The 54,893-nt window shown below is 55.3% G+C and carries 59 protein-coding genes, 2 tRNA genes and 1 pseudogene (1 of these 62 running past the window's edge); 35 read left to right on the top strand and 27 right to left on the bottom strand.

What is annotated here, in order from left to right; translation table 11 throughout:
- Positions 1 to 52: 52 nt before the first annotated feature.
- The 3 genes from fabI to DOP62_RS09580 are packed head-to-tail and all read left to right on the top strand — an operon-like array spanning position 53 to position 2,127.
- Positions 53 to 829, top strand: a complete 777-nt coding sequence (fabI, locus tag DOP62_RS09590; RefSeq protein ID WP_208675278.1) for an enoyl-ACP reductase FabI — start codon at positions 53 to 55, stop codon at positions 827 to 829.
- 14 nt (positions 830 to 843) lie between these two features.
- Positions 844 to 1,473, top strand: coding sequence for an imidazoleglycerol-phosphate dehydratase HisB (hisB, locus tag DOP62_RS09585; protein ID WP_208675280.1), 630 nt, complete (start codon positions 844 to 846; stop codon positions 1,471 to 1,473).
- 54 nt (positions 1,474 to 1,527) lie between these two features.
- Positions 1,528 to 2,127 carry a methyltransferase domain-containing protein gene (locus tag DOP62_RS09580; protein ID WP_208675282.1) on the top strand — a complete coding sequence of 200 codons (600 nt, stop codon included), beginning with the start codon at positions 1,528 to 1,530 and terminating at the stop codon, positions 2,125 to 2,127.
- Positions 2,128 to 2,186: 59 nt separating this feature from the next.
- Here DOP62_RS09580 and DOP62_RS09575 read toward each other — a convergent pair.
- A tRNA-Cys gene (locus DOP62_RS09575) sits at positions 2,187 to 2,257 on the bottom strand.
- A gap of 42 nt (positions 2,258 to 2,299) precedes the next feature.
- On the opposite strand from DOP62_RS09575, the gene DOP62_RS09570 reads away from it, so the two are divergent.
- The 3 genes from DOP62_RS09570 (at position 2,300) to DOP62_RS09560 (ending at position 4,811) form a co-directional block, all read left to right on the top strand.
- Positions 2,300 to 3,526: a lipid-A-disaccharide synthase-related protein gene (locus DOP62_RS09570; protein WP_208675284.1), complete on the top strand. Its 1,227-nt coding sequence runs from the start codon at positions 2,300 to 2,302 to the stop codon at positions 3,524 to 3,526.
- Between the two features lie 23 nt (positions 3,527 to 3,549).
- Complete coding sequence (locus DOP62_RS09565) at positions 3,550 to 4,038, top strand: nucleoside deaminase (protein WP_222610266.1); 489 nt, start codon at positions 3,550 to 3,552, stop codon at positions 4,036 to 4,038.
- Positions 4,039 to 4,253: 215 nt separating this feature from the next.
- Positions 4,254 to 4,811: a hypothetical protein gene (locus DOP62_RS09560; protein ID WP_208675286.1), complete on the top strand. Its 558-nt coding sequence runs from the start codon at positions 4,254 to 4,256 to the stop codon at positions 4,809 to 4,811.
- Here the strand turns inward: DOP62_RS09560 and nrtS are convergent.
- The 4 genes from nrtS to DOP62_RS09540 all read right to left on the bottom strand — a co-directional run bounded on the left by nrtS (position 4,753) and on the right by DOP62_RS09540 (position 9,115).
- Positions 4,753 to 5,040 carry a nitrate/nitrite transporter NrtS gene (gene nrtS, locus DOP62_RS09555; protein ID WP_208675288.1) on the bottom strand — a complete coding sequence of 96 codons (288 nt, stop codon included), beginning with the start codon at positions 5,038 to 5,040 and terminating at the stop codon, positions 4,753 to 4,755. The genes DOP62_RS09560 and nrtS overlap by 59 nt on opposite strands.
- 78 nt (positions 5,041 to 5,118) lie before the next feature.
- Positions 5,119 to 6,603 (bottom strand): Asp-tRNA(Asn)/Glu-tRNA(Gln) amidotransferase subunit GatB, encoded by a 1,485-nt coding sequence (gene gatB / locus DOP62_RS09550; protein WP_208675290.1) that lies wholly within the window; start codon positions 6,601 to 6,603, stop codon positions 5,119 to 5,121.
- Positions 6,604 to 6,826: 223 nt separating this feature from the next.
- Entirely contained in the window at positions 6,827 to 8,098 is a 1,272-nt protein-coding gene (locus DOP62_RS09545; RefSeq protein WP_208675292.1) for a HEPN domain-containing protein, read from the bottom strand.
- Between the two features lie 15 nt (positions 8,099 to 8,113).
- Positions 8,114 to 9,115 carry a carbohydrate kinase family protein gene (locus DOP62_RS09540; protein ID WP_208675294.1) on the bottom strand — a complete coding sequence of 334 codons (1,002 nt, stop codon included), beginning with the start codon at positions 9,113 to 9,115 and terminating at the stop codon, positions 8,114 to 8,116.
- Between the two features lie 152 nt (positions 9,116 to 9,267).
- Between DOP62_RS09540 and DOP62_RS09535 the strand changes: the two genes are divergently transcribed.
- Positions 9,268 to 9,774, top strand: coding sequence for a cupin domain-containing protein (locus DOP62_RS09535; protein ID WP_208675297.1), 507 nt, complete (start codon positions 9,268 to 9,270; stop codon positions 9,772 to 9,774).
- On the opposite strand, the gene DOP62_RS09530 is transcribed toward DOP62_RS09535, so the two are convergent.
- The 7 genes from DOP62_RS09530 to DOP62_RS09500 all read right to left on the bottom strand — a co-directional run bounded on the left by DOP62_RS09530 (position 9,716) and on the right by DOP62_RS09500 (position 14,858).
- Positions 9,716 to 10,087, bottom strand: a complete 372-nt coding sequence (locus tag DOP62_RS09530) for a hypothetical protein (protein WP_208675300.1) — start codon at positions 10,085 to 10,087, stop codon at positions 9,716 to 9,718. The two genes, DOP62_RS09535 and DOP62_RS09530, sit on opposite strands and share 59 nt — an antisense overlap.
- 38 nt (positions 10,088 to 10,125) lie before the next feature.
- Positions 10,126 to 10,218 (bottom strand): cytochrome b6-f complex subunit PetL, encoded by a 93-nt coding sequence (gene petL / locus DOP62_RS09525; protein ID WP_208675302.1) that lies wholly within the window; start codon positions 10,216 to 10,218, stop codon positions 10,126 to 10,128.
- Positions 10,219 to 10,273: 55 nt separating this feature from the next.
- Complete coding sequence (locus DOP62_RS09520; protein ID WP_208675304.1) at positions 10,274 to 11,728, bottom strand: FAD-binding domain-containing protein; 1,455 nt, start codon at positions 11,726 to 11,728, stop codon at positions 10,274 to 10,276.
- A gap of 78 nt (positions 11,729 to 11,806) precedes the next feature.
- Positions 11,807 to 13,402 (bottom strand): Hsp70 family protein, encoded by a 1,596-nt coding sequence (locus tag DOP62_RS09515; protein ID WP_208675306.1) that lies wholly within the window; start codon positions 13,400 to 13,402, stop codon positions 11,807 to 11,809.
- 64 nt (positions 13,403 to 13,466) lie between these two features.
- Positions 13,467 to 14,024: a helix-turn-helix domain-containing protein gene (locus DOP62_RS09510; RefSeq protein WP_208675307.1), complete on the bottom strand. Its 558-nt coding sequence runs from the start codon at positions 14,022 to 14,024 to the stop codon at positions 13,467 to 13,469.
- A 6-nt stretch (positions 14,025 to 14,030) separates the two neighbouring features.
- Positions 14,031 to 14,537 carry a Dps family protein gene (locus DOP62_RS09505; RefSeq protein ID WP_208675309.1) on the bottom strand — a complete coding sequence of 169 codons (507 nt, stop codon included), beginning with the start codon at positions 14,535 to 14,537 and terminating at the stop codon, positions 14,031 to 14,033.
- A gap of 60 nt (positions 14,538 to 14,597) precedes the next feature.
- Positions 14,598 to 14,858, bottom strand: a complete 261-nt coding sequence (locus tag DOP62_RS09500) for a ParB N-terminal domain-containing protein (protein WP_208675311.1) — start codon at positions 14,856 to 14,858, stop codon at positions 14,598 to 14,600.
- Between the two features lie 351 nt (positions 14,859 to 15,209).
- On the opposite strand from DOP62_RS09500, the gene DOP62_RS09495 reads away from it, so the two are divergent.
- From DOP62_RS09495 to DOP62_RS09475, 5 genes and pseudogenes are all read left to right on the top strand, one after another.
- A complete protein-coding gene (locus DOP62_RS09495; RefSeq protein ID WP_261789966.1) occupies positions 15,210 to 16,625 on the top strand; it encodes a GTP-binding protein in 1,416 nt (471 codons plus the stop codon).
- Between the two features lie 12 nt (positions 16,626 to 16,637).
- Positions 16,638 to 17,216 carry a nicotinate-nucleotide adenylyltransferase gene (locus DOP62_RS09490; protein WP_208675315.1) on the top strand — a complete coding sequence of 193 codons (579 nt, stop codon included), beginning with the start codon at positions 16,638 to 16,640 and terminating at the stop codon, positions 17,214 to 17,216.
- Entirely contained in the window at positions 17,213 to 18,937 is a 1,725-nt protein-coding gene (locus DOP62_RS09485; RefSeq protein ID WP_208675317.1) for an NAD+ synthase, read from the top strand. Before DOP62_RS09490 ends, DOP62_RS09485 begins: the two co-directional genes overlap by 4 nt.
- 49 nt (positions 18,938 to 18,986) lie before the next feature.
- Positions 18,987 to 19,688, top strand: coding sequence for a hypothetical protein (locus DOP62_RS09480; RefSeq protein WP_261789967.1), 702 nt, complete (start codon positions 18,987 to 18,989; stop codon positions 19,686 to 19,688).
- Between the two features lie 12 nt (positions 19,689 to 19,700).
- Positions 19,701 to 19,973: pseudogene (locus DOP62_RS09475) on the top strand (ankyrin repeat domain-containing protein); the annotation flags it as partial.
- A gap of 109 nt (positions 19,974 to 20,082) precedes the next feature.
- Here the strand turns inward: DOP62_RS09475 and DOP62_RS09470 are convergent.
- Positions 20,083 to 20,775: an alpha/beta fold hydrolase gene (locus DOP62_RS09470; protein ID WP_208675319.1), complete on the bottom strand. Its 693-nt coding sequence runs from the start codon at positions 20,773 to 20,775 to the stop codon at positions 20,083 to 20,085.
- A gap of 256 nt (positions 20,776 to 21,031) precedes the next feature.
- Here DOP62_RS09470 and DOP62_RS09465 point away from each other — a divergent pair, with 256 nt between their 5' ends.
- The 3 genes from DOP62_RS09465 to DOP62_RS09455 are packed head-to-tail and all read left to right on the top strand — an operon-like array spanning position 21,032 to position 22,598.
- Positions 21,032 to 21,250, top strand: a complete 219-nt coding sequence (locus DOP62_RS09465; RefSeq protein ID WP_208675321.1) for a rubredoxin — start codon at positions 21,032 to 21,034, stop codon at positions 21,248 to 21,250.
- A gap of 24 nt (positions 21,251 to 21,274) precedes the next feature.
- Positions 21,275 to 22,024 (top strand): pirin family protein, encoded by a 750-nt coding sequence (locus tag DOP62_RS09460; protein ID WP_208675323.1) that lies wholly within the window; start codon positions 21,275 to 21,277, stop codon positions 22,022 to 22,024.
- 13 nt (positions 22,025 to 22,037) lie between these two features.
- Complete coding sequence (locus tag DOP62_RS09455; protein WP_208675325.1) at positions 22,038 to 22,598, top strand: tautomerase family protein; 561 nt, start codon at positions 22,038 to 22,040, stop codon at positions 22,596 to 22,598.
- 121 nt (positions 22,599 to 22,719) lie between these two features.
- Here DOP62_RS09455 and DOP62_RS09450 read toward each other — a convergent pair whose 3' ends face one another.
- Entirely contained in the window at positions 22,720 to 23,286 is a 567-nt protein-coding gene (locus tag DOP62_RS09450) for a Uma2 family endonuclease (protein ID WP_261789969.1), read from the bottom strand.
- A 77-nt stretch (positions 23,287 to 23,363) separates the two neighbouring features.
- Complete coding sequence (locus tag DOP62_RS09445; RefSeq protein ID WP_208676840.1) at positions 23,364 to 24,701, bottom strand: NAD(P)/FAD-dependent oxidoreductase; 1,338 nt, start codon at positions 24,699 to 24,701, stop codon at positions 23,364 to 23,366.
- A gap of 176 nt (positions 24,702 to 24,877) precedes the next feature.
- On the opposite strand from DOP62_RS09445, the gene DOP62_RS09440 reads away from it, so the two are divergent.
- Entirely contained in the window at positions 24,878 to 25,432 is a 555-nt protein-coding gene (locus tag DOP62_RS09440) for a hypothetical protein (protein WP_208675327.1), read from the top strand.
- Here DOP62_RS09440 and DOP62_RS09435 read toward each other — a convergent pair.
- Complete coding sequence (locus tag DOP62_RS09435; RefSeq protein ID WP_208675329.1) at positions 25,429 to 25,758, bottom strand: nucleoside triphosphate pyrophosphohydrolase family protein; 330 nt, start codon at positions 25,756 to 25,758, stop codon at positions 25,429 to 25,431. The two genes, DOP62_RS09440 and DOP62_RS09435, sit on opposite strands and share 4 nt — an antisense overlap.
- A 115-nt stretch (positions 25,759 to 25,873) precedes the next feature.
- On the opposite strand from DOP62_RS09435, the gene pyk reads away from it, so the two are divergent.
- From pyk to DOP62_RS09415, 4 genes are all read left to right on the top strand, one after another.
- On the top strand, positions 25,874 to 27,658 hold the full coding sequence (gene pyk / locus DOP62_RS09430) for a pyruvate kinase (RefSeq protein WP_208675331.1): 1,785 nt from the start codon (positions 25,874 to 25,876) through the stop codon (positions 27,656 to 27,658).
- A gap of 123 nt (positions 27,659 to 27,781) precedes the next feature.
- A complete protein-coding gene (gene cobN / locus DOP62_RS09425; RefSeq protein ID WP_208675332.1) occupies positions 27,782 to 31,573 on the top strand; it encodes a cobaltochelatase subunit CobN in 3,792 nt (1,263 codons plus the stop codon).
- A gap of 88 nt (positions 31,574 to 31,661) precedes the next feature.
- The gene (locus tag DOP62_RS09420; RefSeq protein ID WP_208675334.1) at positions 31,662 to 32,183 is read left to right on the top strand and encodes a DUF1269 domain-containing protein; all 522 of its coding nucleotides are present in this window, start codon (positions 31,662 to 31,664) and stop codon (positions 32,181 to 32,183) included.
- 415 nt (positions 32,184 to 32,598) lie between these two features.
- Entirely contained in the window at positions 32,599 to 33,348 is a 750-nt protein-coding gene (locus DOP62_RS09415) for a response regulator transcription factor (RefSeq protein WP_208675336.1), read from the top strand.
- On the opposite strand, the gene DOP62_RS09410 is transcribed toward DOP62_RS09415, so the two are convergent.
- Both DOP62_RS09410 and tmk read right to left on the bottom strand, forming a co-directional pair.
- Positions 33,327 to 34,262, bottom strand: coding sequence for a DNA polymerase III subunit delta' (locus tag DOP62_RS09410; protein WP_208675338.1), 936 nt, complete (start codon positions 34,260 to 34,262; stop codon positions 33,327 to 33,329). The genes DOP62_RS09415 and DOP62_RS09410 overlap by 22 nt on opposite strands.
- On the bottom strand, positions 34,262 to 34,909 hold the full coding sequence (gene tmk, locus DOP62_RS09405) for a dTMP kinase (RefSeq protein WP_208675340.1): 648 nt from the start codon (positions 34,907 to 34,909) through the stop codon (positions 34,262 to 34,264). The genes DOP62_RS09410 and tmk overlap by 1 nt, the downstream gene beginning before the upstream one ends.
- Before the next feature lie 98 nt (positions 34,910 to 35,007).
- Here tmk and DOP62_RS09400 point away from each other — a divergent pair, with 98 nt between their 5' ends.
- Positions 35,008 to 35,355: a hypothetical protein gene (locus DOP62_RS09400; protein ID WP_208675342.1), complete on the top strand. Its 348-nt coding sequence runs from the start codon at positions 35,008 to 35,010 to the stop codon at positions 35,353 to 35,355.
- 162 nt (positions 35,356 to 35,517) lie between these two features.
- Positions 35,518 to 36,132 carry a chorismate lyase gene (locus tag DOP62_RS09395; RefSeq protein ID WP_208675344.1) on the top strand — a complete coding sequence of 205 codons (615 nt, stop codon included), beginning with the start codon at positions 35,518 to 35,520 and terminating at the stop codon, positions 36,130 to 36,132.
- A gap of 37 nt (positions 36,133 to 36,169) precedes the next feature.
- Here DOP62_RS09395 and DOP62_RS09390 read toward each other — a convergent pair whose 3' ends face one another.
- Positions 36,170 to 37,153 carry a GntR family transcriptional regulator gene (locus tag DOP62_RS09390; protein ID WP_208675345.1) on the bottom strand — a complete coding sequence of 328 codons (984 nt, stop codon included), beginning with the start codon at positions 37,151 to 37,153 and terminating at the stop codon, positions 36,170 to 36,172.
- Between the two features lie 119 nt (positions 37,154 to 37,272).
- On the opposite strand from DOP62_RS09390, the gene DOP62_RS09385 reads away from it, so the two are divergent.
- Both DOP62_RS09385 and DOP62_RS09380 read left to right on the top strand, forming a co-directional pair.
- On the top strand, positions 37,273 to 38,007 hold the full coding sequence (locus DOP62_RS09385) for a dienelactone hydrolase family protein (RefSeq protein ID WP_208675346.1): 735 nt from the start codon (positions 37,273 to 37,275) through the stop codon (positions 38,005 to 38,007).
- Positions 38,008 to 38,092: 85 nt separating this feature from the next.
- A tRNA-Asn gene (locus tag DOP62_RS09380) sits at positions 38,093 to 38,164 on the top strand.
- A gap of 33 nt (positions 38,165 to 38,197) precedes the next feature.
- Here DOP62_RS09380 and DOP62_RS09375 read toward each other — a convergent pair.
- Both DOP62_RS09375 and DOP62_RS09370 read right to left on the bottom strand, forming a co-directional pair.
- The gene (locus DOP62_RS09375; RefSeq protein WP_208675347.1) at positions 38,198 to 38,392 is read right to left on the bottom strand and encodes a hypothetical protein; all 195 of its coding nucleotides are present in this window, start codon (positions 38,390 to 38,392) and stop codon (positions 38,198 to 38,200) included.
- Positions 38,393 to 38,612: 220 nt separating this feature from the next.
- Positions 38,613 to 39,296, bottom strand: a complete 684-nt coding sequence (locus tag DOP62_RS09370) for an MBL fold metallo-hydrolase (protein WP_261789971.1) — start codon at positions 39,294 to 39,296, stop codon at positions 38,613 to 38,615.
- A gap of 105 nt (positions 39,297 to 39,401) precedes the next feature.
- Here DOP62_RS09370 and DOP62_RS09365 point away from each other — a divergent pair, with 105 nt between their 5' ends.
- From DOP62_RS09365 to DOP62_RS09355, 3 genes are read left to right on the top strand one after another with little or no spacing between them, the layout of a single operon-like run.
- Positions 39,402 to 40,913 carry a site-2 protease family protein gene (locus DOP62_RS09365; protein WP_208675348.1) on the top strand — a complete coding sequence of 504 codons (1,512 nt, stop codon included), beginning with the start codon at positions 39,402 to 39,404 and terminating at the stop codon, positions 40,911 to 40,913.
- Positions 40,914 to 40,921: 8 nt separating this feature from the next.
- A complete protein-coding gene (gene glgX / locus DOP62_RS09360; protein ID WP_208675349.1) occupies positions 40,922 to 43,006 on the top strand; it encodes a glycogen debranching protein GlgX in 2,085 nt (694 codons plus the stop codon).
- Positions 43,007 to 43,011: 5 nt separating this feature from the next.
- The gene (locus DOP62_RS09355; RefSeq protein ID WP_208675350.1) at positions 43,012 to 43,179 is read left to right on the top strand and encodes a hypothetical protein; all 168 of its coding nucleotides are present in this window, start codon (positions 43,012 to 43,014) and stop codon (positions 43,177 to 43,179) included.
- Between the two features lie 81 nt (positions 43,180 to 43,260).
- On the opposite strand, the gene DOP62_RS09350 is transcribed toward DOP62_RS09355, so the two are convergent.
- The 3 genes from DOP62_RS09350 to DOP62_RS09340 are packed head-to-tail and all read right to left on the bottom strand — an operon-like array spanning position 43,261 to position 45,911.
- Positions 43,261 to 43,962, bottom strand: coding sequence for an ATP-dependent Zn protease (locus DOP62_RS09350; RefSeq protein WP_208675351.1), 702 nt, complete (start codon positions 43,960 to 43,962; stop codon positions 43,261 to 43,263).
- A 3-nt stretch (positions 43,963 to 43,965) separates the two neighbouring features.
- On the bottom strand, positions 43,966 to 44,172 hold the full coding sequence (locus DOP62_RS09345) for a hypothetical protein (RefSeq protein WP_208675352.1): 207 nt from the start codon (positions 44,170 to 44,172) through the stop codon (positions 43,966 to 43,968).
- 8 nt (positions 44,173 to 44,180) lie between these two features.
- Positions 44,181 to 45,911 (bottom strand): ABC transporter ATP-binding protein, encoded by a 1,731-nt coding sequence (locus DOP62_RS09340; RefSeq protein WP_208675353.1) that lies wholly within the window; start codon positions 45,909 to 45,911, stop codon positions 44,181 to 44,183.
- A 219-nt stretch (positions 45,912 to 46,130) separates the two neighbouring features.
- On the opposite strand from DOP62_RS09340, the gene DOP62_RS09335 reads away from it, so the two are divergent.
- The 4 genes from DOP62_RS09335 (at position 46,131) to DOP62_RS09320 (ending at position 48,723) form a co-directional block, all read left to right on the top strand.
- Positions 46,131 to 46,343: an RNA-binding S4 domain-containing protein gene (locus DOP62_RS09335; RefSeq protein ID WP_208675354.1), complete on the top strand. Its 213-nt coding sequence runs from the start codon at positions 46,131 to 46,133 to the stop codon at positions 46,341 to 46,343.
- Between the two features lie 132 nt (positions 46,344 to 46,475).
- Positions 46,476 to 47,699, top strand: a complete 1,224-nt coding sequence (locus DOP62_RS09330) for an ABC transporter permease (RefSeq protein ID WP_208675355.1) — start codon at positions 46,476 to 46,478, stop codon at positions 47,697 to 47,699.
- A gap of 62 nt (positions 47,700 to 47,761) precedes the next feature.
- Positions 47,762 to 48,208 carry a single-stranded DNA-binding protein gene (locus tag DOP62_RS09325; protein ID WP_208675357.1) on the top strand — a complete coding sequence of 149 codons (447 nt, stop codon included), beginning with the start codon at positions 47,762 to 47,764 and terminating at the stop codon, positions 48,206 to 48,208.
- 65 nt (positions 48,209 to 48,273) lie between these two features.
- Positions 48,274 to 48,723 (top strand): secondary thiamine-phosphate synthase enzyme YjbQ, encoded by a 450-nt coding sequence (locus tag DOP62_RS09320; RefSeq protein WP_370538905.1) that lies wholly within the window; start codon positions 48,274 to 48,276, stop codon positions 48,721 to 48,723.
- On the opposite strand, the gene DOP62_RS09315 is transcribed toward DOP62_RS09320, so the two are convergent.
- The 3 genes from DOP62_RS09315 to DOP62_RS09305 form a co-directional block, all read right to left on the bottom strand.
- Positions 48,720 to 49,412 carry a helix-turn-helix domain-containing protein gene (locus tag DOP62_RS09315; RefSeq protein ID WP_208675359.1) on the bottom strand — a complete coding sequence of 231 codons (693 nt, stop codon included), beginning with the start codon at positions 49,410 to 49,412 and terminating at the stop codon, positions 48,720 to 48,722. The genes DOP62_RS09320 and DOP62_RS09315 overlap by 4 nt on opposite strands.
- A 76-nt stretch (positions 49,413 to 49,488) precedes the next feature.
- Positions 49,489 to 50,244 carry a transporter substrate-binding domain-containing protein gene (locus DOP62_RS09310; RefSeq protein WP_370538778.1) on the bottom strand — a complete coding sequence of 252 codons (756 nt, stop codon included), beginning with the start codon at positions 50,242 to 50,244 and terminating at the stop codon, positions 49,489 to 49,491.
- On the bottom strand, positions 50,241 to 51,560 hold the full coding sequence (locus DOP62_RS09305) for an aminopeptidase P N-terminal domain-containing protein (RefSeq protein ID WP_208675361.1): 1,320 nt from the start codon (positions 51,558 to 51,560) through the stop codon (positions 50,241 to 50,243). The genes DOP62_RS09310 and DOP62_RS09305 overlap by 4 nt, the downstream gene beginning before the upstream one ends.
- Before the next feature lie 209 nt (positions 51,561 to 51,769).
- On the opposite strand from DOP62_RS09305, the gene DOP62_RS09300 reads away from it, so the two are divergent.
- The 4 genes from DOP62_RS09300 to DOP62_RS09285 all read left to right on the top strand — a co-directional run.
- Positions 51,770 to 52,420 carry a hypothetical protein gene (locus DOP62_RS09300; RefSeq protein WP_208675363.1) on the top strand — a complete coding sequence of 217 codons (651 nt, stop codon included), beginning with the start codon at positions 51,770 to 51,772 and terminating at the stop codon, positions 52,418 to 52,420.
- A 118-nt stretch (positions 52,421 to 52,538) separates the two neighbouring features.
- On the top strand, positions 52,539 to 53,735 hold the full coding sequence (locus DOP62_RS09295; protein WP_208675365.1) for a 4-hydroxy-3-methylbut-2-enyl diphosphate reductase: 1,197 nt from the start codon (positions 52,539 to 52,541) through the stop codon (positions 53,733 to 53,735).
- A gap of 81 nt (positions 53,736 to 53,816) precedes the next feature.
- Complete coding sequence (locus DOP62_RS09290) at positions 53,817 to 54,428, top strand: DUF1997 domain-containing protein (protein WP_429614930.1); 612 nt, start codon at positions 53,817 to 53,819, stop codon at positions 54,426 to 54,428.
- Between the two features lie 179 nt (positions 54,429 to 54,607).
- Positions 54,608 to 54,893 carry the start of a DegT/DnrJ/EryC1/StrS family aminotransferase gene (locus tag DOP62_RS09285; protein ID WP_208675369.1) on the top strand. It continues 911 nt past the right edge of the window, so 286 of the gene's 1,197 nt are visible here — the first part of the coding sequence; it begins with the start codon at positions 54,608 to 54,610; its stop codon lies off the right edge, out of view.

The raw sequence follows: 54,893 nt of genomic DNA, 5'->3' as shown, positions 1-54,893 counted from the left end.
GGCAACCAACAGCGGATAATAAAGGGCTGGTTCTGTTGTTGCCCCTGCCATCATGCTCGACCTCTCTGGAAAGAAAGCCCTCGTTACCGGCATCGCCAATAATCGCTCGATCGCCTGGGGGATTGCGCAGCAACTCCATGCCGCGGGTGCCGAACTCGGGATTACCTATTTGCCCGACGATCGCGGCCGGACAGAGTCGAAGGTGCAAGAGCTGACCGCTTCTCTCAACCCCAGTTTGTTTCTGCCACTCAACGTCCAAGATCCCGAACAAATTGATCAGACCTTCGGAACGATCGCCCAAAAGTGGGGCAATTTCGACATCCTGATCCATTGCCTCGCCTTTGCCGGAAAAGAAGAACTGTCGGGCGACTTCAGCGCCACCAGTCGCGAAGGCTACAACCGTGCCTTGGAGATTAGCTCCTACTCGCTGATTGACTTGGCGCGGGCCAGCAAGCCCCTGCTCAACCAAGGCGGCAGCATTCTGACGCTGACCTACTTGGGTGGCGTGCGCGTTGTGCCTAACTACAACGTCATGGGCACCGCCAAAGCCGCACTGGAAATGAATGTGCGCTATCTGGCAGCTGAATTCGGTCCCCAAGCTGTGCGCGTCAACGCCATTTCCGCTGGCCCGATTCGGACGCTGGCATCCTCGGCCGTCGGCGGCATCCTCGACATGATTCACCACGTCGAAGAAACTGCGCCCCTACGCCGCACCGTCACCCAAATGGAAGTCGGCAACACGGCAGCTTTCCTCTCCAGCGATTTGGCGAGCGGCATCACCGGCCAAGTCGTCTATGTCGATTCCGGCTACAGCATTATGGGAATGTAGGCCGCGCAACGACTATGCAACTCAGCGATCGCCCTTTGACTGCCTCGGGAACAGCACCCCGCCAAGCCGCGGTGAGCCGTCGAACCGGAGAAACCGATGTGCAGGTTTCACTCAATCTCGATGGCACTGGCCGTTGTCAGGCCGATACGGGGATTCCCTTCCTTGACCACATGTTCGATCAGATTGCTTCCCACGGCCTGATCGACCTGGAAATCACAGCCAAGGGCGATCTGCACATTGATGATCACCACACCAACGAGGATGTGGGCATCACCTTTGGATTAGCGCTGGCGGAAGCTTTGGGCGATCGCAAAGGAATTGTTCGCTTCGGTCACTTTGTCGCGCCGCTGGATGAAGCCTTGGTGCAAGTTGCCTTGGACTTTTCGGGACGTCCTCATCTGACCTATGGATTGGACTTACCGACGGAGCGGGTCGGCACCTACGAAACGCAACTGGTGCGCGAGTTTTTTGTTGCGATCGCCAACAATGCCAAGCTGACGCTGCATTTGCGGCAATTAGACGGCATCAACTCGCATCACATTATTGAAGCCACCTTCAAAGCCTTTGCGCGATCGCTGCGCATGGCCACGGAAGTTGATCCGCGCCGTGCCGGACAAATTCCTTCCTCAAAAGGGGTTCTCTAGCAGCGGTAGGGCGTTCATAGCTCGGAAGTCCATCGCTCTGAGGTGTACCTAGGCATGACCAACGCGGTCAACCAAGCGCAATTTTGGGAACAGCGCTACCAAGAGGGCAGCGATCGCTGGGATTTGGGGCAGGCCGCTCCCGTTTGGCGATCGCTGCTGGCTGGCACTGATGCGCCGCCCCCCGGACGAATTGCTGTGCTGGGCTGTGGTCGCGGGCACGATGCTCGCCTGTTTGCGGAACAGGGCTTTGCCGTGGTGGGCTTTGATTTTGCCCCCAGCGCGATCGCCGATGCTCAGGCACTAGCTCAGGGAACCAGCGCTGAGTTTCTGGAGCGAGATATTTTTGCGCTGCCGCAGGAATTTGCCAGCCAGTTTGACCATGTGCTGGAACACACCTGTTTTTGTGCGATCGATCCCGATCGCCGCAGCGAATATGTAGAGGTGACGCGGCAGCTTCTCAAACCCGACGGAGCCTTGCTGGGACTGTTCTGGTGCCACGATCGCCCCTCGGGGCCGCCCTATGGCTGCAGCCTGACTGAGCTACGCGATCGCTTTGCTCAGGGCTGGCAAGAAGAGCAATTAAAGTTAGTTACCGAGTCCGTTGAAGGACGGCGTGGCGAAGAGTACCTCGGTTGCTGGCGTCGGTTGGCATAAAGACGACCAATCACATCGCCAATAATTGGCGCGATCGCAGACTGAGGCTAGGGTTTTGAAGGCGGCACCCGGATTCGAACCGGGGGTGAAGGTTTTGCAGACCTCTGCCTTACCACTTGGCTATGCCGCCAGGCACAGTTCACTACTCTACCAGAGACTTTCGAACAACGGTATGCGCTTGCTCTGTCTCAGCAATGGCCACGGCGAAGATCAAATTGCCGTTCGCATTTTGACGGAACTGCGTCGACTCGAACCGGATTGGGCGATCGCGGCGCTGCCCTTAGTAGGCGAGGGTCATGCCTTTGCGGCTGCGCAGATTGAACGGATTGGTCCTCGGCAGGTGTTGCCCTCCGGTGGCTTTCTGAATCAAGACTGGCGACAGTTTCTCCGAGATCTGGCCGGTGGCTTAACGGGGCTAACCTTTGGACAGTGGCAGGCGGTGCGGCAATGGTCGCAGGCGGGCGGCGCGGTGCTGGCGGTCGGGGATATTGTGCCGCTGCTGTTTGCCTGGGCGAGCGATCGCCCCTTTGCTTTTGTGGCTACAGCGAAGTCGGACTATTACTGGCGGGATGAACAGGGACTGCTACCGATCACCGCTGCAACGATGCTCTGGTCGCGCTGGCAGCGCAGCTACTTTGACCCTTGGGATCGCTGGTTGATGAAACATCGCCACTGTCGAGCCGTCTTCCCGCGCGATCGTCTGACGACTGAGGGGTTACAGCAGCTGGGGGTACCGGCGATCGCAGCCGGTAATCCGATGATGGATGGGCTTGAGGCACCGGACGCTGAAGATTGGTCGTCACTTTTACCCGATGGATCACGCTGGTTGCTGTTGCCAGGTTCTCGACCACCGGAAGCCCAGCGAAATTGGGTACAGCTAATCGAGGCGCTGCCGGTTAATCCTGATCGCGCTTTTGTGGCGTTGGCGGCGATCGCCCCTTCGTTACCGCTGGCGGAGTTCACGCAAGCTCTGAGCGATCGCGGTTGGCAGCCCGCAACCAGTCCGATTCCCGAGGCGATCGCATTTCAGAGAGGTGCGGGTTGGTGCTTGCTAGGTCAACGACACTTCGCACCGTTTCTACAGCTGGCGGAGGGCGCGATCGCGATGGCGGGCACCGCGACAGAGCAATGCGTGGGGCTGGGTAAACCGGCTTTCACGATCGCAGGCCAAGGCCCCCAGTTCACTCGCGGTTTTGCAGAAGCACAGACCCGTTTACTGGGGCGATCGGTGCAGTTACTCTCCAAGCCTTCAGACTTCCTAGCAGCGTGGGAAGCCTACCAATCCGATCCAACGGAGCAAGAGGCGATCGCTACCAATAGCCGCCTACGCCTCGGCGAAGCAGGAGCAGCGGCACGGATTGCAGAGATCGTGCGATCGCAGTTGCTAGAGTCGGCGTAATCACGGCGAGGCCAAGGCTGATTATGACAACCACTGCTGAAGATCAGCGCTTTATGCGCCGTGCCATTGAATTGAGTCGGCAAGCGGCCCTGATTGACTGCACCGGCGGGCCATTTGGCTGTGTGATTACCCGCGATGGCGAAATCATCGGTGAAGGCTTTAACCAAGTCATCACCGAGAACGATCCCACTTGGCATGGCGAAATCGCTGCCATTCGGCAGGCCGGCCAGCGTCTGCAAACCTTTGATTTATCAGGTTGTACGCTCTACACCAGCGCTGAACCCTGCCCAATGTGCGAGGCCGCTATCTACTGGGCGCGCATTGATCGCGTTGTCTTTGCTGCCCGCTGCACCGATGCGGCTGCCCATGGCGATTTTGACGACAGCGCCATTTACGCCGATCTCTGCAAACCGCTTGGCGAGCGCAAAATTCCCCATCAAGAGTTACTGCGATCGGAAGCCTTGGTGGTCTGGCAGGAGTATGAGCAAAAAAGCGATCGCCTGCCCTACTGAATTCTGAGCGATCGCTCCTGATTTTTAAAGATCCATAAACTGACTCTGGCCAGTCTCTCGACTGACCCTCAACGCTGGCAAAGATTGCCCTGTCTAGCTTCTCGGGATCAGCTTTGAGCTAACTGGAAAGAGGCGGTAATTTTTTGCGTCCAAGGAAAAGAAAATAGTGTTAACGTCTTGCATTAATTCGTCGCAATTAATCAAGAACCATTACGATGCTGCAGAAAGTGACTGGTTTCCTGGGAATCCTTGCGCCACTTTTGTTGACATCGTCCTTGTCAGCCGCGCCACCCCCTGAAGCTTTTGCGATTCGCTCCACAACGGACTTGCAACGACTGCTTGCAGGCCTAAGTCGCGATCGCGATGCGGGAGCCCGCCAAGAGATTGAAGCCTTGATGGCGGTGCTTCTCGAAAAAGGTGTTCCCGTTCGCTATCAGCCCAACGGTGAACTCGGACCGGGCCAGCACTTTGTCCGTTTCGGTGTCTTTTCCACTAGTGGCCAACTGACACTTACTGATCAGCCCCTGCGAGATACCCGCACGCTGCTGACAACCCTGCGTCATGAGGCGTGGCATGCGGTGCAAGCCTGTGCCACAAATGGTCGCCCGCGGGGTCGCCTCCGTCCTGTGGGCATTCGCACCACAGCGGCAGCACAACAAGCGGTGATCGAAAAAGGCTATCGTCCGCAAGACCACGCGATTGAAGCCGAAGCCTTTACGGCTCAGTCGGTTCCCTATCAGTCCCTAGAGGCGCTGAAGGAATATTGTCCGTAGCTGGCAGCCGCGATCGCGCCATCGATTGACCATGCAGACTGACCAAAAAAGGAACGCAATAGGTCAGTAAGGCCGAGATCCAGCGCGATCGCGTCATCTGGCCATTGGCTGTTGCCCAGCCGTGATTGATCGTGAATAGCAGCGTGCCGACGAACAGTGCAACCCGTAGCGCAGCCATGAGAGCTCGGCGATCGCGACAGGTTTGACTGAAAGCCGCGATCGCAGACATGGGAGATGCACTGGAGCTTCAATCGACAGTCTGCGTCGCTAGTGCCCTGCTGACTGTCTGATTTGCCACCGATCGCCCTTAGCCCTTCAGCTTCTGATTAAGGATCTGGTTAGAGAGTTTCGGATCGACACGGCCGCCGGTTTTCTTCATCAGTTGCCCGACAAAGAAGCCTTGCAGCTTAGTTTTACCAGCACGATATTGCTCCAGCTCTGTCGGATGCGCGGCCAACAGTTCGTCAACCAGCGCTTCAATTTGTGCCGGATCCGAGATTTGGGTCAGACCCTTGGCTTCCACGATCGCTTTGGGAGAACCACCTTTTTCCAGGAGTTCCGGCAGGATTTCTTTGGCAATCTTGCCGCTGATCGTGCCTGCTTCAATTAGGCCAACCAGTTCCGCCAACTCCGCCGGTTGGAGGGGTAACTCAGCCACCGTCAACTTATTGGAATTGACGTAGGCAGCAATGTCGCCCATCAGCCAGTTCGCGGCTTGTTTCGCATCGGCACCGGCGGCCACAGTGGCTTCGTAGTAGTCTGCTGTGCTCTTCTCATCCGTTAGCACCCGCGCATCGTAGGCCGACAGCCCATATTGCTCGGCGTAGCGATGACGTTTTTGCGCAGGCAGCTCTGGCAATTCACTCCGCCAGGTTTCCCGTTGGCCTTCGCTGACTTCAATCGGCCCTAAGTCGGGCTCGGGGAAGTAGCGATAGTCACTCGATCCTTCTTTGGAGCGCATGGACTTGGTGACTTGGCTGCCTTCATCCCAAAGGCGTGTCTCTTGGACAATTGGCTCGCCGGTTTCGAGGCAGCGAATCTGACGCTCAATCTCGAACTCGATCGCCCGTTGAATGGCGTTGAACGAGTTCATGTTTTTGATTTCGACTTTGGTGCCGAATTTCTCGGTGCCCTTGGGTCGAATCGAGATGTTGACGTCGCAGCGCAGCGATCCTTCCGCCATGTTGCCGTCGCTGACACCGAGGTAGCGCATGATCCGGCGCAGTTCTTGGGCGTATTCCGCGGCTTCCTTGCCTGTGCGCAGATCGGGTTCCGAGACGATTTCGGCTAAGGCGACACCGGCGCGGTTGTAGTCCACCAAGGAGTGGGTCGAACCAGCGAGGCGATCGCTACCGGCGTGGACGAGCTTGCCTGCATCTTCTTCCATGTGCAGGCGGGTCACACCAATTTTCTTGGTGTAGGGCTCTTTGCCTTTCTCTGCGACTTCAATCTCGATCCAGCCGTGTTCTGCGATCGGCAGGTCGTACTGCGAGATTTGATAGTTCTTGGGCAGGTCAGGATAGAAGTACTGCTTGCGATCGAACTTGCTGTAGGGCGCAATCTGGCAATTCAGCGCCAAGCCTGCTTTGACGGCGTACTCCAGCACCTTTTGGTTGAGCACCGGCAAGGTACCCGGCAAGCCCAGCACCACGGGATCGATATGAGTGTTGGGGTCGGCACCAAACTCCGTCGAGGCGTTGGAGAAAATCTTGGTGGCGGTGCCGAGCTGGACGTGTGTTTCCAGACCGATAACTGCTTCGTACTCAGTCTTTACAGGAGCCGTCGCTGTCATAGCACCAAGGGGCAAAACACCTTGCCATTGTATCGCTGCCCTTTGCCGATCCTGTCCTTGTGGAGCCAGTTCTTGTCTTGCTGATGATGATTTGAGCTGCTATGTTCTCGTTCCAGTTGAGTGTCAGGGACTTGACATAAGCCAACTTTAATCAAATGTAGACAGCCAAGCCATAAATGGCAAAGCAAAACAAAGATTTGGACGCCATCAATAAACAGACATCTCAAGAAAATTTGATCAACTCAATTTCTTCCATAAGTTCTTTCTGGCTTTTAGTCTCTATTGATCGATGAATAGTCTCTAAAATAACTTCCATTGAGATTATCATTAACTGATACAGATCCTTTTCTGAAAATGATGATCTTCCTGAGTGTGCAACACTGCTGCGCATACCATAAAATTTTCTTACAAGTTTAGCTGTTTCTAGGCGTTCTTCTTTAGTTCTTGCAAGAAGAAATGCAATGCTTTCAGCAACGGTACTAGCAATAGATGATCCTTGATTTGGCTTGAAAAGAACTTCTAGACTAACGACAAGGAGTAGGAATGCATTACTCTTCTCATCTTGGCATACTGCAACCGAGAACCAGTGTATGCTCCTGATGATAGCTTCCTCAAGGTCTGTACATTTTTCCTTTCTAAGAGCTTCGGAGATTAAAAATAGTTCAAGTTTTTCAAGCTCATCAACAAATTGATTGTTAACTTGCAGAGGATGACCGACAAGGTCTATTTGATTATTCAAGTTTAACTCTGATATAGCAAGCGCCTCAACCCTCGCAGTGGGGTGATCGCCTGCAATACCTATTCGACTACGGTCATTAATCCCTTGTATCGCTTTTATCCCCAGACGAAGGAGATCCATAGATCTCCTTACCTCTTCTTTTGCAACTTCAATAGCACGAATTGGCTCAGCGCCTACTTTTACTACTGCAATGCAAGCCCCCTTCATTCTCTCTAGATATTGCTGCCTCAATTCATATTTACTATATGACTTTTCTTCTTCACTCATAAGTGTTAGGTCAATTACTTTATCAGTGATTTCAGTAATTTCTTCAAGAAGGCTATCATCACCGGGTGATAGCCGAACTCGACCTAGGTCAAAGCAAATTTTATGAAGAAGAATACCTTCAATTCTTATCAAAATAATCCTTTCTTCAGAGTAATTGTCGAGTTCTTTTATCAAGTCCTCTAGAGACTTTTCAATATCTAAAATTTCTTCAATCAAAAACTTAGAGAAGATATTACTGATCTGGTCACCAAGAAATTTAGAGGAAAATCTTTCTTTATAGCCCTCACGCTTGAAAAGCTCTTCCAGAATCTGATCAGGAGGCCATCTAATACCCTCTGGCAGATAAAAAGCGACACCATTAACAAGTTGGGGCGGGTAAGCTCTTAGCGAACTAGGTGGGCATTCAGTTTGTGCTGCTAAATCTCGCAGTATTTTTGCAATTCTGTATTCGATTCGTGCTTGTGGTTGATTTTTCTTAGACTTAGCCATAAGAAAAACTCTTAATTAAATATGGTGGCAACTGCAATTAATATTGGCAAGTTCAAGAAAAGTCTGAATTTCAGACAAGCTAGGTTGAGCCGCGATCGCGCCAGCCTGGAGGGTCGTCAAGGCACCAGCTGCACTGGCCCAGCGAATCGCTATTTGCACCTGCTCAGCACTCGTCCACTGGAAGTCCGTTTGCGTGTTTTGCGCCAACCATGCAGCCACAAACGCATCTCCCGCGCCGGTCGTATCGATCGCCTCTACGGGAAAAGATGGACAGTACCCCTGCCAACCAGCAACCCAGTAATCACAGCCGCGATCGCCATCGGTAATTAAGACGGCTTGCAGCTGTGGCTGTTGGTTTTGAATCTGGGCTGGATCCACTGTCTCAAACAGCCACTCTGCTTCCTCGCAAGCTAGTTTGAGCTGCTGAACTTGAGGCAAGATGGCGCGAATGCGATCGGGAGCCAAGCTGGGATCGGGCCAGAAGCTTGGTCGCCAGTTGACATCCAACAGAACCGTCATTCTCTGTTGATTGGCCCAATTCAGGGCTTGCTGAGCGGCGATCGCACTGCTGGGATAAGCCAGCGGAATCGTGCCCAAGCAGAGCACTTTAGCGGAGCTGAACCAAGCCTGAGGCAACTGATCAGCTTGTAGTTCCGTATCGGCAAACTGGTTGCAAGCGATCGCCCCAAAGCCCCCAAACTGGCGATCGCCCTGAGCCGATCGCAGCACTTGCACCTGTCGGGTCGGCAGGCTGGGATGACGCTGCACCGCTGCGATCGCCACGGCATTGTCTTGCAGAACTTGGAAGAGGCGATCGCCCTCCGGGTCGGAACCGAGGCAGGTGATTAAACCGGACTCCACGCCCAACTTGACCAGTGCCGTCGCAACATTCGCTGGGGCTCCCCCCGGCCAAGGCGTCCAACTTTGCACCAGCTCGGCGGGGCGATCGCGATCGTTGGCCAAACAATCCCAGAGCATTTCCCCAAGACAGATCACTGTTGGTGCCTGGGCTGCCATCCCCGCTTCCCCCGTTGAGCTTCCGTTTCACCCTAGCGAGTCTGAGAACGGAGTCGAAACACCCATAAAAAGTGGATCAAACGTATCGGTTGCCACAAATATTTACAAAACATTGGCTAGACTGTGGGCGCAGTCCGCGGAGGGCCTTGCCAATGGCCTTAGTTCGACAAGTCGAAGTGCTTCCCGTCGAAAGCTTTCGCAGCAGCACTGCCCAATTTTTTGCGCCCCAAACCTGTGATCAAACCATGGTGGTTGAACTGGGGGCAGAGCAGGTTGAAGACTTATTTGTGCATCATTTTCAAACTGACCAGTTGATGGTGCTGCAAGGTCAGTTCGTTTTAGTCGTGCTGGAAAACCGTCGCTATCGCTATCTGCCGCTCAGCGATCGCAAACGGGAAGTGGTGCGGATTCCGCCGGGGATTCCCCACGGGGCAATCAATCTCAGCGGCGAACCCTGTCTGCTGGTCAATGCGGTAATTCGGCATGGAGAGCCCTGCGATCGCGATTACCGACCGCTACAGCCTCCACTGCCCTACGACTGGGCCGCGATTCAACAGGCCTTTCAGAGCCTGCGATCGCCGCGCCAGCCACAACCATTAGCTAGACAAAGGAGTCGAGATCGAGGGATTTCAGACCCCCTTGCTCAATTTGGCGCATGACATTGGTGAGCTGCCACCAGACTAGCCCTGCCGTCAGCACTGTCAGCGGTAGGGCGATCGAAGCTGCAAACCAGCCGGGGAAGCCAAAAATTTGCATCCCTGCGGCCAAGAACAGACCGACCCCGATCACCATTGCCAAGTAGGGCAAGCGGAGTGCCACGCCACGCAGTTCCGAGATTGGCGTCTCTGGATCAACCAGCCATTGCCGCACTAACTGCTTGAGGATGGCAGCAAAGGCAGAACCACTCGTGACCGCAGCCAAGAACCCCGCAATTAGCAAAAAGTAGGGGGGCTGATCTGGGAAGTAGTACAAGCAAACCTCAGGGATGCAACGGCTTTGATCGTAACGACTTAAATGAGCTTGACGGCACGCAGACCGAACAGCAGTGCGATCGCGGTGACAATGCCGCCACCCAGAACCAAGCCAAAGAAGACAACGCCCATGATTTCAGTTCAGAACTTGCACGCCTTTTATTGAACCAGAAGCAGGGCTCAGCGCCTATGAATCGGTTTCAGCATCAGTCTCGGCGATCGCTGCTTTGAGCTGGTTGTAGAGCTCCTTGAACTGTTTCTGACGCAGGTTGTGGTTGACGACTGGGGCCGGATAGCCTCGGCGTTCGATCGGTGTGATCTCGCCACTGATCAGGTCTTTGGGATGGACATGGCGCAGTTCCGGGAGCCAGCGCTTGATGTAGTCCGCTGTGGCATCAAACTTCTTGGCTTGACTGGCGGGATTAAAAATCCGCAGCGGTTTCGGATCCATGCCACTGGAGGCACTCCACTGCCAGCCACCGTTATTCGCGGCCAGATCCCCATCGACTAGGTGCTGCATAAAGAACTGCTCACCGCGTCGCCAGTCGATGATCAAATCCTTGGTCAAAAAGCTGGCGACAATCATCCGGCAACGGTTGTGCATCCAGCCGGTTTCGGTCAACTGGCGCATCGCCGCATCGACAATCGGATAGCCGGTTTGTGCCTGGGTCCAAGCGGTGAATAAGGCCTCGCGATTTTCCCAGGGGAATTGCTGCCAGAGCGGGCGATAGGGACCGTCGGCCAAGCGCGGGAAATGGTAGAGCGCGTGCTGATAAAACTCCCGCCAAGCCAATTCCTGTTGCCAGACGCGAATACTGTTTCTGGCTTCCTCACTGCGGCTGAGATCATGGGCCTGACTGGCTGCGTGCCAAACCTGACGAATGCCGATCGCGCCGAATTTAAAGGCGGGGCTTAAGCCCGAGGTGCCAGCTTCCGCCGGAAAGTTGCGCTGGGGATCGTAGTCTGCGATCGCGCGATCGCAAAATTCTTGGAGACGGGCAATCGCTGCTGCTTCACCGGGTTCCACCGGAAAACCCCCGTCCCAGTCAAAGCCAAGCTGCTTCAGGGTTGGGAGTTCCGGCAACAGCAACGGTGCGATCGCGGTCAGTTGCTCTGGTGACAGATCGACCAGTCCCGTGGGCGTGGCAACCGGTGTGGGCTTGGGCTGAGCCTGCCAGTTTTTCCAAAACGGCCCATAGACGCTGTAGGCTGTGCCGCTGCCGCTGAGAATTTGCTCAGGGTTATGGAGCAGTTGATCCCAGAGTTGAACCACCCGAATCCCCGCCGTTTGCAGGGCTGCCGCCACCTGCGCATCGCGATCGCGCCCGTAAGGTTCAACATCGCAGTTCCAATAGACCGCTTCGGCTTGGAGCTGCTGGGCAACCTGAGGAATCAGGCGTTGCGGATCCCCTTGCAGCAATAGCAGCCGACTGCCCGCTTGTTGATAGCGCTGTTGCAGTTCCTGCAGGCAACCGAGCAGGTAGGCGACCCGTGCGGGGGCGATGTCGGCACTCTGGAGAATCTGGGGATCGAGGCAGAACAGACCAATCAGCTGCGCCGACTGCGATCGCGCCGCCGCCAGACCGATGTTGTCGCTGAGGCGTAGGTCACGCCGGTGCCAAAACAGAATCGGAGCCGCCACAGCCGCCTCGGAAATAAACCTTGGCTATTCTAAAAGCCTGTTTTCCTGAGCCCGCGATCGCAGACTTCCGACTCCGACCTAGAGCTGAATTACGACTTGATTTTCGACCAGCGTTTCCAACGTCAGCAGATCTTCAATCGTCACGCGCAAAAAGCGATCGCGATCGACCCAAAACAGCAGCCGCAGACGGTCAACGCCGGGATCGCCGGGGGGATTGAGTTGGGCGAGGGTGCGGGCTGTTTCGCTATCGTTCAGCGCTTTAGCCGCTGTGCGATCGGGGCCAATCTGGCGTGTAATCAGGCGATCGCCATCAAAGAAAACTTCCGTTGTGCCGCGGTCTTGGCTGAGCTCACCCAACACCAATTCAATGCTGGGTTGTTGGGCCACAGATGCCCCGAGCACCAGTTCCACAGGCTCCGCCATTGGATAGGCTTGACCCGGCGGAATCAGCGGATGCCAGTCGTGACGTTGGCTGCGATGGTTCCAGTAGCGAATGCCGTAGCTGTGATAGAGAAAATCGCGGACTTCCAAGCCTTGCGCCAGTTGCAATGCGCCACAGGCCACGGCTTCAAAGGGGCGATCGCTTTGGATTTTCTCGGCAGGAAAGAAGTTATTAATCCAGCTTTGCACCGCTGGAATTTGGGTGCTGCCACCGACTAAGAGTACAGCTGCGATTGCCTCGGGGTTGATGCCCTGACGCCGTCCCTGCTGCAGCACAGACTCCAGCAATTCATCGAGCTGCTGAAAGAAGCCGCGCTCCTGCAAAATCTGCTGAAACTGATCGCGATCGAGCTGAAGTTGCACACTTTGCAGCGTCTCGTCGTCAAAATAAACTTCGCTCGCTTCTGGGCTAGTGGAGAGCTGAATCTTGATCCGTTCCGCCAAGCGCGTCAGCACGCGACTCGGTGCAAGCTTGAACTGTGCTGCAAAGTAGTCCGTCAGCCAATCATCTAAATCGCTGCCGCCTAAGTTTCGGCCCGCCTTGGCCAAAACACGAGCCAGTTGCGGCCGCTGGCCACTGTTGCCGCCAAACGATTGATCGCCCCATTTGAGAATGAACCCGAGCGGCGATCGCTGCGTGCGCCCCGGCGCTACTAACTCCACCAGCGCGAGGTCGAGGGTGCCGCCGCCAAAGTCCACCACCAGAATTGGTGACTGCTGACTGACGCCATAGCCCAAGGCCGCTGCAGTTGGTTCATCGATCAAGCGCACTCGCTCGACCGGCCACTGCTGCGCCACTTGACTCAGCCAGAGCCGGTAGTTCTCGAAGCTGTCCACCGGCACCGTCAGCACCAGATCAGCCCCCTCGCGATCGCCAGCCTCCAGCGCCGCGATCACGGTATCCAGAAACCACTGCCCCACCCGTTCAAAGTCGGGACAAACCCCATCGAGTTCTGGCAGAAAGCCAGTAACCTCTGCGCCAATGCCGCGCTTGAAACTGCGAAAAAAACGTGAATCCTGCGGGCGATCGCGCCCTTGATCGCGTACTGCTTGGCCTGCTACTAAACGTGGCTCGGTTGCCTCTTCGACGTAGAGCAGGCTGGGGATCAGCGGTGGTGTTTGCGAACCGCGCTGACTGAGATTGGCCAGCGACAGTAATTCCGGCGCTTGAGTCGTCGCATTCCAACGCGCCACCACAGTGTTACTGGTGCCGAAATCCAGCGCGATCGCCACGCGAAACCACCCTTGCTGTCTGTGCTTTCAGTTTACGAAAGCCGTGGGATCGCCCTCACCTGTTTCAGGGCAAGCGATCGACTTCTGCTCGCTGGATCAGGCGATCGCGCCAGCGATAACCGGGTCGCCAAATCACAACGCGATCGCCCAGCTCGGCCTGACCATCGCGTAGCAATTGCCATTGGGGATCAAAGGTGAATTCCTGCCCAATCGCCCCGAGGGTTTCGACTTGCCAGTCTTTCAGCAACTGTTCGAGTGGTTGCAGCAAGGGCAGCAGCCGTTCTGCCGGTAGTTCCGGTCGCTGCTGGGCGGCCCAAGCGGCGCGCGGCCAGTTCAGCAACCAAGGCTCGAGTCGATGCAGCGCGTCCTGTTCAAACGCTTCGCGATCGCCCCTTGACGCGATCGCAGCAGCAGTCTGACTGACCGATGCGGGCTCGACTAGCTGAGCGACTTCGATCTGAAGGACAGCAGCGATCGCGGTTAACTGTCGCCAAGTCAGCGAGTCGCCTTGGCCTTGCCGAAGGCGCTGTAGCACCCGCTCCGAAACGCCACTCTGACGAGCCAGCGATCGCCAACTGGCGAGGCCTTGAGCCTGCATCCACTGCCGCAACTGGGCTTCCATCGAGTTCTAGCTTTCCAGCAGACTGCGCAGCATCCAAGCGTTTTTCTCGTGGATTTGCATCCGCTGGGTCAGCAGATCCGCAGTCGGTTCATCGCTGGCGGCATCGACGATTGGGAAGAGCGCCCGTGCGGTTCGTACGACTGTTTCCTGACCAATCACCAGCTGCTGAATCATCTCCGTGGCGCTGGGAATGCCGTCGGCTTCTTCAATGCTGGTTAGCTTGGCGTAGGCGCTGTAGCTGCCGGGTGCCGGAAAACCAAGGGCGCGAATCCGCTCAGCAATCAAATCGACAGCTAAGGCCAGCTCGTTGTATTGCGTTTCAAACAGCAGGTGCAAGGTCTGGAACATCGGGCCAGTGACGTTCCAGTGGAAATTGTGGGTTTTGAGATAGAGCGTGTAGGTGTCTGCCAGCAGCCGCGACAGTCCATTCGCGATCGCCTGCCGGTCATCGTTGCTGATGCCAATATCGACGGGCAGCGTAGCAGCTTTTTTCCCTTCCGATTTCTTACCCATACTGCTTGCAACCTCAGAATTTCAGTGTTCAGTTTGCCCCATCGAGGCCGATCGCCTTGGTTAAGCCAAATGCATCGCCAGCACCGATCGCGGCGCGCGCCGAATCCGGCAGCGAATCGTTTCCAAGCCTAGCCGCTGGTGCGCTTCGTAGCGGTGACAACCCGAGAAGCCGTAATATTCGCCCTCCACTTCCAGCACGTCGATTGGTTCGCGCAAGCCTTCGGCGGCGATCGAGGCCATCAAGTCCTGCACTTTCTGTGGATTGGTGTTGCGCGGTAGGGGGCGACGAATCTGGTTGACGGGGAGTTCAGCAACTCGCATTTGATGACTCCTATCTCGTAGTCATTACGAGTTTAATTTAGCTCAGGTTCTTGCGATCGCTGCAGTTCTTGGGTCTTGGGTGGGCTGAATTGGACATCAAACATCCGGTTTTGTGGGGGTGATTGCGCACCCCCACGCCCACGCACTGGGGGCCTCAACTCCCCCAGTCCCCCCGCAACAGGATTGCTGGTAGGACTCCGCCGATAAGAGCCACACATCACAATTAGTCGACTTGTCGGAGCAATCGTCCCGGTTGTGATGTGGGGAGAAGAAGATGGAGCGGCCTTGTGCTGAGCCGCTGCGAAAAGAAGCAAGCTAGAGTTCAGGGAACAGCAATTCGCGATCGCAGTGGTGGATTCGCTTCAACAGTGGCAAGAGGTGGAGGCAGTGTTGGCCGACCTCAGCCAAGCTAGCCAAGAACATCACTATCGCCAGACCCATCGACTGGTTCAGGACTATCTCGATCGCCTGCACCTCAGTCCGCGTGAGCAACAGGGGCTGGAACCGCTGCTCAAGAGTTTGGAGCGGATGCAGGCCAAGCTGGAGCAGCAGGTGTTGCATATCGCCGTGTTTGGGCTCGTGGGGCGCGGCAAGTCGTCGCTGCTCAATGCACTGGTCGGAGAGTCAGTGTTTGAAACCGGCGCAATCCATGGTGTGACCACCGCGATCGCCACGGCTGCTTGGCCGCTAGCGACCGACCCAGATGGCGTCCAACGGTTGCGCTGGTCGGGTTTGGGCGATGTGCAAGTCGAGCTGATCGACACGCCCGGCATTGACGAAATTGATGGCGATCAACGGGAAGCCCTCGCCAAACGGGTCGCGCAACAGGCGGATCTGATTCTGTTTGTGGTCAGTGGCGATATCAGTCAGTTGGAACAGGACACACTGACGGTGTTGCGCCAAGCCCATAAGCCGCTGTTGCTGGTCTTAAATAAGGCGGATCAATACAGCGATCGCGATCGCGAGGCGATTCGCAACAAGCTGGCCGATGAGCGGCTGCGGCATTTGATTTCGCTCGATGAAATTGTGACGGTGGCCGCTGCACCCCGCCGCGCTGAACCGGAGTATGACGGCGATCGCATTGTGGGGACGAAGTTAGTCAATCTGCCACCCCAAGTTGAGCCGCTGCGTCAGCGAATCATCACGCTGTTGCTGCATGAAGGACAGTCCTTGCTGGCGCTGAATGCCTTGCTGCAAATGGCGATGGTCGATCGCCAAGTGGTGCGCCGCAAGTTGCAAAGCCGCGATCGCCAAGCAGAGGAATTGATCTGGCGGTTTGCGATCGCTAAAGGGATGGCAGTCGCCATCAACCCAATCAGTTTTGTTGATCTGCTGGGGGGTGCTGCGATCGATATCGCCCTGATTTTGCAGTTGTCCCAGCTGTATGACCTGCCGATCAGTGAAGGCAAAGCGATCGCCCTACTCCGCACGATCGCCGTGGGTATGGGCAGTTTAGGGCTGGGCGAAGGCTTAGTGCGGGTCGGTTTGAGTGCCCTCAAGGGACTGTTAGGAGCAGCGGCGCCGGTCAGTGGTGGCTTGAGTTTGGGCGTTTACGTGCCTGTGGCGCTGACCCAAGCGGGGATTGGTGGCTTTGCGACCTATGCGATCGGGCAAGTGACCAAGGCCTATCTGGCGAATGGCGCGGATTGGGGGCCCGAGGGAGCTGGTTTGCTGACCCAGCAAATCTTGGACAATTTGGATGAAGCCGCGATTTTGCAGCGCCTGCGGGGTGAGATCGATCGCCGTCTGCGGTTCAAGCAACTCTAGCGCCGGAAAGCGATGCGTTTAGCCCTGTTTGGAACCAGCGCCGACCCGCCCACCTTGGCGCATCAAGCAATTATTCAGGGCTGTGCCGACTGCTTCGATCACGTCGCGATTTGGGCATCGGACAACCCGTTTAAGCAACATGCTGCGTCTCTGCGCGATCGCAGTCAGATGCTGGCTGCCTTGGTCAACGACTGTCAGCCACCGCTCCAAAATGCACAGGTTTACGCTGACCTCAGCTTTCCGCGCACGATTCAAACCCTGACCGTTGCCCGCGATCGCTGGCCGCAGGCAGAACTCTCGCTGGTGATTGGTAGTGATTTGCTGGCGCAGATTCCTCGCTGGTATCAAGCGGCGCAGTGGTTGCCGAGTGTGTCGCTGTTTGTGGTGCCGCGTCCTGACTCGAATGATTGGCAGACTGCCGCCGATCGCCTGAGGCAACAAGGCACAACCGTGGCGATCGCGTCCTTCCAAGGACCGGCGATCGCCTCTTCGACCTTTCGAGAAAGCGGCGACTGGCGACTGCTACCGGCTGCCGTTACCGCCTACATTCATCAACATCAGCTCTATTCCTCGGCCTCCGCTGCCCTATGAAACTGGCGATCGCGCAACTCAACCCCACGATTGGGGATCTGACCGGCAATACCCAAGCGATTTTGGCGGCGGCTCGGCAAGCTCAGCAGGCGGGAGCACGATTGCTGCTGACACCGGAACTCTCTCTCTGTGGCTATCCACCCCGTGATTTGTTGCTGCTGCCGGACTTTTTGACGGCGATCTCAGAGCACTTGGAACAACTCTGTCGCGAAGCCCCGAAAGACATTGCGCTGCTGGTGGGTGCTCCGCTTCCGAATCCGCAAGCGGGTATTGATGGCGGCAAACCGCTGTTCAATGGCGCGGTGCTGATTGAGAACGGTGCAATCCGCGATCGCTTCTACAAACAGTTGCTGCCAACCTATGACGTCTTCGATGAAGATCGCTATTTCCAGTCGGGGCAAGGCGGTTGGTTTGACCTCCAAGCGGAGGGAGAAACCCTGAGAGTGGGAGTCAGCATTTGCGAAGACCTTTGGAATGAGCCGGAGTTCTGGGGAGAACGCCGCTACGGAGCCGATCCGATCGCGGCCTTAGTGGCTGATCAAATTGATTTGCTGGTCAATCTTTCGGCCTCGCCCTACTGCTTTGGCAAACCCAAGCTGCGCGAAGCGCTACTCCGGCATACCTGTCGCCGCTATCAAATTCCGTTGCTCTACGCCAATCAAGTCGGTGGCAATGATGACCTGATTTTTGATGGCAACAGCTTTGTCCTGGATGCGGCGGGTAAGGTGCTGCAGAAAGGAGCCCACTGCCAAACAGAGCTGCTGTGGATTGAGAGTCAAAAGCTCCAAGCTCAAGAAGTTGCAGCAGCGATCGCCTCTCCATCACTCACTGAATCCCAACAGGATTTGGCTGAACTTTGGGATGTGCTGGTTCTAGGGCTACGGGATTACACGCGTAAATGCGGCTTCAAAAGTATTGTCTTGGGTCTGAGCGGCGGTATTGATTCGGCGTTAGTTGCGGCATTAGCTGCGGCAGCGATCGGGGCGGAGAACGTGCTCACGATTCTGATGCCTTCTCCCTACAGCTCCGATCATTCGATTACGGATGCGATCGCTCTTGCAGAGAATCTGCAAATTCGCCATGAAACGATCGCGATCGCACCGCTGATGACAGTTTTTGAGAGTTCGCTGGCTGACTTATTTGCAGGGCGATCGCCGGATGTCACAGAAGAGAATATCCAATCGCGGATTCGCGGCACGTTATTGATGGCTGCGGCCAATAAATTGGGATCACTTTTGGTTACAACAGGGAATAAGTCAGAGCTAGCGGTTGGCTACTGCACGCTCTACGGCGATATGAATGGCGGGCTAGCGGCGATCGCAGATTTACCCAAAACCTGGGTCTATCAGTTGTGTCACTGGTTGAATTCTGAGGATGCAGCCAAGGTGCGATCGCAGCAGTTCCCACAGGCAAGCCTGCCACTGATCCCGACCTCAATTCTGACCAAAGCCCCGAGTGCAGAACTCCGGCCTGACCAAGTCGATCAAGATTCGTTGCCGGACTATGCGGTCTTGGATGACATTCTGGTGCGACTGATTGAAAAACATCAGTCCCGTGAGGAAATTTTGGCGTCAGGTCATTCGCCTGAAGTTCTGAACCAAGTGCTAACGCTCTTGCGGCGAGCAGAATTCAAACGCAAGCAAGCCGCTCCCGGGCTAAAAGTCACCGATCGCGCTTTTGGAACAGGTTGGCGCATGCCGATCGCTTGCCGATGGGGCTAAATCAATCTTCAATTTCAATTAAATTGAGCCTAAAACTGAGCGAGGTTTCATGACAGATTCCATTCTGGACAAATTATTACCAGGCTTAGCCGTAGCAATTGTTACTCAGTTTTTCATAATAATTCGAGGATATCTAGAGGAGGAAAAGAGAAGGAAATTTTTACGTGCAGACTTAAAAGCTGAGGTTGAAGAGAGTTTGCGCATAATTGATCTTTTTGTGAATTCAACCAGAGATGATTTACCAGAGAGCAGTACTAGCTTGGGACCAGGACTAGCAATTTTAATGGCTCCAATTCAATGTCAGGAAGAATATTTAAGACTAGTGACAGCCATTAAAAGTTCATTGCCCGTCTTGACTAGCGATGAATTTAAGTTAGCCTGTGATCTAAAACAGAACTTGCGCTCTATTGCTGGGTATACAGAAGCTTGCGATCGGTATTTAAAGAAATTGCTAGAGATACGATTAAATCGCAATTTAAACCCTGACATAAACGACGATTTAGTAGGAGCTAACTTCGAAATATTTAGACTTTTTGGATTGGATTCCAAAGCAATAATTGATTCCAATGCAAGTATCGCAAAAGCAAATGGTATGCAGTTGATTGAAAAACTGACTGAGTGTTCCATAAGTGCAGTATTTGGTAAATCCATGAGATCCCTTAAAGCGATTTTGAAATCTTGCTTCAATGCCTTATTCCCCGCCAAAATAGGGCGCAAGAAGGTTGAGATTCACAGCACAGACTGCGATTGAGATACGCCACTTCATGTGATGGTGCGACGAGCTGATCTCGCTGGAGTTCTAGTGCTGATTGAAGCGGGTGCCAATGTGAATGCGATCGGAGATATGGGCGAAACACCGCTTCATATTGCTGTCCGACAAGAGTTAGAAGCGATCGTGAAAGCCTTGCTGGAGGCCGGAGCCAATCCAGATATCAAATCCGAATATGGTGAAACTCCTCGGGAGCAAGCTGCAAAGCTCAAAGGCGCTATCAAGCAAGCTTTTAGGGAACTACCGCGCAAAATGCTCGTAGATTGACTAAGGCTGACTACCCAATTTTGTGCAAGTCAAGCCTAATCTTAGGCAAGAATTGCTCAGCAAAGTGATGCCTATGAAACAGCTGGCAGTAGCACCACAGATTAGAGAATTAATTGTTGCCAAAAAAGAGTCTCAAGAGTGCAGTAGTCGCTTGAGGTTGCTCAATGGGAGTTCCATGTGCTGCATCTTCAACAATCGTGTACTGAGACTGATGAATTGATTGAGCTAAGAATAAACTTTCCTCTAAATCAAACCAAGGATCATGACGACCATGAACGACTAATGTAGGGCATTGAATCTTCGACAAAAGCTCTCGAATATCATTATCGTTTACCATGGCTGTCCATTGTTTTAGGAGAACATCCTCAGGCATTTGATCATGCAAGCTTTTCAGAAATTCGACGTTTTTAGCAAAATCAGGATTATTCGTATAAAACACCTGAGGTCGATGTTGCGCTAGCGTTTCTTGATATAGACCAGACTGATAGGCTTTGAGCGTTTTCTCCATGTCTGCAGCTTTGTCTGGATTGCTCCGAGCCCATCCATCCATCAAAACCAACTTTGAAATTCGCTCAGGATACATCGCAGCAACAGCCGCTCCCACCCAAGACCCCATAGAATGGCCAACAATAGAAAATTGCTCTGGACAAGACTTAACCACTGACTCAACCATTTCATGCAAAGAATCTGCATTCATTACTAGACTCTGAGCATCAATGAGGTCATTGAGATGAGTGATTGTGTAATCCCACATTGCTGAGGTGCCTGCAAAGCCTGGAATGAATAAGACTGGGGTTTTCACGGCCAACTTCCCAATTAACAACTGCAATTTAATTTCGTCTAAGAATATCTAGTATCTTCATCAGTCTCTGGAGATTTATATCACTGTTTTTATCTTTCGCTTGTAGGCATTGTAGAAAGAGCTAATCGATCAATTCCTCAGAGTCGATGCAGAGGACTCGCAGGAGCTGCTCCTGAATATGGAGCACTTTTTAAAGCATTTGCAGGTGTATGGAAGACGCGCCTATAACTGGATAAAGCGTTGCTTAGGGCACGCCATGAACGACGATTCCTTCAAACGCTACCTATGCCTCGGTTGCGGATTCCTCTACGACGAGCAGCTAGGTCTGCCCGAGTCCGGCATCCCGCCCGGCACACGTTGGGCTGATATTCCCGATGACTGGGTCTGTCCAGACTGCGGCACCCCAAAAAGTAATTTCGAGCTGGTTGAGATTCCCTACGCCGACGACGAGCCAGCGCGATCGCAGCCCACCTAAGCCGCACCTGCGAGAACTAAAACGATGCAAAATTCATTCCTGTTGCGGGCTGCGGAACGGGGTCAGGGGCACTACATTTCTACAGGACCCAACGCCTCATATATTGCCGGCCACCCCAACGCGACACTGACGCGCCAATCTAGCTTCAACTTCCACGAATACCAGTCAGGTCGTGCCGGCTTCGGCAAAATCCGCGTCTTCGGTGACGAAGTTTTCTCGGGCGCTGGCTGTGGCTACAACATGCATCCGCACCACAACTTCGTGATTTGTGCCTTCATCCTGAGTGGCGAACTGACGCATATCAATACTGTTGGCAACATCGACCAGCTTCATGCCGGTGACTACTACGTTTTCTCTGCGGGCGCAGGCGGCAAGCATTGTGAGCTGAACCTACATTCAGAAGACATGCAGGTGATCTACATCTGGTTTCTGCCAGAGCAGCTCTACTTGCCACCGTCCTACCACCGTGGGCACTTCGATTCGCAAGCAAACCGCAATCAACTCGCCACTCTGGTGGGTGAGGCCAACGGCGCGCTGCCCATTCCGCAGGATGTGCGCATCTCGCGTTTAGTCAGTGACGAACCAACAGAGCTAACGTATCGACTTACCTCACGCCAGCACGGGATTTACGCCTTCGTGATTGAAGGCAGTGCTCAAGTTGATGGGGTAGCGCTAGACCGGCGGGACAGTCTCGGCCTTTGGGACATCGATGCAGTGCAACTCAAAACCAGCAGTGGCCGCAACGACTTACTGATTGTCGAAACCGTGATGTGAAGAAGGAGCAACCATGCCGATCATTCAAGTTCAGCACCGCAGAAGTAGTCTGAACCCTGAGCAGAAAGCCGCGATCGCTACACGCCTGACAGAGCTACTCCTCCAGATGGAGGGTGGCGCCCACACCGAAGGCGGCAAGGCTTTCGCCACCGTGTTATTCAGCGCGGTGGATGATGCCGATTGGTGGGTTGGCGGGTGCAACGACGATCGCTACATTCACTCACCGGGTGCATTCTTGGTCACCGTGACCATTCCTGAGGGTTACATGAACCAAGCGCACAAAAACGAGGTGCATGCTGGCGCTACTGCCGCATTGATGGAGGTGCTGGCACCAGGACAATCGGCTCCTGCTGGCAACAGCATTCTGGTGATGATCAACGAGATCCCGGAGGGCAACTGGGGCGCAGGCGGCCATCCGATCAGTATTGCCGCGATCGCTGAGACAGTCGGTCTTGATCCCACCGGCGATCGCTTCGCCTGGGTGCACTCATACTTTGCTGCTAAAGCACGGCTCTACAGTGCGGCGCAATTCCCAGCCGACATCGGAGGGTTGCTGCCATCCGAGCAGGAGTAATTCCGAGAGCAGTGACAAGACAGAGGTCTGGAGATAGCGTCTGAAATCTGATGCAATCAATCTGCTGAACGTAGATGAAAGATGATCAGCACTCTGACTAGCTGTAGATCACCTTTGTTGTTCACCAAATTTCGCGCAAATCGAGACTGAAGCCAGAAAGAAGCGGATCAGCGGAAACGATTTCTGGATTCTCAAGACACTCGGGATCTTGGGGCGATCGCCACACTTCTACCTGTCGGAATGTTGGCAGAATTAGCCAGCCCAGCTGACATCCGTTGGACAGATATTCCGCGAGTTTGCTGCGCAAATCATCCGGGCGATCGCTTGCAGAAGCCAGTTCAATCACAAAGGCTGGACAATCTGGAAAGAACTCATCCAATCCACGCGCTTCTGCCCGCGCCAACTGTTCCGGTGTCACCCAAGCCGCATCCGGTGAGCGAATCGCCCCATTCGGCAAGCGGAAACCGGTTGAGGAGTCAAAAACGCGACCTTGGCGGGTTTGTCGATACCAAGCACGAAGCTGATAGGTCAGCTCAGCATTGCGATCGCCACTCTGCCAATGGGTAGGACGCATCTCAATTAATTGTCCGTCGGCATCCAACTCAAAGCGGCGATCGGGGTTGGCCCGACAGAGCTGCTCAAACTGATGCGGACTGAGGTGAAAGTCCCGAGGAATCGTAACCATCATGGCTACTCAGACTCTGGCCTCTATTCTGTCTCAGCCCCCGTGCGATCGCAGCAAGGACTGAGACAACCCAATGGCAGCTAGGACTTCGCCAATTCTTTTTCAGGCGTCGTCGCGGCTGTTGCTGCCGGTGCCGACATTCGGTGGTGATTGACGATCAAGCGAGTGCCGCGTTTTTGGTTGAAGTAAGTCCAAGCCCACTGCACCATCACCAGCAGTTTGCTGTCGAATTCAATCAAGTACCAGACGTGGACAAAGGCCCAGACTAACCAAGCGGGCAGTCCACTCAAGCGGATGCCACCCAGTCGTGCCACCGCGGCATTGCGGCCAATCACCGCCATGCTGCCGAAGTCCTGATAACGGAACGACTCCACCGCTTGGCTCTGAACGCGGCGCTTCAAGGCTTTACCCAGATACGCGCCCTGCTGCATTGCTACGGCAGCCACACCAGGCAGTGGGTTGCCATTTTGATCCGGGCAATGCGCCAAGTCACCCAACACGTAAACGCTGGGGTCAGTCGGCAGCTGCAAATCGGGCTGCACAATCACGCGGCCAATGCGATCGAGTTCTGCACCGGTTCGCTGCGCCAAGAGCTTGCCGAGGGGCGAGGCTTTGACACCGGCTGCCCAGAGGGTCGTGCGGCTAGGAATTTTATGCAACTCATCGCCGGTCTTAAAGACCACGCGATCTTCTTGAATGTCCGTGACCATGGCCTTGGTTTGCACGATCACGCCCAAGCCTTCCAGTTGCGCTTGCGCTTGCGCTGAAAGCTCCGGCGGGAAGGGCGGCAGCACCCGATCCATGCCTTCAATCAAAATGACTTTGGCTTGGGTGGTATCGACATTGCGGAATTCTTTGCGCATTTCACCGCGGGTCAATTCCGCGATCGCACCTGCCAGTTCCACACCCGTAGGGCCAGCCCCAACGATCGTGAAGGTCAGCCAAGCCTTTTGCCGTTCAGGGTCACTTTCTTGCTCAGCTTGCTCAAGCGCAAAGTAAATCCGGCGACGCATTTCCAGCGCATCTTCAACCGTTTTTAGACCTGGTGCGAAAGGCTGCCATTGGTCATTGCCGAAGTAGTGGTGGCTGGCACCCGTGGCAACGACGAGGTAATCGTATTCAACGATTTCATCACCGACACGCACCCAATGCGCCTGCGGATCGATGTCGGTCACTTCACCGAGAATGACGCGGGTGTTGGGGTTGCGACCCACGATCGCTCGCAAGGGAGCAGCAATATCACCAGGGGAAATTTCACCCGTGGCCACTTGGTAGAGCAGCGGTTGGAAGAGGTGGAAATTCCGTTTATCAATCAGCGTGAGCTCAACCGGCGCCTTGCCCAAGTTGAGAGCTGTATACAATCCTCCGAAGCCGCCGCCGATGACGACGACACGCGGTTTGCTGACAGTCGAGATCATGGGCGCTAGGAGTGAAATTTCTGTAGTGTGAGCGATCGCAGCGGCTGAAATGGTGGCTTGCAGCACTCTTTGACGCAGTAGGTCAAGAATTGTAAGGCACTGCCGTAGCCTAAGTCACATTACTCATCATAGCGTGGCACTCTAAGGCCGCTTTTACACTGAATGATTTTGTGATTATGACTATCGACACACAAACTGCTTTAGAACCGCTCTTAAAAGACATTGCTCAGCAACTGGGCGCGATCGCCCAAGCCCTGCGACCGACGGATGAATCCTTGGGCTTTGGCCCCAGCCCCGGACGCCAGTACATCTACGTCAACCGCAGCCAAGGCTGTAACTGGTATCGGCTTGATCCAGAGGGACATCCAATCGCGATCGAGGCACCGGCGCTCACCGGCTATATCGTCGGTCTCGAAATTCGGGAGCTGCAGCGGCGCGGTAAAGCTGTTCCCAAGCTGCATTTGCACATCAAAGCCGATCGCCACTACGTCCTAGAGTCCGGTGCGCAGTCGGTGTTCAGCAAGTCCCTCGTTGCGGCGATCGCTCGCTTACAACCAACTCAACTACGGCAACCCATCGCGATCGAACCCCAAGCCGCTGAGGGCAATGAAGCAGAATTTGCCCGCCTCTACCTCAACGGCGAATACGTGCATGCCCCTTGGGATGACAACAGCGACTTCCACCATCTGACCCAGCAGGCGATCGCAGTTGTGCAAGCGGCGCAGGCCTAGCGGTTATCACCAGAGCCTTGCAGGACGCCCCGTTGTTGGCGCGATCGCAGTTTGTCGAGATTGGCCGCCGCGATCGCGTCCATCTCGAGTCCGAGTTCAGTTGCCAGTTGTGCCACATACCAAAGCACGTCGCCTAATTCCTTGGCGATCGCCGCTTGGGTCTCAGCGTCGATTTGGCCGTCGCGATCGCGAATCACCTTTTTGATCTTCTCTGCAACCTCACCGGCTTCACCGCACAAGCCCAGGGTGGGATAGAGAAAGTTCTGTCCTGCCTGGGGATAGCAGGCCGTTTGGCGAGACTGTTGCTGGTACTCCTGAAAATCCACCGTTGAGTTTCCTCCGCGTCAAAACAGCGATAAGGCGGGTCCCTGTTGGTACTATCTTCCGTGAGTCCTGGTCTCTCTTTTCCACGGCTATCCGCCCCATTCACCTCTGCTGTCGATGCAACCCAACGACTTTCAGCGCCGCACCAAAATTGTCGCCACGATTGGCCCTGCAACGTCCAAGCCCGAGGTGCTGCGGGCGTTGATCGAAGCCGGTGCATCGACGCTGCGGCTCAATTTCTCCCATGGGACCCACGACGATCATCAGCGCAGCATTCGTCTGATCCGTCAAATTTCCTTTGAACTCAATCGGCCCGTTGGCATCCTCCAAGACTTACAGGGGCCCAAAATCCGCCTCGGACGTTTTGCCGATGGCCCAATCACGGTCCAGAAAGGCGATTCCTTTATCCTGACCAGCCGTAGTGTACCGGGCTCGCAAACGATCAGCTCGGTCACCTATGAACCACTGGCTGATGAAGTGCCGGAAGGCGCCACAATCCTGCTCGATGACGGCCGCGTCGAAATGAAGGTGGTGCGTGTCGATCGCCAAACCCGAGAGCTGCACTGCGAAGTCGTGGTGGGTGGCATCCTCTCCAACAACAAAGGGGTCAACTTCCCTGGCGTCTATCTGTCCGTCAAAGCCCTGACCGATAAAGACCGCGAAGACCTGATCTTTGGCTTGGATCAAGGTGTGGACTGGGTTGCTCTCAGCTTTGTGCGTAATCCGCAGGATGTGCTGGAGATCAAGGAACTGATCTCTCGAGCTGGGAAATCCGTGCCCGTGATCGCCAAGATTGAAAAGCACGAAGCGATCGAGCAGATGGAAGCCGTGCTCTCGCTCTGTGATGGCGTGATGGTGGCGCGGGGTGACCTTGGTGTCGAGCTGCCGGCGGAAGATGTGCCGATTCTGCAAAAACGGCTGATCCGCACGGCCAATCGCCTCGGCATTCCGGTGATTACTGCGACCCAAATGCTAGACAGCATGGTCAGCAATCCACGGCCGACTCGGGCTGAAATTTCGGACGTGGCCAACGCCATCTTGGATGGCACCGATGCGGTGATGCTTTCCAACGAGACGGCGGTTGGTAAGTTCCCGATCGAAGCTGTGGCAACCATGGCCACGATCGCCCGCCGCATGGAAGCCGAGCAGCAATACATCACCCTCAACCCGACGCCGACCAGCTCCATTCCAAATGCGATCAGCCAAGCGGTTGGTCACATTGCCGAGCAATTGGATGCGGCTGCAATTATGACCCTGACCCAAAGTGGGGCAACAGCGCGCAACGTTTCCAAGTTCCGCCCGACCACGCCGATTTTGGCGGTTACGCCCAATATCGATGTGGCGCGTCAGCTGCAACTGGTGTGGGGCGTCCAGCCGCTGCTGGTCGTTGATTTGCCTTCGACGAGCCAGACTTTCCGCGCTGCCCTCAACGTCGCTCAAGAGCGTGCGTTGCTCAAGGAAGGCGATTTGGTGGTGATGACGGCGGGTACCCTGCCGGGCGTTTCCGGCTCTACTGACTTGGTCAAGGTCGAAATTGTTACGGCAGTGATCGCTCGGGGCATCGGGGTTGGTCAGGGCAGTGTCAGTGGCAAAGCCCGAGTCGTTCACAATGCGGCTGAAGCTGCCAATCTGGCCCAGGGCGAAATTCTGATCGCCACCCAAACGACAGCGGACTACATCGAAGCGATTCGCAAGGCCAGCGGTATCGTCACGGAAGAGGAAGGCTTGACTAGCCATGCCGCCGTGATTGGCTTGCGCTTGGGCATTCCCGTGATCGTTGGCGTCAAGAACGCCACCAGTGTCGTACGGGATGGTTCAATCCTGACGCTGGATGTGAAGCGAGGACTGCTCTACTCCGGTGCGGTTGGAGCAGTTGCTGCCGAACAGCCGATTTCCGTCTAGGCCGGAGTCTAGCGGGGCGATCGCCCCTCATCCTCATCTGAATGCTGGTTGGTTTCCGCGCCAATCCGCATCAGAGCTTCGTGCAACTGCTGTATAACGCAGAAGACCCACCCGAGAACCCGCATGCACCGACTCGCGGCCATCCCCGGCGGCTGGACCCCAGCCACGGAGGGCGTGATCTTCGTCGAACAGTCGCCAGCTCCGATTGTTTTTCTGACGGCGGCCGATACGGATATCAGCGCGATCGCGCAAGCTCGGGCTTTTTTGCCAGCAGACTTTCCTGCCGTTCGTGTGGTCAATTTGCTGCAATTACAGCAGCAACTGTCGATCGACACCTATGCCGAGTCGGTGCTGGCGCAGGCGCAGGTCATCCTGCTGCGGTTGCTGGGAGGACGGTCCTACTGGTCCTACGGTTTGGAAGTCGTGCGCGAAACGGTGCAGCGCAGTGGAGCCACGCTGATTGTCTTGCCGGGCGACAATCAGCCAGATTTAGACCTGATGAGCCAGTCGACCTTGCCCTTGGCTGAGGTGCAGCAAGGCTGGCAATACTTTCTTGAAGGCGGTGTTGCCAATCTGGCGAATGCCCTGCGCTGGGCAGCCCATCAGGGGCTCTCCCCACGGTTTAGCTACGAACTGCCGCAACGGATTCCAGCGGTAGGTCGTTATCCCTTTCTGACATCACTGGACTATGCAACCGCACCGCAGGTCGGCATTCTTTTCTATCGCGCTCACTATCTAGCAGGGAATCTGGCGGCGATTGATGCGCTGTGCCAAGCCTTGTGCGATCGCGGGCTCTATCCAGTGCCACTCTTTGTCACCTCGCTGCGCGACGCGGATATCCAAGCTGAAATTGTTGACTACTTCAAACATCAGCCGGAATCCGCGATTCAAGTCCTGATCAACACCACCAGTTTTTCGGTTCTGCAACCGCTGGCGCTCCAGCGAGAAGCGATCGCAGAAGCAGAACCCTCACAGCTTTGGCAGTTGCTCGACGTCCCTGTTCTGCAAGTCATTCTCAGCGGCGGTAGCCTCGAGGGTTGGCAACAGGATTGGCGGGGATTATCGCCTCGGGATGTGGCGATGAATGTAGCCTTGCCAGAAGTCGATGGTCGGATCATTACCCGAGCGATTTCTTTCAAAGCTACTCAAGGTTGGAATCTAGATTTAGAAACGGATGTTTTAGGCTATCAACCCCTGCCCGATCGCATTCAGTTTGTGGCAGATTTAGCGGCGAACTGGGTGAAGCTGCGACTGAAACCAACCTGCGATCGCAAGGTCGCTCTAATTCTGGCGAACTACCCAACTCGCAATGGTCGTATCGCCAATGGGGTGGGTCTAGATACACCGGCAAGTTGTCTGGAAATTCTCCAAGCCCTGCAGCAAGAAGGGTATTCCCTCAGCAATCTCCCCGAGAATGTTGATCAATTAATTCAGCAACTAACTGCTGGCATCACAAATGATCCTGAAACCCAAGAGCTCAATCCGGTTTATCAGCGCTTGAGTCATGGGCACTATTGCGCTTGGTTTCAAACACTACCGACAACCGTTCAGTCAGCGATTCAAGCGCGTTGGGGCTCACCTAAAGAAGACTTGGCGATCGCAGGAATTCAGCTCGGGAATGTCTTCATTGGAATTCAGCCTGCGCGAGGCTATGATGCCGATCCCGCCTTGAACTATCACGCACCGGATCTGGAACCGACGCATGACTATTTAGCTTTTTATGAATGGCTGCGATCGGATTTTGGTGCTGATGCGATTGTCCATGTCGGCAAGCATGGAAACTTAGAGTGGTTGCCGGGTAAAAGTTTGGCACTTTCAGAACAGTGCTATCCCGAAGTTGCTCTCGGCCCGCTGCCCCATTTGTATCCTTTTATCGTCAATGATCCCGGTGAAGGCTCTCAGGCCAAGCGGCGATCGCAGGCGGTGATTCTCGATCATTTAACGCCGCCGATGACGCGGGCTGAACTCTACGGCGGGCTGCAAAAACTGGAGAGTTTAATCGATGAATATTACGATGCTCAAACACTTGATCCCACACGACTGCCTGCAATCCGCGATCGCATCAGTCAACTGATTCAGCAAGATCATCTCAGTGCGGAGATTCAAGGTCTAACGCCAGGTCATGATCCCCAGCAACTCGATCCCGATCAACTCGCTGCTCTGATCACCAACGCCGATCGCTATCTCTGTGAACTGAAAGAGTCACAAATTCGGGATGGTTTGCATATTTTCGGCAGTTGCCCCCAAGGTCGACAGCTGCGAGATCTGATCATCTCGATCGCTCGCCATCCGACGGCCGGTCGCCAAGGTCTAACCCGTGCGATCGCCCAAGCTTACGGATTGGAATTTGATCCGTTGACAGCGGATTTAGCCAGTCTCCTCACGCCCAGTCTGGAATTGCAGTCCAGCCGCTGCAGAACGGTAGGCGAAGCAGTTGAACAACTAGAAGCGATCGCGGCGGATGCGATTGATCAACTCCTGCAAGGGCAGGCGATCGCAACCATCACAGACTCAGCTGAGCTGCAATCCGAACTGACTTGGATTCACCAAACGCTGCTGCCCAACCTGCGGCAAACCGATCAGGAAATGATGGCGTTGCTGCGCGGTTTAGCAGGGCATTACATCCCTGCTGGCCCTTCAGGCGCGCCGACTCGTGGCCGACCAGAGGTGCTACCGACGGGTCGCAATTTCTATGCCGTCGATATTCGATCGCTGCCAACTGAAAGTGCTTGGGATGTCGGTCGCAAAGCAGCCGATCGCTTGATCGAGGCCTACACCCAAGAGCAAGGTGAATATCCGCAAACGCTGGCCCTATCGCTTTGGGGAACTGCCACGATGCGCACCGGCGGTGATGATTTGGCCGAAGCGATGGCGCTGATTGGCGTGCAACCCGTTTGGGAGGGCAGTTCACGGCGGGTGATTGATTTTGAAATCCTGCCGCTGTCCCTTCTGCAACGCCCCAGAGTCGATGTCACCTTGCGAATTTCCGGCTTCTTTCGGGATGCATTTCCCAACTTGATTGATCTGTTTGACCAAGCGATCGCAGCGGTTGCCGATTTAGAGGAGCCGGAAAATTGGAATCCGATTGCTGCCAAGGTGCGCCAAGAAACTGCTAGTTGGCAACAGCAAGGATTACCACTTGATCAAGCTCAACGGCGATCGCGCTATCGCATTTTTGGATCGAAACCCGGTGCCTATGGAGCTGGCCTTCAAGGGCTCATTGAATCGCAAAACTGGGACTCTGCTGATGATTTAGGGCGGGCTTATCTGAATTGGAGCAGCTATGCCTACAGTGGCCAGGGCATTGGTCAGTGCGAGCCAGAAGCCTTTACGCAACGACTCCAACAGCTGCAAATTGTGCTCCAAAATCAAGACAATCGCGAGCACGATATTCTCGACTCCGATGACTACTATCAATTCCAAGGCGGACTCGCAGCTGCAACAGCACTGATTCAAGGGCAACAGCCGCAGCTCTACTTTGGTGATCATTCCTGTGTCGATAATCCCAAGGTGCGATCGCTGCAACAGGAAATTGCGCGGGTCTATCGCTCCCGTGTCGTCAATCCTAAATGGATTGAAGGGGCAATGCGCCATGGCTATAAAGGAGCTTTTGAAATGGCGGCAACCCTCGATTTTCTCTTTGCCTATGATGCGACCACTGCACTTGTTCCTGACTATATGTATCAGGGAGTAGCCGAGGCCTATTTAATCGACTCCAAGGTTCAACACTTTATTCAAACCCATAATCCTTGGGCACTACGAGACATGGCAGAACGCCTCCTCGAAGCGGAACAACGAGGATTGTGGCAGCATGCGGATGCTCGGCTAATTGCTCAACTGCGATCGCTCTCGCTTGAAGTAGAGGCGGATATCGAAGGTCGACTCGGAAGTATTCCAGACAACAACTCACGCTAGCAAGGCTTTATTACGAGCAATTGCAAGTCTCGGACAACTCCGCGATCGCTGGTTACCGTGGGTTTATTCCTAGCGCTTTTGAATCCCTATGAGCTCCCTCGTTGTTGTGGGTTTCCCCAATGCTCAAGAAGCAGAAGAAGTTCGCATCAAATTAGCCCAGCTCCAAACGGAACATTTAATTGCCCTTGAAGATGCTGTGGTTGTCAGCAAGGATTCCGAAGGGCACGTCAAACTCAATCAAGCCATTAATCTGACTGCAACAGGGGCCGTCAGTGGTGGTTTTTGGGGGACTCTTGTTGGTCTTCTCTTCCTCAATCCCTTAGCTGGCGCAGCAATCGGGGCTGCTGCGGGTGCCCTCAGCGGTTCCTTGAGCGACATCGGCATTAACGATGATTTTTTGCGTGAAGTTGGTGAAACCCTACAAGTTGGCTCAGCAGCCTTGTGCTTGCTGATCCGAGAAGCAACCCCCGATCGCATTCTCAAAGAATTGCGTTCCTATGCCAAGGATGCTCGCATTTTGCAAACTAACTTGAGTTTTGCCGATGAAGAAAACCTCAAAGCAGCGCTTGAAAAAGCAAAAGCTGAAGCTCAGGCATTACGCCTCAACTAACTGCAGTCTTCAGATTGCTGAAATCGTCTGAATAGAAAGCTCTTAGAACTGGGGGCGATCGCTGTCCCCTTCTCCTCAATTCTTTTAATCCTTGGTCTATCTCATACTCAATACACCCACCTCTGAGCGAACCAACAAGCCACAAATCACCACTAGAGTGCAGTGGAATCTCAACAGCAATGAAACCTTGATGCGCAAATCAGCAGCTCAATCACAGGAGCAGTGAAGCTGAGCGATCGCAGCAAATATGAAGACAACTTGAAGATTTTCTGGGCACTGCACCTCACCTCAACAGAGCCATTATTATTTTTAAGAAAACATAAACACACCCGTTGTAAGCATTTGCCAGCATCCTGCTTACAGCCTGGTTCCCTAAGCTCTAATCCGCTGGTTTGTCCTTCCGGAACGTCACGCTATGAAACCTCGCATCCTCGTGATCGATGATGACTCAGCGATTTTGGAGCTAGTTGCCGTCAATCTAGAGATGTCTGGCTATGACGTGCGCAAAGCTGAGGACGGCATCAAAGGTCAAGCCCTGGCAGTGCAATTGGTGCCTGATTTGATCATGTTGGACTTGATGCTGCCGCGTGTTGATGGGTTCACCGTCTGCCAGCGGCTACGGCGCGATGAACGTACTGCTGAAATTCCGGTGCTGATGCTGACCGCTCTGGGACAGACGCAGGACAAAGTTGAAGGCTTCAACGCTGGCGCTGATGACTACTTGACCAAGCCCTTTGAAGTTGAGGAAATGCTGGCTCGGGTGCGAGCTTTGCTGCGCCGCACCGATCGCATCCCCCATGCGGCTCGACATAGTGAAATTCTCAGTTATGGCCCACTGACTCTAATCCCTGAGCGTTTTGAGGCTATTTGGTTCAACCGCACCGTCAAGCTGACTCACCTAGAATTTGAGCTGTTGCACTGCCTCTTGCAGCGGCACGGCCAGACCGTCGCGCCCAGTGAAATTCTGAAAGAGGTCTGGGGCTACGATCCCGACGACGACATCGAAACAATTCGTGTCCACATCCGCCATCTGCGCACCAAGCTCGAACCCGATCCGCGGCATCCGCGTTACATCAAAACTGTCTATGGGGCGGGCTACTGTCTTGAACTGCCTGCTGATGCGGATATCCCCCAGCATGCTGATCAGTTTCCCTCAGCGTCTTGAACCCAATTGCTGAGGAGGACTTCCCAGACGAGGCGCGGTTGAACAAAAGCCCGCAACTGCTTTTGGGCTTGTTCCAGTTGCAGGAGTTGACTGGACTGTAGCTGCTGCTGCAGCCAGCCTTGCTGCTGTAAATAGCGACATAGCCACAGTTGAGCTTCTACATCAAGACTTGCGTCGATTGCTTGGGCCAGTTCCAAGCTGGCTTGTAAGGATGGGGGGCGCCGTTGAAGGCGATCGCGCAGGTCCGTGGGTAAAGCTTGCAGCTGTTGCCAGTGGGCGATCGCAGCCCCCGGGCTGCCTTGAGCCAGGGCTAAAACGGCAGGAGCATCAAGGATTTCGCTGAAACCATGGCGCTGCAAAACTTCAGCCATCGCTTGGTCAGAGAGGCGGTAAAAAGGAATCCGCTGACAGCGAGAAACCAGCGTGGGTAGCAAAACCTCAGGGCTGGGCGCGATCAGGATAATGGTGGCCTGTCCCGGTTCTTCCAGGGTTTTGAGTAGGCCATTGGCGGCAGCTTCGGCCATGGTTTCTGTCTGCTCAATCACCACTAGCGATCGCGGTGCTTTGAGGGGAGGTCGCGCCAGAAATTGACTGACCTGGCGAATTTGCTCTAACCGGACTTGCGGTGGTGTCCGCCGCTGAATCCCCTGTGCTTGCGCTTGACTCGCAGGAATCAGGTTGCCTTGTTGGGAGTAGGTTGGTTCCACCCAGAGCAAATCGGGATGGTTACCCCGCTCCACTCGTCCAGACTGATCGGCTAGCAGTAACGGTGCCCAGCAACGGGCAGCTAAGCCACGACCAGTACCGTCCGGCCCTGCAAACAAATAAGCGGGGGCGAGCCGATCGCGATCGCAAGCAGCCATCAGTAGCTGAACTGCGAGGTCTTGGCCAATCAGCGGTTCAAAGGGATTCATCAGCGAGGCCAGCGCTGTTGCACCACAGCTTGAATGCGAGCTGCCACCTGATCAGGGTCCCCGTCCGCATCAATGCGCACCACGCGATCGGGTTCCGCCTGAGCAATAGTTTGGAAGCCTTGGCGCAGCCGCTCTTGAAAGGCGAGTCCTGCGGCTTCCATGCGATCAGCCTGACCTCGAGCTTGGCGGCGTTCTGCCGCGATCGCTACAGGCAAATCCAACCAAAGGGTCAAATCACTGCGCAACCCTGCTGTGGCTAAGGCATTCAGTTGGGCGATCGCCGTCTGATCTAAACCGCGCCCATAGCCCTGATAGGCCAAGGTGGAGTCGACGTAGCGATCACAGATGACGATCGCTCCAGCAGAAAGATGTGGCTTCAACACTGTCTCAACGTGCTGGGCACGATCAGCAGCGTAGAGCAGCAATTCTGCCATTGGTTGCAGCGGCTGATCAGCCCAATCCTTGGTGAGCAACAGCGATCGCAGGGCTTGCCCCAGCGCCGTATCTCCCGGCTCCCGTGTTGCAACGATGGCTTGACCAGGTTGGAGGAGCGAAGTACTGGGCAACCACTCAACCAACCGTTGCAGCTGGGTGCTTTTGCCACAGCCGTCAATCCCTTCTAAGACAATGAAGTAACCCGGTTTCAACCTTTTCCCTCGAGCCAGTCACTTTAGTGACTTAATGAACAATTGAATCTGCAAATTCTGCGCTTCAATAGACCTAATTCTTGCTTGCCTAGGCGCCCATGGCTCGCTACACCTGCTCAACAACCGTTGAGATTCCCCTCGGTTTGCTGTACCCAGTGCTGCACGAGACCCTGGAAGCCTGCAATTTAAGCATTCTTCATGACTCAGCAGACTATCTCGTCGCTCGCGAGCCTGCTGGCAAAGTGCCTTTTTCTCAGCTCGTTGTCACGGAGGTTCTCGTCAATACGTCGATGGCACAGGGCGATCGCATTTCCCTGCAGTTCATCTGCAAGAACGAAGAACTACCGTTGAAATCTAATAACCATTGCCAGCAAGTGTTTCGCCGTCTGAGCGATCGCCTGCAGCAAACCGATGAGTGGAAATTGGTGGACTTCGTCGCCGCCTAGATTCGTCTACTCAAGCTCACGTCAAGCACGATCGCAAAGCGAGTGCCAATGGGACTAGAACGGGTGAGGTCGACCTAATCTTTCCACAAAGGCCCCATGCCTCACGATCGCTGCAGTGGGGATCGCTAGAATGAAGGCATCGTTAACTTATGTAACGAGCTGATGGCTTCCATCGATCGCCGTGTATCTACCTTGCAAGGTTGGCACGCCTTACAGACTCTCTGGCGCGGTGATCAGCGAGCCGTATTGCAAGGCTTGCCCCAAACACAACTTGCTCCGGCTTGGCAGCTCCTCCTCCTCGGCGATGGCTCACCCACCCGTCATCTGCAGCTGTTGACGGGAGAACCCACAGCCGTCGATGTCATTGAGATGGAACCGATCGCGGATCGGGACGATGGAGCACCGGCTCCCATTCGGGCGATCGCGGGGCCCCGACTCCGGCGGCAGGTCTGGTTGCGAACTGCTTCAGGACAGCGGCTAGCCTATGCCACCTCTTGGTGGACGCAACAACGGGTCGATACCTATCTCCGCGATCGCGCTCAGCCGATTTGGGCCAATCTCGCCGATCTGCGCACAGAACTCTATCGCGATATCCAGGGTATCGAATATGGTCATAGCACTGCCCTGAGCGAGGCCTTTGGCCATTCCGGTCCGTTTTGGGGCCGCTACTACCTGTTTTGGCACCAAGGTCAGCCAATTACCCTGATCTACGAAGTGTTTTCACCCGCGATCGCTGCCTATCTCGGGCCGAGTTCACCACTGCCTCAGCTTCAGTGACGGTGGCGGCACCCTAGCCAAGAATTAATCTCTCGCTTCAACTCAGTCCCAATTCCCGTTTGAGCAAGGCGATCGAGGCTTCGCTGATATAACTCTTGCTGCAGAACAGTCGGGGTAGACGAATGAGATCGTCGCGCAGGGCGCTCACCCGCTGTTTGACGCTGTCGATGCTCGACTGATCACAGATGATCACCGAGGCGCTGCGCAGCATGGCTTCCAACTTAGTTTGGTCATTGGGCTGGCAAGACATGATCAACAGCGCTTCACCGCGCAAGCTATGGATGATGATTTCTGCCGCCCGCAAAATGCCTGGGCTGATGCTGACGATACCAATGCAGCTGCCTTCTTTTTGCTGGCTAAGGAACGCCAGCTCTTCGCGGTAGTCGTACAGATCCAGCGCGATCGTGCGGGCCCCCAGCGATGCAGTAATTGCTTCCGCTTCTTGGAAGAAGTAGTGGCTGGTCACCACTGTGCCACTATCTTTCTGCTTGAGGACAGCCCCTAGCTCTTCGAGGGGCACCACTTCTACCGGCACCCCTAGGGCTTGGGACAGCTCTCGATACATCAATTCTGCGGCCCCCAGATCCTGCAGAGGAGTCGTGACGAGGACGCTAGCACTACAGCGCAACCGCCAGTCCACTTCAGCCAAAAAAAGCTCGCGAATCTCGGACAAGGAACACCCCTGCTGCAGCAAGGCATCGATGTGATCGCGAATCTGCTGGTCAACGTCAGGGTATTGCTTGCGCAGCCGATGACTGCGCGCTGTTTCTCGGGGTTCATTGCCACCTCGGACGTAGATACCGGAGCCTGCTTGGGCTTCAACGACACCATCCTCCTCGAGGAGGCGATAGACCTTGCTGATGGTGTTGCGATGCAGTCCCGTCTGCATGGCCAGCTGACGGGTGCTGGGTAGTTTATGCCCAGGCGGATACTGACGGGAAGCGATCGCAAAATGAATTTGGTTATACAGCTGTGTCGATGCAGGAATCTCGCTATCGGCCTGAATGTGAAAACGAATCATTGGCCTTGAACCGCCACAGTCTGTGCTCCAGAATAGCGGTCGCGCTGTAGCAATCCAATCCCCTCGAACCCGCGTGAGCGTGGCACACTGCCAGAAAGACTTCTGCGGGATTCACAACCATGACGATTGCGATCGCCACTGAATGGGTGAAGGTGCCGGCACCCGATCTCGAAATTGATGCCTACGTGGCTGCCCCCAGCGAGCCTGGCCACTACCCTGCAGTTGTGGTGATTCAAGAAATCTTTGGCGTCAATAGTCATATTCGTTCCGTGGCTGAACGCTTGGCTCGGCAAGGCTTTGTGGCGATCGCCCCTGCCATTTACCAGCGCACTGCACCGGGTATTGAGCTGAACTACACCGTCGAAGACATGGCGATTGGCAGTCGTCATAAGGAACTGACCACTGCATCTCAACTGCTGAGCGACATTGAAGCCGTGATTACCTATCTGCGCAGTCGTCCCGACACGAATGCAGAAAGCGTGGGCACGATCGGCTTCTGCTTTGGGGGACATGTGGTCTATCTGGCAGCAACCCTGCCGGCAGTGCAAGCAACTGCTTCGTTCTATGGCGCAGGGATCGCCACCTTTACCCCCGGTGGTGGAGCAGCAACCTTGAGCCGGACAGCAGAGATTGGAGGTACAGTCTATGCCTTCTATGGCACGACTGATCCGCTGATTCCCCTAGAGGAAATCGACCAAGTCGAAGCAGCGCTCACGACTGCCAGCGATCGTCACCGCGTCTTCCGCTACGCGGCCGGACATGGATTCTTCTGTGATCAACGGCCAGATTATGTGCCGGCCGCCGCTGCCGATGCCTGGGAGAAAGTGCTGGAACTCTACCGAAGCACGCTGTAGAACGCTGCTAGGCAGAGGTTGCTATGTTGAAAGGGATGAGGTCTTGCAGAGTTGTGAGACCTCTGCTAATTTAATTCAGGTACGTTCCTCAGTAGCTCAGTGGTAGAGCGGTCGGCTGTTAACCGATTGGTCGCAGGTTCGAATCCTGCCTGGGGAGTTTCAAAAATGATCAAGTTTTGCGGACAGTTTTCTAGCGTTGCTGATTGATCACAGTTGATTCGATCGCAACAGGTCCCACAGTCACGCTGCCCAGCATTTGGAATAACCAACAGCAGGTGATCAGGGAAAGGCAGCCCAAGCCCAAACAACGGACTGCCACGCTGGAGGATCCCAAGTCAAGATCTTGCCAGTGCCAAGGGTGATTGGAAATCGGGGGCTCATCCATAGGATCAATATTCGGAATGATGGATGGCCTAGATTAGCGGCTGCGATCGCAATCGTCCGCCTTTCTTCACTGCTCGCAACACAATTCAACTGTTTGCGACTTGGTTTAGTTCTCTCTAGGTTTCTACAGATAACAAAACAGTTAATGACTATTTCAAACACTCAGGTATTGATCTAAAAAATGATGTCAGGTTCTGAGGTCAAAGAGTGTGAGGAAGTTGCTACAGAAGTGGTTGAGCCTCTGATAATCCTGACCAGTCGAGCTGTTGCAGGCGCTCATAGGCAGAGGCGATCGCCTTGCGACCGCGCATCAAGCCACTACTAGCCCCTGGACAGATCCAGTTCAGGGTTTCAGGACTGAAGCGATCGCAGAGCAGTTGGGTATTACGGAGCTGGCGCGGCCAGTGAAAGGTTTTGGCAGTGCGTAGAGGGGCAACACCCCCTTCACGGGTTGGCAGCAGATGGCGACCGGTAAAGAGAACACCACCCTGTCCCTCCCAATACAGACAGGCCGAACCAGGGGTATGGCCACAGGTCCAAATCGCCGTTAGTTGCGGTGCGATCGCCTGTTCCCGTTCAAAGGTAGTGACGCGCGCACCTGGCAATAGGTAGGCCTCTTGCTCTTGTACGACCAAGTCGCAGTTGAAGTGTTGCTGAATGGCGATCGCTTTGCCAAAAGCACCGCGATGGGTCAAAAACAGCCCATGGAGTCCGCCCTGTTCCTCTAGAAAAGCACGGGTTTCTGCATGCCAAGCTGGTGCATCAATCAGCCAGTTTCCGTGGGGTAACTTCAAGAAGTAGGCTGTTCCACCCAAGGTGTCGCGATTGGGCGCAAAAGCCCACAAGCCGTCGAAAACCAATTGCGGTGGCTTAGCAATCACAGTAGGAACAGCAGATTCAGGCACAGCAATTTCCAGGGTGGGCTATTGCGATCGTGCCATGCTGATCACCGTCCGGCCAACGTGACAAAAGTCGTCCGATAGATTGGATTGAGCGGGTTCCCTGACGTAATGCTTTTTTTGCTTCTCTGGTTAGTCCTTTTGGCCGTCGGTTCCTATTGGATGTTGCAACGCAGCGTCCCTCGGTTAAGTCGCACACCCGTCTGGCTACTCTGGCTCGTGTTGATGATGCCGGCCTTAGTCTGGATTGGCTGGGGACTGCTCCTCGGGCAGCAGGGAGGACAGCTCCCATTTGTGGTTTTTCTACTGCCATTGCTGCTCAGCTCTCTGTTGTATTGGACACTCTTGCAGTGGGGACGACTACCACCGAGTCGGGCAATCTCTCCCAGCCAAGAGGAGGCGACTGCGATCGCAGCAACGACAGAAGCCCTCACCGCCGCCAGCACAGCACCGACCCGATCGCTGACCGCCGAGGAAGAAGCGCTAGTGCGGCAATGCTTTCCCTTCGATCGCTTCAACTTGCAGCGACTGGAGTATCGCTATCAAGCGGTGATTTGTCGGGGGAACTTGCGTGGCGACCCAGCTTTGGTTTACGAACAGGTGCGAACTGCTCTGCAGCAACAGTTTGGCGATCGCTTTTTATTGATGCTGCGCGAAGACAACGCCGGTAAGCCCTTCTTTGCCCTGATCCCCAATCCTCTCCGCCAGCAACCCCGCCTCGCACTAAAACCAGGTCTAGCCATTGTGTTGCTGGGGCTCACCCTGCTAACTACGACGGTGGTGGGCTTTGTGCTCAGCTACGCGGGCCAACTCACCGAAATCCAGCCTCAGCTTGCCCAGTCGCTCGAAGAGAATCCAGCGGCACTGCTGCGTGGTCTACCTTACGCACTGTCGTTGCTGGCGATTCTTGGCGTTCATGAGTTTGGACACTTCTGGGCAGCCCGTCAACATCGCCTGCAAGCCAGCCTGCCCTACTTTATTCCCGTTCCTGCATTCCTCGGGACGTTTGGGGCGTTTGTTCGTATCCGCAGCCCCATTCCCGATCGCAAAGCCCTGTTTGATGTCGGTGTCTCAGGCCCCCTCGCAGGATTGGTGATCACGCTGCCGCTGTTGATTTGGGGGCTCACACAATCGCAGGTGGTGCCGATGCCTGAGCGATCGGGCCTGCTCAGTTTTTCGGCTCTAGATCCTGGTGTCTCGATTTTGATGGGGATTGTGAGCCATCTCAGCTTGGGCGATCGCCTCGATGTGGGCCAAGCGCTGCAACTGCATCCAGTGGCGATCGCGGGTTACTTAGGTTTGATTGTCACCGCCTTGAATCTCATCCCTGTGGGTCAGCTAGATGGCGGCCATATCGTCCATGCGATGTTTGGTCAACGCCAAGGGGCTGTCATTGGTCAGGTAGCACGCCTCTGTGTTCTCGCCCTTTCGTTTGTGCGATCGGAACTCTTGCTCTGGGCACTGTTGTTATTGTTGCTGCCCGTCGCTGATGAACCAGCTCTCAATGACCTCAGTGAACTGGACGATCGCCGAGACGGAATTGGCTTTTTTGCTCTCTTGATGCTCATCCTGATTGTTCTGCCCTTGCCACCGGTCTTGCAGCAGTGGCTGACCGCACTTTAAGGACTGCCATGACTGTTTCCTCTCGTCGCAGTGCATCAACCGTTGCCGTAGATCCCGGGCAAAGCTATCCCTTGGGAGCAACCGTTTATCCAACAGGGGTCAACTTTTCGCTCTATTCCAAATACGCCACAGGCGTTGAACTGCTGCTCTTCGATGACCCAGAAGCCGCCCAACCCCAGCGAACCGTCCGACTCGATCCCCATCTGAATCGCACCTCGTTTTACTGGCACGTTTTTATTCCTGGCCTGCGATCGGGTCAGGTGTACGCTTACCGCGTCTTCGGTCCCTACGCACCCGATCGCGGCCTCTGCTTTAACCCCAATAAGGTATTGCTCGATCCCTACGCGCGTGCCGTGGTGGGCTGGCAGCACTACAGTCGTGAAGCCGCAATTAAACCCAGCAACAACTGTGCTCAAGCCCTACGCGGTGTCGTTGTCGATCCGACTGACTATGACTGGGAAGGCGATCGCCACCCACGTACACCCTATGCCCGCACGGTGATCTACGAGCTGCATGTGGGGGGCTTCACCAAGCATCCCAATTCCGGCGTCGCTCCCGAAAAACGCGGTACCTATGCAGGGCTCATTGAAAAAATTCCCTACTTGCAATCCCTAGGCGTAACAGCCGTTGAGTTGCTGCCTGTCCACCAGTTCGATCGCCAAGATGCTCCTTTGGGGCGCGAGAACTACTGGGGCTACAGCACCATGGCCTTCTTTGCCCCTCACGCGGCCTACAGCTCTCGCCATGATCCGCTCGGGCCGGTGGATGAGTTCCGTGACCTCGTCAAAGCGCTACATAAGGCGGGGATTGAGGTCATCCTCGATGTGGTTTTTAATCACACCGCCGAGGGCAATGAAGATGGTCCAACGCTGTCCTTCAAAGGGCTGGCGAACTCAACCTACTATCTCCTTGATGAAGAAGCGGGCTATCGCAACTACACCGGTTGCGGCAATACCGTAAAAGCCAATAACTCGATCGTGCGGGCGCTGATTCTCGATTGCCTGCGCTATTGGGTCTCGGAAATGCATGTCGATGGCTTCCGTTTTGACCTCGCATCGGTGCTGAGCCGCGATGCAGACGGCAATCCACTCTCGGATCCGCCGCTACTGTGGGCGATCGATTCCGACCCAGTTTTAGCGGGCACCAAACTGATTGCCGAAGCTTGGGATGCTGCAGGTCTCTATCAAGTCGGTACCTTTATCGGCGATCGCTTTGGAACCTGGAATGGTCCCTTCCGGGATGATGTGCGTCGCTTTTGGCGTGGTGATCAAGGCTGTTCTTATGCGCTGAGCCAGCGGTTACTGGGCAGCCCAGATATCTACAGTAAAGACCAGTGGTATGCCGGTCGCACCATCAACTTTGTCACCTGTCATGATGGCTTTACGTTGCATGACTTAGTGAGCTATAGCCATAAGCATAACTGGGCAAATGGTGAGCAGAATCGTGATGGGACGAATGACAATTACAGCTGGAATTACGGTCATGAGGGTGAGACAACTGATCCAACTGTTCTGAGCTTACGAGAACGCCAGCAACGCAACCTCTTGGCTACTCTTTTCCTTGCCCAAGGAACGCCGATGCTGACCATGGGAGACGAAGTGAAACGGAGTCAGCAGGGCAACAACAACGCTTATTGCCAAGACAATGAGATCAGTTGGTTTGATTGGTCCTTGTGCGATCGCCATGCTGATTTTCTGGCTTTCAGCCGTCGCTTGATTGAGCTTTCGCAATCGCTTGTGATGTTCCAGCAGAATGAGCTGCTGCAGAACGAGCCGCATCCGCGTCGCCCCTATGCGATTTGGCATGGTGTCAAACTCAAACAACCCGATTGGGCCCTGTGGTCACACAGTCTTGCAGTTAGTCTTTGCCACCCCCGCGAACAGGAATGGCTGTACTTGGCCTTCAATGCCTACTGGGAAGATCTGCGTTTCCAATTGCCGCGTCCACCCCGTGGTCGGGTTTGGTATCGCCTGCTCGATACCTCGCTGCCTAATCTGGAAGCCTGTCATCTCCCCGATGATGCCAAACCCTGCTTGCGTCGCGACTACACTGTCCCCGCGCGATCGCTCTTGCTGTTGATGGCCCGCGCCTAAAAGCCATGCAGACTTCGCCATTTCAGCGCGTGACTTTCGACTGTGATGGGCTGCTTGTTGATAGCGAACGCATCACAAATTGCGTCTTGGCAGACATGCTCAATGAACTGAGTTTGCCTGTGACCTTGGATGACCTGTTGGAGCAGTTTGTGGGTTATTCCATGGCCGATTGAGCCATTGGATGTGATTAGCTATTCCGGCCAGCAGGTTCAGACCATTCATCACACGCCGCTACGGGCCGTACTAGCCATTTGTTAGGCAGCTAACGCTGATTCCTCAATCCAAGCGGCAGCGATCGCCCGATTGCAGTCTTCGACACTCGCTTTTGCCGCCATCGCCGCCACTAAAGCCTCGTAGGCAAGGCGCTGCTGTTCAATCAGCGTTTTGGCTTTGAGCAAACCCCAACGACTGCGCAGATTACCTTCCGCTGGATTGCGATCGAGTTGTCGCCAGAGTTGCTGCCACTGGGCGCGATCGTCAGCCCCGCCTTCCACATTGCCGTAGACCAGTTGCTCGGCGGCAGCACCCGCCATTAAGACTTGGCACCATTGCTCCAGCGATCGCTGACTGAGTTGCCCCTTGGCTGCTTCAGCTTCTAACTCCGCAGACTGGAACTGCACGCCCCCACGACCCGATTGCCCTTGCTGAAAGGCCTGCCAAGCCGAGAGCGTATAGCCTGTCACCGGCAAGCCCAGCGCCGTCGCCACTAGGTAGTGACCCGCTTCGTGGTGCAGAATCCGCTGACGATACTCCGGCGATCGCTGCTGAATGCCATCAATCAGGAGTGTTGCCCCTCGTCCCTGCCAAGTCACAGAATCAAGGCTAAACATCACCAACAGACCAAAGCCCAGTCCCGCTGGCAGCAGCGGAGAACTCCCCAGCATCGGCCCCACCAACGCCAACAGCGTCGTCGCAAAGATAGCGATCGCCGTCAGACTCAGTCCCAGTTCACTCATAAATCACTCAATAAATTGATCGTCATCAGGGTCTACATCACCCTCGATCGCCTCGATTTGATGCATCAGCAAGCGTTTTCCATAGCGGCGATCGCGACGCCGTCCTTTGGCCGCTGTCGCTCGCTTGCGGGCTCGTTTATCCACCACGATCGCGTCGAGATCCGCGATCGCCTCCCAGTCCGGCAACTCAGTCTGGGGCGTCCGTTTCATAGCAGCACTTAAGCACGGAATTGCTGCGCGTAGTATCGCGCATAGCGCCCAGCTTCTGCCAAGAGTGCGTCGTGGTTGCCTGCTTCCACAATCTGACCGCGTTCCATCACCAAGATGCGGCTGGCATTGCGTACGGTTGCTAAGCGGTGGGCAATGATGAACACCGTCCGGTCTTTCATCACCCGCTCGAGGGCTTCTTGGACCAGCGTTTCCGACTCGGAATCTAGCGCTGAAGTCGCCTCATCCAAAATCAGAATGCGGGGATTGAGCAAGACAGCCCGCGCGATCGCCAACCGTTGTCGCTGACCACCGGAGAGATTGACGCCACGCTCACCTACCCACGTGTCGTAGCCGTCGGGCATTTGGCTGATGAACTGGTGAGCATTGGCGATCCGTGCTGCTTCTTCCACGGCGTCGCGATCGAAATGCTGCTGACCAAAAGCAATGTTTTGGGCGATCGTGCCGGAGAACAGAATCGTTTCTTGCGGAACAATGCCAATCTGGCGACGCAGACTACCGAGGGTGACACTCCGAATGGGGATACCATCCACGAGGATTTCCCCTTCCTGCGGGTCATAGAAGCGGGGAATCAAATTGACCAGCGTTGATTTACCGGCACCCGAAGCGCCAACCAAAGCCACAGCTTCGCCCGCTTCCACAGTCAGATTGAGACTACGCAAAACGGGACCATTAGCACTGCGATAACTGAAGCTGACCTGCCGAAATTCAACTTTGCCGGTGATCGGCGGCAGCATCCGCGCATTCGGATCTTCTTGAACCGCTGGCTCGATGCTCAGCAACTCATCAATGCGATCGAGAGACGCTTGACCTTGCTTGAATTCGTTGAAGTTGTCGATCAGGTGGACGATCGGGTCAATCAACATGGCGATCGCCGCCACATAGCTGCCCAAATTGGGGCCATTTAGTTGTCCCGTCGAAATCTGCCAACTGCCGAGAACGACGATGAAGAGGATGCTGGCAGCCTGCAGAAACCCAATGACCGGATATTGAATAGCACGCAGCCAAGCCGTGCGATAGCGCGCCTCACGATTTCGCTCAGCAGCACCGCTAAAGCGCTCAATTTCGTAGGGCTCCGCTGCAAAAGCCCGTACCAAGCGAATGCCACTGAAGACTTCCGTCAGCAGCGATGAGAGGTCAGAGATGCGCGACTGACTGCGGCGCGAAAACACCAGCATTTGCTGACCAAACCAGCCGACCAAAAAGCCCATGATCGGTGCGATCACAAAGATGGCGAGGGTCAGCGTCCAGTTCAGATAGATCATGTAGCTGAGCACGACAATCAGCTGCAGGATCGAAGGGGTAGCGTCGTGAAAGACCTTATTAACAACTTCACCGACGCGATCGATGTCTTCGGTGAGGCGATAGGTCAGGTCACCAGTCTGGGCTTTTTCGAAGTAGCTAAGACTGAGTCGTTGAATGTGGCGGTAGGTGTTGACCCGCAGGTTGTAGGCAATTTGGAGCGCTGCCTTGGCCATCAGCGAGTCTTGGCCGTACTGCGCAACCTTGTGAATGAGGAAGCCAACAATGGTGATGCCTGCCAACCGTGCCAGGGGCCAGACTTGGCCCTGCACCAGTAGGTTGACCATCTGCCCCGCGAGGTAGGCCAAGATCGGCCAAAATGCAGTGAAAACCAGCGTACAGAGCAACGCCTGAACAATGGTCTTGGCTTGGGGCCGCAGGTAAGGCCAAAGCAGGTGATAGCTGGCGTGCTTCTGCAAGGAGTCTCAGGAGAACACAGGGTCACGTCTCAACCTATCAGAGAGCTGGGCAGGACTCCAGCCATCGTCACTGATTGAGAAGGGGTGAGAGCCCCTAGGTTAAGCAGAAATAGGTTGGCCGTCGAGCCAGTTTTACGCCTTAGTCGCGCCTGCCTGTTATCGCGCAACGGGCAGGCGACGACAGCCTAGGATGGAAGCGATCGCACTTAAATTAAGTCTGTGGGCACGGAAACCGCGACAATTCGCCTCGACCAATTTTTGAAGTGGATGGGCGCTGCCCAAACCGGAGGGGAGGCCAAACTCTACATCCAAGACGGCCAAGTGCAGGTCAATGGCGCTGTGGAAACCCGACGCGGTCGCCAACTGCGCGAGGGCGATCGCGTCAATTTTGCCGGTCGAGTCTTTTTGGTACCGCCCCTGCAAGGCCAGTAGGTTTAGCGGGCGATCGCAGGCACAGCCGTCAGCAGAAATAGCAACCTAGGATAAAAGGGCGATCGGCTCTGGCAGCCGCTAGACCGAGGAAGTGCACAACAAATTGCTGTTTGCAGCCCAAGGACAACATCGATGAGTGTGGATTGGTCTGAAAGCCTGAGCATGGCGGTGCAAACCCTACGTGCCAATCGGCTGCGCAGCGCCCTCACCATGCTGGGCATCATCATCGGCAATGCCTCGGTGATCACGATGGTGGGCGTCGGTCAAGGAGCACAACGGCTCGCCTCTGAGCAATTCGAGTCGCTGGGGCCGAATGTGCTGTTCATCGTCCCGGGCAACCAAGACACGCGACGCGGCGGTTTAGACGTCCCCAAAACGCTGGTCTTGGCCGATGCAGAAGCGATCGCCAGTCAAGTCCCCACAGCCGGTGAAGTCGCGCCCCAAGTGAGCACTCGCCAGTTGGTGACCTATCAAGGCGAGACCAGTACAACCCAGATTTTGGGGGTGACGCCCAACTTTCTGACCGTGCGGAGCTTTGCAATCGATCGCGGCCGCTTCTTCACCGATCTCGATCTCAGCCGTGCTGAACAGGTCGCAGTTTTGGGCAGCGATCTCGCCACCAAGCTGTTTGGAGTGCAAAACCCGCTGGGAGCCAGCATTCGGATCAAAGGGGTCTCCTTTCGGGTCATTGGCGTGATGGAACCCAAGGGCAGCTTTTTGGGCAACAACCAAGATGATGCGGTGTTCCTGCCTTTAACCACCGTCTCCAGCCGCATTCTGGGAACGACCTCGCCCTACGGTGTGGAAGTCAGCTTTATCTCAGTCGCCGCCAAGGATGCCGACAGCATCGATGCCGCCCAGTTCCAGATCACCAACCTGCTGCGTCAACGCCACCGAATCATCCGTGAGGACGATTTTGAGGTGCGATCGCAGAAGGATGTGCTGACGATTGTTGGCACGGTCACCAATGGTCTGACCCTGATGTTGTCCGCGATCGCTGGTATCTCCTTGCTGGTCGGGGGCATCGGCATTATGAACATCATGCTGGTGTCCGTCTCAGAGCGAACTCAGGAGATCGGTCTGCGCAAAGCGATCGGTGCAACCCAGCAGGACATCCTCCACCAGTTCGTGATTGAGGCGATTATTTTGGCCTTGGTGGGCGGTGCGGTTGGCACTGGTCTGGGAATTACAGGTGTCACTGCGATCGCACTGCTGACACCGCTCAAAGCCAGTGTGTCTCCCGTAGCGATCGCGATTACCGTCACCCTTTCCAGTGGCATTGGTCTGTTCTTCGGCGTGGTTCCCGCTCGCCAAGCCGCCCGACTCGACCCGATCGTGGCACTACGGAGCGCCTAGAGCGTTGGCATTCCTCAGCAGAAGGCGAGACAATAGCAACAGCGATCGCCGGGCTTTTGACAATGAACAGCTGCATTTTGCAAGCCACTGTGGTGGAAGCGCCGCAACTGCGTTACACCCAAGACAACCAGACTCCCGTTGCCGAGATGGTGGTGCAGTTCCCTGGCCTGAGTAGCAAGGATGCGCCGTCACGGCTGAAAGTCGTGGGCTGGGGATCAGTGGCTCAGGAATTGCAAGATCGCTGCCGGACGAATGATGAAGTTGTGCTAGAAGGCCGCTTGAAAATCAGCTCACTGCTCAAGCCCGACGGCAGTCGCGAGAAAGTCACAGAATTAACCGTGTCGCGCGTCCATCACCTCAGTCTGGATAGCGCCACCGGCATTTTGGCTCAAGAGGAACCCGAGCCCCGCTATGGCCGTGGCCCAGCGGCCCCTGCGCCTGTGACTGCAAGTCCAACCGTGGCCAGTACTACCGCGCCTGATGTCGATTACGATGACATCCCGTTCTAGATTATTGCCCTGCCAGTCAGAGTCTGATCAATTGCAGCAGGGACCGCTTGTTCGCTTTCACCCGCATGGCACAGTACCAGCAGATTTTCCAGCTTCAAAGCCAAGGCCAAGGCTTCCTCAACATCACGGGGGCGATCGCCCGCATCGTACGGGAGTCTCAGATTCAGACGGGGATCTGCCATCTCTTTGTCCGCCACACTTCAGCTAGCCTGATCATTCAAGAAAACGCTGACCCAGACGTTCTCCATGATCTGACCGGCTACTTCGAGGCTCTAGTCCCAGAAGCAGGCTACGAATCTCTCGGGGGGAGTCGCCGCTTTCGTTCCTATGCGCACAGCGCCGAAGGCCCCGACGACATGCCCGCCCACATTCGCACGGTGCTAACCCGCACTTCTGAGCAAATCCCAATTGTGGAGGGTCGCCTCGGCTTGGGGACTTGGCAGGCAATCTATCTGTGGGAGCACCGCAATCGCCCCCATAGCCGCCAAGTGATTGTTCACCTCACGGGGGACTAGGGCAGGAGCGAGTGCAGTTGGCTGGCAGTCACTGGCGTGGCAATTACCACAGACAGGGCTGCAGCGATCGGTGCCGCCATTTCCTCAATCTCCGCTGCCGTCAGTTCCGCCTCGCCTCGCAGCACTGCCTGAAAGCGATCGGTGAGCGCGGAATTGGAGGAAGGGAAGGCTGCAACTAATAGACGGTGCACCGCCTGTTCCGTCTTGCCAGACTCGCCCACCTCATCGGCAATCAAGGCTCGCAGATAGCGCCCAAACCAGGGAATGGGTTGATTGGGAGCCAACGTTGGCTTGGCGGTCATGGGCTGATGTTCGAGTGCCGTCGCCAGCCGCTGCAGCTGCAGCTGCAATTCTTCGAGCAGTTCAGCGGGCTGAGTCGCATCACTGGCCGACTCTTCACCTACTAACGCTTTATCAAAATCATCTAAAGAAAGGCCGCAGAGGTGAGCAATTTGCCGAATTAAACTCCAACGAATGTCCCAAGGATCAATTTCGGCGTTCTCATACTTATTGATTAGCGTTGGTGAGACACCCAGGAGTTGGGAAAGTTTTCGTTTGGAAAGACTACCGATCGAGAGGCCCGTTATCTCCGTTGCTTGCTGATAAGCAGCGGCACGAAGCTGTTGCAACAGATGGGCAAGACGCAGGGCCCGTTGTGCTGCTTCAACTTCAAATTCAGTGGGGGCCATTGCTGGGTCTCAGAAGGAATTTTCTCCAACCTAAGCAGAATAAAACGATTTTTAGAAAAGCCGCAACCGCAGAGACTTATTGCTGTGCAGCAAACCAGCGTCTTATCATCAACGTCAATTCGCCACTGTTACGTAAGCGACGGATTTCACGATTAAATTGCTCGCGATAGGGCGAACCTTTGGGAAAAGCGATCGCATAGCGTTCTAGACTAGCCCCTTTGAGCTTTTGAACAATCAGCTGTGCATCATCCTGCGCAAAAATGTTTGCAACCACAGATTCCACTAATGCCACGTTAATTTCACGAGCAGTTAGTGCTTTTAACAAAGCTGTGACATCAGCGTAACTTTTAAGTTGCAAAGTGGAATAACGAGTTTTAAGTTGCGTGGCTTGTTGGGCTTGTACAGTGCCTTGGATATAGCCCAGCTTGAGACCCGAGAGGCTTTGGTCAGTCGGTAGCGATCGCAGGCTGACTAGACTGTCTTGGGCTTCAAAGTAAGGCTCAGAGAAATCAACCTGTTGGGCACGCTCAGGCGTGATCGAGATCGCCGCGATCGCCAGATCGCCTTGTCCAGTAATCAATCGGGGCAGCAACTGCTCAAAGCCGCCAATCTTAAACTGGATCTGCAAACCGAGGTTACGAGCGATCGTCTCAGCCAACTCGATATCAAATCCGTAGACGCCCGGTCGTTCAGCCGTCTCTTCGATGCGAAATTCAAAGGGCGGATAGTTATCGGTTGTCAGGGCGCGCAGGGTCTGCGCCAAGGCGGCGGGACTCCAGCTCAGCCCTAGGCCCAAGGTCAGGAGTCCCGCGGCAAAAGGGCGAAGGCTCATGATGAACGCTCCAAGTCAGCGATTTCCTTAACCAAAGCGGCGCTCAGCACTTCGGGGCCATCTGCCTGAACCAAAACATCATCCTCAATGCGGATGCCAATGCCACGCCAGCGTTCTGGCACCTCGGGTTGACCATCAGCCACCGTAATCGTGGGCGAGATGTAGAGCCCGGGTTCCACCGTGACGACATGCCCCGGAGCCAGCGTTGTCCAACTGTCTCGGTACTGATAAGTGCCGACATCGTGGACATCCATGCCCAGCCAGTGACCAGTGCGGTGCATGTAGAAGGGTCGATAGGCACCCGTTTCGTACAGTTCAGCCGGTTCGCCTTGGAGAAGGCCCAAGTCCAATAGTCCATCGATCAAGGTGCGGACAGCAGCCTCGTGGAAGTTGCCGTAGGGGGCACCAGCTTGGACTGCCGCGATCGCCCGTTTCTGGGCTTCCAGCACGATCGCGTAGAGCGCCCGCTGCTCATCGCTAAAACGGCCGTTGACGGGGAAGGTCCGGGTCAAATCGGAGTTGTAGTAATCGGTGCTGCAGCCCGCGTCGATCAGCAGTAAATCGCCATCTTGCAGCTGTTGGTTGTTGTCGATGTAGTGGAGGATGCAAGCATTCGCACCCGTCGCCACAATCGAGGGATAGGCCACCCCTTGAGCACCACGCTGCCGAAAACAGCCTTCGATCGCTGCTTCCACTTCGTATTCCCAGACACCCGGAGCCGCGATCGCCCGAGCGCGATCGTGGGCTTCTACTGCGATCGCAATTGCTTTACGCAACTGCTCAATTTCCGCCGGACTTTTGACCTGGCGCAGACTGTGGAGCAACGGGCCTGGATCAGCGATTGCGGTCGGCCCAAAGCCCCGCCGCGGATAGAGCGCTAATTGCTGCTGATAGAACTGCAGCATTCGTTCGTTAAAAGCGCGATCGAGACCGAGATGGTAGTAGAGGCGATCGCCTGTTTCGAGCAGCTTCGGCAGTTCCTGATCCAGATCGGCGATCGAGTACACTGCATCTGCCCCCAGCTTTTCCTTGGCGCCTTCGACGCCCAGTCGGTAGCCCACCCAGGTTTCTTGAGCTGGATCACGTGGGCGCACAAACAACACAAATTTGTGCTCGTGGTTGGGTGCCAATACCGCCACCGACTCCGGTTCATCCAAGCCCGTTAGGTAGTAGAAGTCGCTGTCTTGGCGGTACCGATACTCCACATCGTTGTGCATCACAGCGTGGGGGGCACTGCGAAACACCGCGACTCCCGACCCCAGTTTGCTGAGGAGCTGTTCGCGGCGTTGGACGAATTCGGAGAGGGCAATAACCACAGGACTGAGCGTTGTGCAGCAAGAGTTGACGCCAGCATATCAGAGCTGATTTTGAGCCGTGGGGTCTGCTGAATCCGGAGGAGGGTCGCCGAAATGAGGACGCAATCGCTGATGGGTGGTTGGCATCTATCAGAAGATGCATCCAAATCACCGAGGCAAGCGTAACTGAGGTGTTAGCCCACGGCTCATTTTAAGAAGGAATAGTGACCATGCTGCAGGTCTACCTACGGAGCTTGAGCAATGAGCCAGCCTTGATCTACACCGAAGCAACACTCACAACCGCCGCATCACTGGAGCTTGCAGGGCCTACTCAGGCACGCCAAACTCTCAAGACTTTGTTGCAGCTCATTTTTCCATACCTGAGAGCCTGCAGCCATGATCTCAAGACCATCTGCACCCAAGATCCGCTGTTTCAGTACTGGTTTCAAGTTGAAGCGATCATCGATGCAGAACTGATCGCAGATCCCCTGACACCTGCTTCACTTCCTGACGGTTCCGCATCCCCCAAGGCGGTGAATGGCGATCAGCTACTGTGGCGGGGGCTACGCCAAATGGCATCTCCTGATCAAGCGCTGACATTGCAGCAAGCCGTTGAGCATCTCAGTTCTAGTGACTGGATACTTGCTGAGCGGCTATTCATTGCCGGCATTGTTTCTGTGGCAAACCTGCAAACTGCCATTCAGCAGCTTCGTCGGATGCCAGCACGATCGCTGGCAGATTGGCTACTGCAGCACCGTTTGGTGCAGTCCGAAACGCTCAACTATTTGGCGGCCGCTTCACGGCCCTGTCGCAAAAGCGGGCAATCATACCCGCAGACGCTCAGTCATCGAGTGACTGCGAGATCACGGCACAGTCGATAGTGCTAGCTAGTTCGCAGCCTTTGTCCCCAATGGTTGCGATTGGCGATCGCAGCCCAGAAAACCTGCGGCCGGTTCAACGGAGCCGCTAATCTGAAAAGGCGTCTCTGCAACCTCTTCAATGGACACAAAAGCTTTTAAGCGGGCCTTGCATCAGTCCGAGCGCTACAACCGCAAAGGCTTTGGCAAAACCACTGATGTCTCAGGGGCCCTAGAGTCGGCTTATCAAAGCGATTTGATCCAAGCTCTGCGCCAAAATGACTACCGGCTGCAGCGCGGAGACATGACCATTCGCCTTGCAGAAGCCTTTGGCTTTTGCTGGGGGGTCGAACGAGCCGTCGCGATCGCCTACGAGACGCGTCAGCACTTTCCCCAAGAACGGATCTGGATCACTAACGAAATCATTCATAACCCCTCGGTCAACCAGCACCTACGCCAGATGGGCGTCGAGTTTATCCCCTGCGAGCAAGGGGACAAGGACTTTGCCGTGGTCGGTAGTGGCGATGTGGTGATTCTGCCGGCCTTCGGCGCCAGCGTGCAGGAAATGCAGCTACTCGATGAAAAGGGCTGCCATATCGTCGATACCACCTGCCCTTGGGTTTCCAAGGTTTGGAACACCGTGGAGAAACATAAGCGCGGTGCTCACACCTCGATCATTCACGGCAAGTACAACCACGAAGAGACGATCGCCACGAGTTCTTTCGCAGAAACCTATTTGGTCGTCCTCAATCTTGAGCAGGCACAGTACGTCTGCGACTACATCCTGAATGGCGGCGATCGCGATGAATTTATGGCGCGCTTTGGCAAAGCTTGCTCAGCAGGCTTCGACCCCGATCGCGACCTAGAGCGGGTCGGCATCGCCAACCAAACGACGATGCTGAAAAGTGAAACCGAGGCGATCGGCAAGCTGTTTGAGCGGACGCTGCTGAAGAAGTACGGCCCCCAAAAACTCAACGATCACTTCTTGGCCTTCAACACGATCTGCGACGCCACCCAAGAGCGCCAAGATGCCATGTTCCAACTGGTCGAGGAGCCTTTGGACTTGATTGTGGTGATCGGTGGCTTCAACTCCTCCAACACCACCCACCTGCAAGAAATTGCGATCGATCGCAACATCTCCTCCTATCACATCGATGCAGCGGAACGGATTGGCCCCGGCAACCGGATTGAACACAAGCCCTTGGGAGCGGACCTCACCGTTCTGGAGCCTTGGTTGCCCGCCGGTCCCCTAACGATTGGCATCACCTCCGGTGCTTCCACTCCCGACAGAGTAGTTGAAGACGTGATTGAGCGGCTATTTGATCTGCCGCGACCCTAGGCATTCGCTTCCCCTCGTGCTGCCTCTTGCCTAGAGTGAGAGACAGTCCCTGTCTTTGTCTTGCCGCTGTGTCGCTGCGCAATCGTGACTCTTGACCCCACTCCTGCCTTTAGTACCGATCCTGAACTGATTTGTTTCAGCAGTCGCTTTCAGGACGAGATGGAGATGTATGCCCCTGCAGAGGTGGTCGCTCACTATCTCGATCGCCATGAGGAGTGGTTTCGGCGCTGTGCGGAACCGATGACGACCACGTCGATCGGCAAGGATGCCTATGCGATCGTGTTGGGACGCTATGGCTCCCTCGGTTTCGAGGTGGAACCGCAGATCGGTCTAGAGCTACTGCCTGCGGATCAAGGCGTTTACCGGATTTGCACAGTACCAGTGCCCGGCTATGAACCTCAGGGCTACCAAGTCGACTTTCAAGCGTCGCTGAGCCTGGAGCAACTCACCCACGAGACTGATGCACCTGTGACAGAGGCCACAGCCGTTGCTTGGGATCTGCTGCTGACCGTGGGGATTCGCCTGCCGCGATTCATTCACATGCTGCCCCAGAAGCTCGTGCACAGTACCGGCGACCATCTGCTGCGGCAAATTGTGCGCCAGACCTCCCGCCGTTTGACTCACCGCGTCCAAGAGGACTTCCATCAACAACTGAATTTGCCGCTACCCCCGCGCCGCCACGCACGCTTTTAGGCTATTTCTCGCATCCTAGTGGGTTGGAACTCAAGGCGATCGCTACCGTCTTCAGTCGATCAATCCACTTGCCTAAGCCTGCTCCTGTCTGGTCTGGCGACACAGATGCCCATCTTTGCCAAGCTGTGATTCTCGCCAAGCCTTGATCTCAGCGGCAAGGCGTAGGTCAATGGAAAGCAATGTGCTCTTCTCCAGAGTTACCGGTGAAGTCTATCCCCGCCTTCAATTTGACCGAGCAGTACCGCCGTATCGGTGCTGAATTAGAAGCTGCAACGGCAGCAGTCTTGGCTTCGGGGGGCTACATTGGCGGCCAAACCGTCGCGGCTTTTGAAACGGCCTTTGCGGCTGCCATGGGCGTGACAGAAGCGGTGAGCTGCAACTCGGGCACAGACGCTCTTCATCTCGCGCTGAGGGCACTGGACATTGGCCCAGGCGATGAGGTGATCACCTCACCCTTTACCTTTT

Origin of the sequence: Synechococcus elongatus PCC 11801 (genome assembly GCF_003846445.2) — a bacterium.
Taxonomy (GTDB): domain Bacteria; phylum Cyanobacteriota; class Cyanobacteriia; order Synechococcales; family Synechococcaceae; genus Synechococcus; species Synechococcus elongatus_A.
The sequence above is the reverse complement of the archived record's forward strand: the minus strand, read 5'-3'. Positions and strand labels throughout refer to the sequence as shown.

Bases quoted from the DNA above. Each gene is read 5' to 3' on its own strand.
- fabI (WP_208675278.1), top strand. From the start codon at position 53: ATGCTCGACCTCTCTGGAAAGAAAGCCCTCGTTACCGGCATCGCCAAT.
- hisB (WP_208675280.1), top strand. From the start codon at position 844: ATGCAACTCAGCGATCGCCCTTTGACTGCCTCGGGAACAGCACCCCGC.
- DOP62_RS09580 (WP_208675282.1), top strand. From the start codon at position 1,528: ATGACCAACGCGGTCAACCAAGCGCAATTTTGGGAACAGCGCTACCAA.
- DOP62_RS09570 (WP_208675284.1), top strand. From the start codon at position 2,300: ATGCGCTTGCTCTGTCTCAGCAATGGCCACGGCGAAGATCAAATTGCC.
- DOP62_RS09565 (WP_222610266.1), top strand. From the start codon at position 3,550: ATGACAACCACTGCTGAAGATCAGCGCTTTATGCGCCGTGCCATTGAA.
- DOP62_RS09560 (WP_208675286.1), top strand. From the start codon at position 4,254: ATGCTGCAGAAAGTGACTGGTTTCCTGGGAATCCTTGCGCCACTTTTG.
- nrtS (WP_208675288.1), bottom strand. From the start codon at position 5,040: ATGTCTGCGATCGCGGCTTTCAGTCAAACCTGTCGCGATCGCCGAGCT.
- gatB (WP_208675290.1), bottom strand. From the start codon at position 6,603: ATGACAGCGACGGCTCCTGTAAAGACTGAGTACGAAGCAGTTATCGGT.
- DOP62_RS09545 (WP_208675292.1), bottom strand. From the start codon at position 8,098: ATGGCTAAGTCTAAGAAAAATCAACCACAAGCACGAATCGAATACAGA.
- DOP62_RS09540 (WP_208675294.1), bottom strand. From the start codon at position 9,115: ATGGCAGCCCAGGCACCAACAGTGATCTGTCTTGGGGAAATGCTCTGG.
- DOP62_RS09535 (WP_208675297.1), top strand. From the start codon at position 9,268: ATGGCCTTAGTTCGACAAGTCGAAGTGCTTCCCGTCGAAAGCTTTCGC.
- petL (WP_208675302.1), bottom strand. From the start codon at position 10,218: ATGGGCGTTGTCTTCTTTGGCTTGGTTCTGGGTGGCGGCATTGTCACC.
- DOP62_RS09510 (WP_208675307.1), bottom strand. From the start codon at position 14,024: ATGGAAGCCCAGTTGCGGCAGTGGATGCAGGCTCAAGGCCTCGCCAGT.
- DOP62_RS09505 (WP_208675309.1), bottom strand. From the start codon at position 14,537: ATGGGTAAGAAATCGGAAGGGAAAAAAGCTGCTACGCTGCCCGTCGAT.
- DOP62_RS09500 (WP_208675311.1), bottom strand. From the start codon at position 14,858: ATGCGAGTTGCTGAACTCCCCGTCAACCAGATTCGTCGCCCCCTACCG.
- DOP62_RS09490 (WP_208675315.1), top strand. From the start codon at position 16,638: ATGCGTTTAGCCCTGTTTGGAACCAGCGCCGACCCGCCCACCTTGGCG.
- DOP62_RS09485 (WP_208675317.1), top strand. From the start codon at position 17,213: ATGAAACTGGCGATCGCGCAACTCAACCCCACGATTGGGGATCTGACC.
- DOP62_RS09480 (WP_261789967.1), top strand. From the start codon at position 18,987: ATGACAGATTCCATTCTGGACAAATTATTACCAGGCTTAGCCGTAGCA.
- DOP62_RS09465 (WP_208675321.1), top strand. From the start codon at position 21,032: ATGAACGACGATTCCTTCAAACGCTACCTATGCCTCGGTTGCGGATTC.
- DOP62_RS09460 (WP_208675323.1), top strand. From the start codon at position 21,275: ATGCAAAATTCATTCCTGTTGCGGGCTGCGGAACGGGGTCAGGGGCAC.
- DOP62_RS09455 (WP_208675325.1), top strand. From the start codon at position 22,038: ATGCCGATCATTCAAGTTCAGCACCGCAGAAGTAGTCTGAACCCTGAG.
- DOP62_RS09450 (WP_261789969.1), bottom strand. From the start codon at position 23,286: ATGATGGTTACGATTCCTCGGGACTTTCACCTCAGTCCGCATCAGTTT.
- DOP62_RS09445 (WP_208676840.1), bottom strand. From the start codon at position 24,701: ATGATCTCGACTGTCAGCAAACCGCGTGTCGTCGTCATCGGCGGCGGC.
- DOP62_RS09440 (WP_208675327.1), top strand. From the start codon at position 24,878: ATGACTATCGACACACAAACTGCTTTAGAACCGCTCTTAAAAGACATT.
- pyk (WP_208675331.1), top strand. From the start codon at position 25,874: ATGCAACCCAACGACTTTCAGCGCCGCACCAAAATTGTCGCCACGATT.
- cobN (WP_208675332.1), top strand. From the start codon at position 27,782: ATGCACCGACTCGCGGCCATCCCCGGCGGCTGGACCCCAGCCACGGAG.
- DOP62_RS09420 (WP_208675334.1), top strand. From the start codon at position 31,662: ATGAGCTCCCTCGTTGTTGTGGGTTTCCCCAATGCTCAAGAAGCAGAA.
- DOP62_RS09415 (WP_208675336.1), top strand. From the start codon at position 32,599: ATGAAACCTCGCATCCTCGTGATCGATGATGACTCAGCGATTTTGGAG.
- DOP62_RS09410 (WP_208675338.1), bottom strand. From the start codon at position 34,262: ATGAATCCCTTTGAACCGCTGATTGGCCAAGACCTCGCAGTTCAGCTA.
- DOP62_RS09400 (WP_208675342.1), top strand. From the start codon at position 35,008: ATGGCTCGCTACACCTGCTCAACAACCGTTGAGATTCCCCTCGGTTTG.
- DOP62_RS09395 (WP_208675344.1), top strand. From the start codon at position 35,518: ATGGCTTCCATCGATCGCCGTGTATCTACCTTGCAAGGTTGGCACGCC.
- DOP62_RS09390 (WP_208675345.1), bottom strand. From the start codon at position 37,153: ATGATTCGTTTTCACATTCAGGCCGATAGCGAGATTCCTGCATCGACA.
- DOP62_RS09385 (WP_208675346.1), top strand. From the start codon at position 37,273: ATGACGATTGCGATCGCCACTGAATGGGTGAAGGTGCCGGCACCCGAT.
- DOP62_RS09375 (WP_208675347.1), bottom strand. From the start codon at position 38,392: ATGGATGAGCCCCCGATTTCCAATCACCCTTGGCACTGGCAAGATCTT.
- DOP62_RS09365 (WP_208675348.1), top strand. From the start codon at position 39,402: ATGCTTTTTTTGCTTCTCTGGTTAGTCCTTTTGGCCGTCGGTTCCTAT.
- glgX (WP_208675349.1), top strand. From the start codon at position 40,922: ATGACTGTTTCCTCTCGTCGCAGTGCATCAACCGTTGCCGTAGATCCC.
- DOP62_RS09355 (WP_208675350.1), top strand. From the start codon at position 43,012: ATGCAGACTTCGCCATTTCAGCGCGTGACTTTCGACTGTGATGGGCTG.
- DOP62_RS09350 (WP_208675351.1), bottom strand. From the start codon at position 43,962: ATGAGTGAACTGGGACTGAGTCTGACGGCGATCGCTATCTTTGCGACG.
- DOP62_RS09345 (WP_208675352.1), bottom strand. From the start codon at position 44,172: ATGAAACGGACGCCCCAGACTGAGTTGCCGGACTGGGAGGCGATCGCG.
- DOP62_RS09330 (WP_208675355.1), top strand. From the start codon at position 46,476: ATGAGTGTGGATTGGTCTGAAAGCCTGAGCATGGCGGTGCAAACCCTA.
- DOP62_RS09325 (WP_208675357.1), top strand. From the start codon at position 47,762: ATGAACAGCTGCATTTTGCAAGCCACTGTGGTGGAAGCGCCGCAACTG.
- DOP62_RS09320 (WP_370538905.1), top strand. From the start codon at position 48,274: ATGGCACAGTACCAGCAGATTTTCCAGCTTCAAAGCCAAGGCCAAGGC.
- DOP62_RS09315 (WP_208675359.1), bottom strand. From the start codon at position 49,412: ATGGCCCCCACTGAATTTGAAGTTGAAGCAGCACAACGGGCCCTGCGT.
- DOP62_RS09310 (WP_370538778.1), bottom strand. From the start codon at position 50,244: ATGAGCCTTCGCCCTTTTGCCGCGGGACTCCTGACCTTGGGCCTAGGG.
- DOP62_RS09300 (WP_208675363.1), top strand. From the start codon at position 51,770: ATGCTGCAGGTCTACCTACGGAGCTTGAGCAATGAGCCAGCCTTGATC.
- DOP62_RS09295 (WP_208675365.1), top strand. From the start codon at position 52,539: ATGGACACAAAAGCTTTTAAGCGGGCCTTGCATCAGTCCGAGCGCTAC.